General features: G+C 38.2%; 49 protein-coding genes and 1 riboswitch (1 of these 50 running past the window's edge). Of the genes, 11 read left to right on the top strand and 38 right to left on the bottom strand.

Going from position 1 to position 57671, the window contains the following annotated elements; translation table 11 throughout:
* The 9 genes from prfA to C9J37_RS19410 all read right to left on the bottom strand — a co-directional run.
* A protein-coding gene (gene prfA / locus C9J37_RS19450; RefSeq protein ID WP_024362887.1) for a peptide chain release factor 1 crosses the window boundary here: on the bottom strand, nucleotides 1-155 show its 5' end (the start). It extends 922 nt beyond the left edge of the window; the window shows 155 of its 1077 coding nt (coding positions 1-155); its start codon is at nucleotides 153-155; its stop codon lies beyond the left edge, outside the window.
* Nucleotides 156-421: 266 nt separating this feature from the next.
* Entirely contained in the window at nucleotides 422-994 is a 573-nt protein-coding gene (locus C9J37_RS19445; protein WP_024362886.1) for a thymidine kinase, read from the bottom strand.
* Between the two features lie 247 nt (nucleotides 995-1241).
* On the bottom strand, nucleotides 1242-1445 hold the full coding sequence (rpmE, locus tag C9J37_RS19440) for a 50S ribosomal protein L31 (RefSeq protein WP_004269457.1): 204 nt from the start codon (nucleotides 1443-1445) through the stop codon (nucleotides 1242-1244).
* Between the two features lie 523 nt (nucleotides 1446-1968).
* A complete protein-coding gene (gene rho / locus C9J37_RS19435) occupies nucleotides 1969-3252 on the bottom strand; it encodes a transcription termination factor Rho (RefSeq protein WP_107896693.1) in 1284 nt (427 codons plus the stop codon).
* A gap of 147 nt (nucleotides 3253-3399) precedes the next feature.
* Entirely contained in the window at nucleotides 3400-4356 is a 957-nt protein-coding gene (glpX, locus tag C9J37_RS19430; RefSeq protein WP_024362884.1) for a class II fructose-bisphosphatase, read from the bottom strand.
* A 96-nt stretch (nucleotides 4357-4452) separates the two neighbouring features.
* Nucleotides 4453-5739 (bottom strand): UDP-N-acetylglucosamine 1-carboxyvinyltransferase, encoded by a 1287-nt coding sequence (locus C9J37_RS19425; protein WP_024362883.1) that lies wholly within the window; start codon nucleotides 5737-5739, stop codon nucleotides 4453-4455.
* Between the two features lie 60 nt (nucleotides 5740-5799).
* Nucleotides 5800-6450: a fructose-6-phosphate aldolase gene (gene fsa / locus C9J37_RS19420; RefSeq protein ID WP_024362882.1), complete on the bottom strand. Its 651-nt coding sequence runs from the start codon at nucleotides 6448-6450 to the stop codon at nucleotides 5800-5802.
* Between the two features lie 151 nt (nucleotides 6451-6601).
* Complete coding sequence (locus C9J37_RS19415) at nucleotides 6602-7456, bottom strand: class II fructose-bisphosphate aldolase (RefSeq protein ID WP_024362881.1); 855 nt, start codon at nucleotides 7454-7456, stop codon at nucleotides 6602-6604.
* 1235 nt (nucleotides 7457-8691) lie between these two features.
* The gene (locus C9J37_RS19410) at nucleotides 8692-9051 is read right to left on the bottom strand and encodes a response regulator (RefSeq protein ID WP_024362880.1); all 360 of its coding nucleotides are present in this window, start codon (nucleotides 9049-9051) and stop codon (nucleotides 8692-8694) included.
* Nucleotides 9052-9207: 156 nt separating this feature from the next.
* On the opposite strand from C9J37_RS19410, the gene C9J37_RS19405 reads away from it, so the two are divergent.
* Nucleotides 9208-9735, top strand: a complete 528-nt coding sequence (locus C9J37_RS19405; protein ID WP_024362879.1) for a DUF2529 family protein — start codon at nucleotides 9208-9210, stop codon at nucleotides 9733-9735.
* A gap of 74 nt (nucleotides 9736-9809) precedes the next feature.
* Here the strand turns inward: C9J37_RS19405 and C9J37_RS19400 are convergent, their stop codons facing one another.
* The 15 genes from C9J37_RS19400 to C9J37_RS19325 form a co-directional block, all read right to left on the bottom strand.
* Nucleotides 9810-11402, bottom strand: a complete 1593-nt coding sequence (locus C9J37_RS19400) for a CTP synthase (RefSeq protein ID WP_107896692.1) — start codon at nucleotides 11400-11402, stop codon at nucleotides 9810-9812.
* Nucleotides 11403-12118: 716 nt separating this feature from the next.
* Entirely contained in the window at nucleotides 12119-12646 is a 528-nt protein-coding gene (gene rpoE / locus C9J37_RS19390) for a DNA-directed RNA polymerase subunit delta (protein WP_201262195.1), read from the bottom strand.
* Nucleotides 12647-13109: 463 nt separating this feature from the next.
* Entirely contained in the window at nucleotides 13110-16358 is a 3249-nt protein-coding gene (gene icmF / locus C9J37_RS19385) for a fused isobutyryl-CoA mutase/GTPase IcmF (RefSeq protein ID WP_107896690.1), read from the bottom strand.
* A gap of 293 nt (nucleotides 16359-16651) precedes the next feature.
* On the bottom strand, nucleotides 16652-17284 hold the full coding sequence (locus C9J37_RS19380; protein ID WP_024362875.1) for a TetR/AcrR family transcriptional regulator: 633 nt from the start codon (nucleotides 17282-17284) through the stop codon (nucleotides 16652-16654).
* A 3-nt stretch (nucleotides 17285-17287) separates the two neighbouring features.
* Nucleotides 17288-18424, bottom strand: coding sequence for an acyl-CoA dehydrogenase (locus C9J37_RS19375; RefSeq protein ID WP_107896689.1), 1137 nt, complete (start codon nucleotides 18422-18424; stop codon nucleotides 17288-17290).
* A gap of 104 nt (nucleotides 18425-18528) precedes the next feature.
* On the bottom strand, nucleotides 18529-19662 hold the full coding sequence (locus C9J37_RS19370) for an acyl-CoA dehydrogenase (protein ID WP_107896688.1): 1134 nt from the start codon (nucleotides 19660-19662) through the stop codon (nucleotides 18529-18531).
* A 197-nt stretch (nucleotides 19663-19859) separates the two neighbouring features.
* On the bottom strand, nucleotides 19860-20711 hold the full coding sequence (locus C9J37_RS19365; protein ID WP_024362872.1) for a 3-hydroxybutyryl-CoA dehydrogenase: 852 nt from the start codon (nucleotides 20709-20711) through the stop codon (nucleotides 19860-19862).
* A complete protein-coding gene (locus C9J37_RS19360) occupies nucleotides 20711-21916 on the bottom strand; it encodes an acetyl-CoA C-acetyltransferase (RefSeq protein WP_025218577.1) in 1206 nt (401 codons plus the stop codon). Before C9J37_RS19360 ends, C9J37_RS19365 begins: the two co-directional genes overlap by 1 nt.
* Nucleotides 21917-22115: 199 nt before the next feature.
* The gene (locus C9J37_RS19355; RefSeq protein WP_107896687.1) at nucleotides 22116-24350 is read right to left on the bottom strand and encodes a heterodisulfide reductase-related iron-sulfur binding cluster; all 2235 of its coding nucleotides are present in this window, start codon (nucleotides 24348-24350) and stop codon (nucleotides 22116-22118) included.
* Nucleotides 24351-24725: 375 nt separating this feature from the next.
* A complete protein-coding gene (locus C9J37_RS19350; RefSeq protein WP_024362869.1) occupies nucleotides 24726-25289 on the bottom strand; it encodes a cob(I)yrinic acid a,c-diamide adenosyltransferase in 564 nt (187 codons plus the stop codon).
* A 12-nt stretch (nucleotides 25290-25301) separates the two neighbouring features.
* Nucleotides 25302-26762, bottom strand: a complete 1461-nt coding sequence (locus C9J37_RS19345) for a bifunctional ABC transporter ATP-binding protein/adenosylcobinamide amidohydrolase (RefSeq protein ID WP_107896686.1) — start codon at nucleotides 26760-26762, stop codon at nucleotides 25302-25304.
* Nucleotides 26759-27760, bottom strand: coding sequence for a FecCD family ABC transporter permease (locus C9J37_RS19340; RefSeq protein WP_107896685.1), 1002 nt, complete (start codon nucleotides 27758-27760; stop codon nucleotides 26759-26761). Before C9J37_RS19340 ends, C9J37_RS19345 begins: the two co-directional genes overlap by 4 nt.
* Complete coding sequence (locus C9J37_RS19335) at nucleotides 27757-28722, bottom strand: ABC transporter substrate-binding protein (RefSeq protein WP_107896684.1); 966 nt, start codon at nucleotides 28720-28722, stop codon at nucleotides 27757-27759. The genes C9J37_RS19340 and C9J37_RS19335 overlap by 4 nt, the downstream gene beginning before the upstream one ends.
* Before the next feature lie 214 nt (nucleotides 28723-28936).
* Nucleotides 28937-29122: riboswitch (cobalamin riboswitch) on the bottom strand.
* Nucleotides 29123-29243: 121 nt separating this feature from the next.
* Nucleotides 29244-30911: an arginine--tRNA ligase gene (argS, locus tag C9J37_RS19330; protein WP_107896683.1), complete on the bottom strand. Its 1668-nt coding sequence runs from the start codon at nucleotides 30909-30911 to the stop codon at nucleotides 29244-29246.
* On the bottom strand, nucleotides 30911-31339 hold the full coding sequence (locus C9J37_RS19325) for a YwiB family protein (protein ID WP_235617178.1): 429 nt from the start codon (nucleotides 31337-31339) through the stop codon (nucleotides 30911-30913). Before C9J37_RS19325 ends, argS begins: the two co-directional genes overlap by 1 nt.
* A 168-nt stretch (nucleotides 31340-31507) precedes the next feature.
* On the opposite strand from C9J37_RS19325, the gene C9J37_RS19320 reads away from it, so the two are divergent.
* The 4 genes from C9J37_RS19320 to C9J37_RS19305 all read left to right on the top strand — a co-directional run bounded on the left by C9J37_RS19320 (nucleotide 31508) and on the right by C9J37_RS19305 (nucleotide 34992).
* A complete protein-coding gene (locus C9J37_RS19320) occupies nucleotides 31508-32617 on the top strand; it encodes a GGDEF domain-containing protein (RefSeq protein WP_107896681.1) in 1110 nt (369 codons plus the stop codon).
* 170 nt (nucleotides 32618-32787) lie between these two features.
* A complete protein-coding gene (locus C9J37_RS19315) occupies nucleotides 32788-33729 on the top strand; it encodes a threonine ammonia-lyase (RefSeq protein ID WP_107896680.1) in 942 nt (313 codons plus the stop codon).
* Between the two features lie 13 nt (nucleotides 33730-33742).
* Nucleotides 33743-34117 carry a RidA family protein gene (locus tag C9J37_RS19310; RefSeq protein WP_107896679.1) on the top strand — a complete coding sequence of 125 codons (375 nt, stop codon included), beginning with the start codon at nucleotides 33743-33745 and terminating at the stop codon, nucleotides 34115-34117.
* Nucleotides 34118-34452: 335 nt separating this feature from the next.
* Nucleotides 34453-34992 (top strand): hypothetical protein, encoded by a 540-nt coding sequence (locus C9J37_RS19305; protein ID WP_107896678.1) that lies wholly within the window; start codon nucleotides 34453-34455, stop codon nucleotides 34990-34992.
* Between the two features lie 99 nt (nucleotides 34993-35091).
* On the opposite strand, the gene bioF is transcribed toward C9J37_RS19305, so the two are convergent.
* Genes bioF through C9J37_RS19290 form a run of 3 tightly spaced genes read right to left on the bottom strand, consistent with a single transcriptional unit; the run spans nucleotide 35092 to nucleotide 37476 of the window.
* Nucleotides 35092-36261 (bottom strand): 8-amino-7-oxononanoate synthase, encoded by a 1170-nt coding sequence (gene bioF, locus C9J37_RS19300; protein WP_107896677.1) that lies wholly within the window; start codon nucleotides 36259-36261, stop codon nucleotides 35092-35094.
* A gap of 2 nt (nucleotides 36262-36263) precedes the next feature.
* Nucleotides 36264-36995: a 6-carboxyhexanoate--CoA ligase gene (bioW, locus tag C9J37_RS19295; protein ID WP_107896676.1), complete on the bottom strand. Its 732-nt coding sequence runs from the start codon at nucleotides 36993-36995 to the stop codon at nucleotides 36264-36266.
* A complete protein-coding gene (locus C9J37_RS19290) occupies nucleotides 36976-37476 on the bottom strand; it encodes a hypothetical protein (RefSeq protein ID WP_107896675.1) in 501 nt (166 codons plus the stop codon). The genes bioW and C9J37_RS19290 overlap by 20 nt, the downstream gene beginning before the upstream one ends.
* A 279-nt stretch (nucleotides 37477-37755) precedes the next feature.
* Between C9J37_RS19290 and C9J37_RS29070 the strand changes: the two genes are divergently transcribed.
* Nucleotides 37756-37863 carry a helix-turn-helix domain-containing protein gene (locus tag C9J37_RS29070; protein WP_235617177.1) on the top strand — a complete coding sequence of 36 codons (108 nt, stop codon included), beginning with the start codon at nucleotides 37756-37758 and terminating at the stop codon, nucleotides 37861-37863.
* Between the two features lie 82 nt (nucleotides 37864-37945).
* Here the strand turns inward: C9J37_RS29070 and C9J37_RS19280 are convergent, their stop codons facing one another.
* The 5 genes from C9J37_RS19280 to speB all read right to left on the bottom strand — a co-directional run bounded on the left by C9J37_RS19280 (nucleotide 37946) and on the right by speB (nucleotide 42462).
* A complete protein-coding gene (locus C9J37_RS19280; protein ID WP_107896674.1) occupies nucleotides 37946-39052 on the bottom strand; it encodes a choloylglycine hydrolase family protein in 1107 nt (368 codons plus the stop codon).
* A 56-nt stretch (nucleotides 39053-39108) separates the two neighbouring features.
* Nucleotides 39109-39645, bottom strand: coding sequence for a choloylglycine hydrolase family protein (locus tag C9J37_RS29065; RefSeq protein WP_327440787.1), 537 nt, complete (start codon nucleotides 39643-39645; stop codon nucleotides 39109-39111).
* Between the two features lie 9 nt (nucleotides 39646-39654).
* Nucleotides 39655-40092 carry a C45 family peptidase gene (locus C9J37_RS29060; protein ID WP_235617175.1) on the bottom strand — a complete coding sequence of 146 codons (438 nt, stop codon included), beginning with the start codon at nucleotides 40090-40092 and terminating at the stop codon, nucleotides 39655-39657.
* A 95-nt stretch (nucleotides 40093-40187) separates the two neighbouring features.
* Nucleotides 40188-41033, bottom strand: a complete 846-nt coding sequence (locus C9J37_RS19270; protein ID WP_107896673.1) for a MerR family transcriptional regulator — start codon at nucleotides 41031-41033, stop codon at nucleotides 40188-40190.
* Between the two features lie 556 nt (nucleotides 41034-41589).
* Nucleotides 41590-42462, bottom strand: a complete 873-nt coding sequence (speB, locus tag C9J37_RS19265; protein WP_107896672.1) for an agmatinase — start codon at nucleotides 42460-42462, stop codon at nucleotides 41590-41592.
* Nucleotides 42463-42773: 311 nt separating this feature from the next.
* Here speB and C9J37_RS19260 point away from each other — a divergent pair, with 311 nt between their 5' ends.
* On the top strand, nucleotides 42774-44828 hold the full coding sequence (locus tag C9J37_RS19260; protein WP_107896671.1) for a transglycosylase domain-containing protein: 2055 nt from the start codon (nucleotides 42774-42776) through the stop codon (nucleotides 44826-44828).
* Nucleotides 44829-45175: 347 nt separating this feature from the next.
* On the opposite strand, the gene C9J37_RS19255 is transcribed toward C9J37_RS19260, so the two are convergent.
* Nucleotides 45176-45691, bottom strand: coding sequence for a YwhD family protein (locus C9J37_RS19255; RefSeq protein ID WP_024362849.1), 516 nt, complete (start codon nucleotides 45689-45691; stop codon nucleotides 45176-45178).
* 124 nt (nucleotides 45692-45815) lie between these two features.
* Here C9J37_RS19255 and C9J37_RS19250 point away from each other — a divergent pair, with 124 nt between their 5' ends.
* Together C9J37_RS19250 and C9J37_RS19245 are read left to right on the top strand one after the other, a co-directional pair.
* On the top strand, nucleotides 45816-46001 hold the full coding sequence (locus C9J37_RS19250; protein ID WP_024362848.1) for a 2-hydroxymuconate tautomerase: 186 nt from the start codon (nucleotides 45816-45818) through the stop codon (nucleotides 45999-46001).
* Between the two features lie 107 nt (nucleotides 46002-46108).
* The gene (locus C9J37_RS19245) at nucleotides 46109-46777 is read left to right on the top strand and encodes a class A sortase (protein WP_107896670.1); all 669 of its coding nucleotides are present in this window, start codon (nucleotides 46109-46111) and stop codon (nucleotides 46775-46777) included.
* A 49-nt stretch (nucleotides 46778-46826) separates the two neighbouring features.
* On the opposite strand, the gene C9J37_RS19240 is transcribed toward C9J37_RS19245, so the two are convergent.
* The 3 genes from C9J37_RS19240 to C9J37_RS19230 form a co-directional block, all read right to left on the bottom strand.
* Nucleotides 46827-52115 carry a collagen binding domain-containing protein gene (locus C9J37_RS19240; RefSeq protein WP_107896669.1) on the bottom strand — a complete coding sequence of 1763 codons (5289 nt, stop codon included), beginning with the start codon at nucleotides 52113-52115 and terminating at the stop codon, nucleotides 46827-46829.
* A 465-nt stretch (nucleotides 52116-52580) separates the two neighbouring features.
* Nucleotides 52581-53885 (bottom strand): HD domain-containing protein, encoded by a 1305-nt coding sequence (locus C9J37_RS19235; RefSeq protein ID WP_107896668.1) that lies wholly within the window; start codon nucleotides 53883-53885, stop codon nucleotides 52581-52583.
* A gap of 182 nt (nucleotides 53886-54067) precedes the next feature.
* Entirely contained in the window at nucleotides 54068-54295 is a 228-nt protein-coding gene (locus C9J37_RS19230) for a YuzB family protein (protein WP_024362844.1), read from the bottom strand.
* A gap of 232 nt (nucleotides 54296-54527) precedes the next feature.
* Between C9J37_RS19230 and C9J37_RS19225 the strand changes: the two genes are divergently transcribed.
* A complete protein-coding gene (locus C9J37_RS19225) occupies nucleotides 54528-55178 on the top strand; it encodes an RsfA family transcriptional regulator (RefSeq protein WP_103977472.1) in 651 nt (216 codons plus the stop codon).
* Nucleotides 55179-55209: 31 nt separating this feature from the next.
* Here C9J37_RS19225 and C9J37_RS19220 read toward each other — a convergent pair whose 3' ends face one another.
* The gene (locus C9J37_RS19220) at nucleotides 55210-56049 is read right to left on the bottom strand and encodes an octanoyl-[GcvH]:protein N-octanoyltransferase (protein ID WP_107896667.1); all 840 of its coding nucleotides are present in this window, start codon (nucleotides 56047-56049) and stop codon (nucleotides 55210-55212) included.
* Between the two features lie 161 nt (nucleotides 56050-56210).
* On the opposite strand from C9J37_RS19220, the gene hemQ reads away from it, so the two are divergent.
* The gene (gene hemQ, locus C9J37_RS19215; protein ID WP_107896666.1) at nucleotides 56211-56963 is read left to right on the top strand and encodes a hydrogen peroxide-dependent heme synthase; all 753 of its coding nucleotides are present in this window, start codon (nucleotides 56211-56213) and stop codon (nucleotides 56961-56963) included.
* Nucleotides 56964-56999: 36 nt separating this feature from the next.
* On the opposite strand, the gene C9J37_RS19210 is transcribed toward hemQ, so the two are convergent.
* Nucleotides 57000-57182 carry a hypothetical protein gene (locus C9J37_RS19210; protein WP_025218558.1) on the bottom strand — a complete coding sequence of 61 codons (183 nt, stop codon included), beginning with the start codon at nucleotides 57180-57182 and terminating at the stop codon, nucleotides 57000-57002.
* Between the last annotated feature and the right edge of the window lie 489 nt (nucleotides 57183-57671).

The raw sequence follows: 57671 nt of genomic DNA, 5'->3' as shown, positions 1-57671 counted from the left end.
TTATATTCACGATAAGCATCCACTGTCTCTTGAATATCCGATTGTTCCTTTGAATATTCACGTAATTTTTTACTGTCGTTTACAATATCAGGATCACTTAAAAGCTCATTTAGCCTTTCATAACGATCCTCTACTGCTTGTAGTCTATCAAACATGGGCTTCACCTCTATTTAGTTCATTTATCTATATTCAAGTAGAAGTCCGCCTCTCTTTAAAGTGAATGAGACGAACACTATTTTCCTCTATTTGTTAATTATCCCGGCTACGGATTACGTTAGGCGTAATTATATGCATGGAATATTTCCCTTACTTAGTATAAGGAAAATTCCGCGTGTATGCTACAATTATTCGGTGGATTGCTTAAAATCATGATAGCCATACGATGAAATTAACAATAGTCCACTTCCATGTTAACACAACTTTAAAGCGGTGGATGTGCGTGGCACTTTCGACAAACAGGATAGTAAGAATCGTTACCTCCGATTTTTATTTGATCGCCTGTATACACAGGTTTACCATTATCATCGACACGTAAATTCATCGTTGCTTTTTTATGGCAGAACCAGCAAATCGTTTTCATTTCTTCAATTTTATCTGCATATGTAAGCATATACTGACTACCCTCAAATAATTCATTTTGGAAATCATTCTTTAGGCCAAAGCCCATCACGGGAATGTCTAGTTCGTCCACAATATTCGCTAATTGTAGCACATGTGCCTTTTTTAAAAATTGCACTTCATCTACAAGCACGCAGTATGGCTTTACTTCATTATTTTTTACAAGTTCAAAAATATTCGTATCCTCATAAATTGGAATAGCCTCTTGTCTTAAGCCTACTCGACTTGAAACAAATCCAACCTCATCACGTGTATCAAGACCTGATGTGAATATCATGACAGGCTTTTGCTGCTCTTCATAGTTATGAGCAACTTTTAAGATTTCTATTGATTTGCCACTATTCATCGCGCCATGTTTATAGTATAGCTGTGCCATTGTATTTTCTCCCTCCCTGTTGTCATTGGATTTTGAAAGGAATTATTTTAGCAATTAGCTTTAAGCCCAAACGATTATAGCTGTGGGTCGGCTTAAAATTTCAAAATCCGCTCTACTGTTGTTATATATTAAACGCGCGCAACGTTGCGAAAGAAACCTATACTCTAAGACGCAATGATTGCTTGCACTTTTTAAATACTGAAAAAAATACCTGCCAAGCACATGCTTGGCAGGTATTAAACTAACATTAGTTTTTAAGACCGTATTTTTTGTTGAAACGATCCACGCGACCATCAGCAGACGCGAATTTTTGACGGCCAGTATAGAATGGGTGACATTCGTTGCAGAACTCGACAACGATGTTTTCTTTTACTGAACCAGTTTTGAAAGTGTTACCACAAGAGCAAGTTACTGTTGCTTCTTTGTAGTCTGGATGAATTCCTTGTTTCATATTCGTTTTCTCCTCTCGCCCTGAACCATCTGGAACAGAGTAATTCGAACTGTACCTTACATAGCCCGAATATGTCGGCTACATATGTACACGTTGCATACTTTTGAAGTATAACATAGTTATTTTATTGTTATCAAGCAAAAAATATTGAAAACTATTATCATGTCATTACCCACGAACTTCGCAAAATAGCTTGGCACTATTTAACGCTAAAACCCATCTGCAAATGCACCCGCAATTAATCTTACTTTACTAGAATGCAATAAAATCATATGTTCTGTGCTCTTTTAAAGGCTCTACTTCAAGTAGTATTCACTTCGTAGCCAAAAGCAATACGTTCTTCTCAAACACTTATTGATAATGATTATCAATATAGCTTTACTATTATTGAAGCCATAAAAAACACCAGTAACGACAATTCGTTACTGGTGTTTCCGAATGTAGACAAATTGTTTGGGTGACTGACACTTAGCTCCTACTAGCAGTGCTATAAAAAGTCAGAATTGTTTGGGTGACTGGCACCTTAAAGTAGGCCTTTACCTTTAGTGGCTTTTTTCATATCTTCATTTAGCTTTTCGAAAAATTCTTCGTTTGATTTTGTTGTACGTATCTTTCTTAAGAAACGCTCTGCAAAATCTGGCGCATCTGAAAATGTTTTTCGGATTGCCCATAGTTTTTCAAGTTGGTCTGGCTCAAGAAGCAATTCTTCCTTACGTGTACCTGAACGACGAATATCAAGCGCAGGGAAAATACGACGCTCTGCTAATTGACGATCTAAGTGCAACTCTAAGTTACCCGTCCCTTTAAACTCTTCATAAATAACTTCGTCCATACGTGAACCTGTATCTACTAAAGCTGTAGCTAAAATTGTTAAGCTACCACCTTCTTCAATATTACGAGCAGAACCGAAGAATCGTTTTGGTCTATGGAAGGCCGCAGGATCGATACCACCTGACAGCGTACGACCACTTGGAGGAATAACTAAGTTATATGCACGAGCAAGACGTGTAATGGAGTCCATTAAAATAATCACGTCCCGTTTATGCTCTACTAAGCGGCGTGCTCGTTCTAACACGATTTCTGCTACCTTCACATGATTTTCCGGTACTTCATCGAAAGTAGAACTTACGACATCCGCATTCACAGAACGCTCAATATCCGTTACCTCCTCTGGACGTTCATCGATAAGTAAGACGATTAACTCTGCCTCAGGATGGTTTGTTGTAATAGCGTTAGCAATTTCTTTTAATAATGATGTTTTACCAGCCTTTGGTGGCGCAACGATTAATCCACGTTGACCAAATCCTACTGGCGCTACTAAATCCATAATTCGAGTCGATAAATTGCGCTGTGTAGTTTCAAGCTTGATTTGGCGATCAGGATATAACGGCGTCAACGCTGGGAAGTGAACACGTTCTTTTGCTACTTCAGGATCTTCTCCATTTACAGCATCCACCTGCAGTAATCCATAGTAACGTTCATTTTCTTTAGGGGGACGCACTTTACCAGACACTTTATCCCCATTACGAAGATCAAAACGACGTATTTGAGAAGCAGAAATATAAATATCCTCTTTACTCGGTGAGTAATTGATTGGTCGAAGGAAACCAAAGCCCTCTTGCGATACAATCTCAAGTACCCCCTCCATAAAGAAATAACCCTCTTGCTCTGAACGTGTTTTCAAAATAGCGAAAATTAATTCCTTTTTCGTTAGTTTGCTATAATAAGAAATTTTGTATTGGCGTGCGAGGGCGTAAAGCTCTTTTAACGTCATGTTTTCTAATTGAGCGATTGTCAATGTAGACATATGCACAACTCCAGTCTTTTTCAAAATATAATGCATGTATTGGGGTAAACATAGAAGTTTTAAAGTAAAACTATAGGATGGTTTAAATGAAGAAGAAGGTACCTAGTGCAAATAGTTGCACTAGGTATATTTTAGAAGAAAATATTATTAATAGCTAGGTTTTTTATCAAGAGCGTGACGACCTTCTACAAAACGGACAGTACCCGACTTCGCTCGCATAACGACCGAATGCGTTAATGCATAAGCACCTTTGTACTGCACACCTTTTAATAGCTCACAATCTGTAACAGCTGTTGCTGCAAAAATTGCATCGTCACCTTTTACTAAATCATCTAAGTAAAGAACTTTATCTACATCTACGCCCATTTGTTTACAGCGTTCTAACTGTTCTTCATCTTCTGGCACTAATTTAGCCTGGAAGTCTCCGCCAAGGCATTTTAATGCAACAGCCGATATAACACCCTCAGGCGCACCGCCCATACCGAACATAATGTCGATGCCTGTTTCATCGAACGCAGTGTTAATCGCTGCTCCCACATCTCCATCTTGAATAAATTTAATACGAGCTCCCGCTTCACGAATCTCATCTACTATCGCTTGATGGCGTGGGCGATCTAATAGAGTAGCTACTACATCTGAAATATCTTTATTTTTTGCTTTTGCTACTTGTAATAAATTATAAGTAACAGAGGCGTTAATATCAACTTTTCCTGCCGCTTCTGGTCCTACAGCAATTTTCTCCATGTACATATCTGGTGCATTTAATAGATTACCTTTATCAGCAATGGCTAATACTGTCATAGCACCATTTGTACCTTTTGCCACTATATTAGTACCTTCTAAAGGATCGACTGCTATATCTACTTTGGGACCGCCATTACGAAGACCAAGTTCCTCACCAATATAAAGCATTGGTGCTTCGTCCATTTCGCCTTCCCCAATTACTACTGTAGCATGCATTGGAATCGTATCGAACATTGAGCGCATTGCTGTCGTTGCTGCATCATCTGCCTCAATTTTCAAACCGCGACCCATCCATTTCCCGGATGCGATTGCTGCTGCCTCTGTTACTCGTACTACTTCCATCGATAAACTGCGTTCCATTGTTGTTTTGCCTCCCGTTATCGGCATGTTTTATTTTACCGAAACATTCAAATTACCTTTATTGTAACATAATTGGCTCAAAACTTTTACCTTACATTACTCCTTTGCCTCTGCAACGCTAACCATAATTGTTTCACGTCGAATATCTGCGCCTAAGTCACGTAATTTTTCAATAAGTGAGCTATAGCCACGTTCAATATGATAGATATCATGAATTTCAGTTTCACCTTCAGCTAATAAGCCAGCTAGCACTAATGCTGCACCTGCGCGAAGGTCTGTCGCAGTGACACTTGAGCCATGTAATTTACTTGGACCAGTAATTATCGCTGTATTTCCTTCTACACGTGCGTTGGCATTCATACGACGCAGTTCATCAATATGCTTAAAACGAGCCGTATAGATGGTATCTGTGATCTTTGAAGAGCCAAGTGCTTGCGTCATTAACACCGAAAGTGGCTGCTGAATATCCGTAGGGAATCCAGGATAAACTATCGTTTTGACGTCAACCGCTTGCAATGTAGAAAGGTCTGTTTTGGGAACAAAAATACTTTCCTCGTCTATGTCAATCTTGACGCCCATTTCACGAAGTTTTGCTGTAATTGCCTCTAAATGCAATGGAATGACATTATCTATCGTAATGCCGTCCCCAACTGCTGCTGCCATTATCATAAATGTAGCCGCTTCAATACGGTCTGGAATAATAGTATGTTCCGTTCCATGCAGTTCCTCAACACCTTCGATACGAATAACACTTGTACCCGCACCTTTAATATTGGCACCCATATTCGTAAGGAGTGTAGCTACGTCAATTATTTCAGGTTCTTTTGCGGCATTTTCAATAACCGTACGTCCCTTTGCACGTACCGCAGCAAGCATAATATTAATCGTTGCGCCAACACTTGCCACGTCTAAATAAATTTTAGCACCGATTAATTCTTCAGCACGTAAATAAATCGCACCATGCTCGTTAGTAATTTTAGCGCCAAGGGCTTCAAACCCTTTAATGTGTTGATCGATTGGACGCGGCCCTAAGAAACAGCCACCAGGCAAACCAATGACAGCCTTTTTGAAGCGACCAAGCATGGCACCCATTAAATAATAAGAGGCGCGGAGTTTTTTAACATTACCATTTGGCAACGGTAGTGCAACCATATCGGATGGATCAATAATCATTTTGCCATCCTCAAATTGTACTTCTCCACCAATCTCTTCTAACAAGGCTTTTAAAGTCCAAGCATCTGAAATTTCGGGAATCCCTCCAATTGTCACTGGAGAGTTCGCCAAAATTGATGCTGGAATTAAGGCGACTGCACTATTTTTTGCACCACTAACTTTAATTGTACCCTTTAGACGATTTTCGCCTGTAATTTTATAAACATCCATTTCGCGTTCTCCCTCATGATTGGAAAGTAATTTTTGCATTTGACTCACTTTATAATCTTATTATTCACCTTTTCGCTTATTCCAATCCGCTAAAAATCCTTCAATTCCTTTTTCCGTTAATGGATGGTGGAAAAGTTGTTTTAACACTTTGAAAGGAGTTGTTGAAATATGTGCCCCAGCAAGAGCTGCTGCCGTTACATGTTGCGGGTGACGAATAGAAGCAGCAATAATTTGTGTTTCAATATTATGGATTGTGAAAATATCTGAAATTGTTTCGATAAGTTCAACACCATTTTGACCAATATCATCTAAACGGCCGATAAATGGTGATACATATGTAGCACCTGCACGCGCAGCCATTAATGCTTGGTTGGCACTGAAAATTAGTGTTACGTTTGTTTTAATGCCTTTGTTTGCAAAGAAGCGACACGCTTCTAAACCAGCCGGTGTCATTGGTAATTTCACTGTAATATTCGGTGCAATAGCCGCTAATTCTAGACCTTCTTTAATCATACCTTCAGCATCTAATGCAATAACTTCTCCACTTACTGAGCCATCAACTAGCTCGGCAATTTCACGTAGACGATCATGGAAAGATACGTTCTCCTCTTTTGCCACTAATGATGGGTTTGTTGTAACGCCTGATAAAATGCCCCATGCGTGTGCTTCTTTAATTTCATCAAAGTTTGCTGTATCAATAAAAAATTTCATAATATTTCCTCCCTAACCCTATTTATTTATATTATTAATTTTTTTCAAAAAAGTTATGATTTCAAAAACAAGAGAAGGTCGATTGCTAGCATCAACACTTCTCTTATTATGTGTATTCATCTATGCTTTTGTACCATATGTGAAGCAAAATTTATGCTTTTTGTGCACTACCAAATTCACGGATTTTACCGATAACTGTTGTTTTAATTGCTTCACGAGCTGGTGCTAGGAATTTACGTGGATCGTAAACAACTTTATCGTTGTCAAGGATTTCACGAATCACTTTTGTGGCAGCGATTTGATTTTCAGTATTCACGTTAATTTTAGCGGTACCTAATGAAATGGAACGTTGAATATCTTTTGTTGGAATACCTGTACCACCATGTAATACTAAAGGAAGATCTGCTAATTTAGAGATTTCTTCCATTTCTTTGAAACCTAAGTTTGGTTCGCCTTTGTATGGACCATGAACAGAGCCAAGCGCTGGTGCTAAGCAATCAATATCTGTTAATTCAACCATTTTACGGCACTCTTCTGGATCAGCGTACATAATACCACCAATTACGCCATCCTCGTCGCCGCCAACTGTTCCAAGCTCAGCTTCTACAGAAACGCCTTTCGCATGTGCATATTCAACTACTTTTGAAGTAATTGCAATATTTTCTTCGAAAGGATGATGTGATGCATCAATCATAACAGAAGTAAATCCAGCATCAATCGCTTCTTTACATTTTTCAAAGCTTGAACCATGGTCAAGGTGAATAGCTACTGGCACTGTCGTACCATAAGATTCCATTAAACCTTTTACCATGTGTACAACTGAAATAAATCCGCCCATATATTTACCTGCGCCCTCAGATACGCCAAGGATAACCGGTGATTTCTCTTCTTCTGCTGCTTGTAAAATTGCTTGCGTCCATTCAAGGTTGTTGATGTTGAATTGACCAACTGCATAACCTTCTGCCTTTGCTTTAATTAACATCTCTTTCATAGATACTAATGCCATACTAAAAATCCTCCTTTTAGGACTATTCTTTATACATAATTGTGCTATTCAATCATAGCAAAAATATAAGCACCTGAAAAGAAATTTCAGGTGCTTATATTTTCTGCCCCGATAGCGAAGTGCAACGCAGCGACAGGGGCACTTTTTTTCTATAAGCCCCGATAGCGAAGTGCAACACAGCGACAGGGGCCTTTTTAAATAAAAAAGAAATTTCAGGTGCTTATATTTTCTGCCCGATAGCGTAGTGCAACGCAGCGACAGGGCACTTCTTTTTTAGCACCTGAAAAGAAATTTCAGGTGCTTATATTTTCTGCACCGAAAGCGTAGTGCAACGCAGCGGCAGGGCACTTCTTTTTTAGCACCTGAAAAGAAATTTCAGGGGCTTATATTTTCTGCACCGAAAGCGTAGTGCTAACGCAGCGGCAGGTGCCTCTTTAAATAAAAAAGAAATTTCAGGGGCTTATATTTTTGCCCCGATAGCGTAGTGCAACGCAGCGACAGGGGCTTTTTTTCTATAAGCACCTGAAAAGAAATTTCAGGTGCTTATATTTTCTGCCCGATAGCGTAGTGCAACGCAGCGACAGGGCACTTCTTTTTTAGCACCTGAAAAGAAATTTCAGGTGCTTATATTTTTGCCCCGATAGCGTAGTGCAACGCAGCGACAGGGGCACTTTTTTTCTATAAGCACCTGAAAAGAAATTTCAGGGGCTTATATTTTCTGCCCGATAGCGTAGTGCAACGCAGCGACAGGGCACTTCTTTTTTAGCACCTGAAAAGAAATTTCAGGTGCTTATATTTTTGCCCCGAAAGCGGAGTGCAACGCAGCGACAGGGGCCTTTTTTTCTATAAGCACCTGAAAAGAAATTTCAGGGGCTTATATTTTAGCACCGTAAGCGTAGTGCAACGCAGCGACAGGGGCCTTTTTCTATAAGTGGCTGGGACATAAGAGAAAAAGTGTGAGATTGAACCCAATCAATCTCACACTTTTTCTCTATGCCGTTGTTGTCCGCTACGGCGGTGCTTTCCGCAGGAGTCACCGTCTTCGCTACCATCACCTTGTGCTATCTGCAAAGTTTTTTCTATTGCGAAACAAAGTAAATCAAAATTATAAATTCCAAAGTTATGTCTGAGCATCGTATAATTTTGAATGAAAGTCTAGTGCAAAACAGTTAGGTAGCATTATTTATTTACAACAAGTATAAAAAAACAGGCGGTGTTTGCCACTGCCTGCTTAACTATGTTTTTAACGTTTTATTTACTTCGTCACGCACTTCAAAAATATCAAATGGCTTCGTAAAATATCGAATTGCCCCTAATTCCAATGCCTCCTGAACAACATCTAATTCACCGTATGCTGTCATCATAAAGACAGGTAATTCGGGCCATTTCTCTTTTAAACGCTTTAAAATTTCTATGCCATCCATGCCAGGAATCTTCATGTCTAGCAATACACAGTCTATCGATTCTTCCTCTGCATAACGTAGTGCCTCAGCGCCATTCGCTGCTAAATATGTAACGTAACCTTCTTTTTTTAATACTTCATTTAATAGCAAACGAATTCCCTGCTGATCATCAACAATTAGTAATCGTTTCACATTGCATTCCGCCCTTTTTGAATTATTATTCTTGCACAAAAAGATCTATATATGTAATATTCTCCTTTTACAGCTTAATACCTTCTAGTATTATAAATTATCTACTCTTTTGCTTTATGCTTCACACATCCATATAATATTGATTGAGGTGGAATCATGTCAAAAATTCTAACAACACAGTTGAGCGGATTATTACAAAGAATAACACAAAATGAAGAAGAAGCTATTGAAGAAACAGCACGATTACTTGCACAAGCTGCGATAGGCGAAGGCAATGTCTACTTTGCTTGCTTTGGTGAAATGCAAGTTGTCGAATTAAATGCACTTCAAGGTGTTGAGCGTTTTTCTAAGCTACTCCCTTGGACCGAGCATACAGTCGTTAGCGAAGCAGATCGCATCTGTATTTTTACACGCAGTGCACATGATCAGGAAGCATTAGCATTAGCACAAAAATTGAGTGCTCAATTTATACCATTTGCAGCAGTAGCGAGTGAAGTAGCAAATAACGAAAATCCATTAGCCGATTTAGCGTATACATATATCTCCACTCGTATGCGCGGTGGTTTAATGCCTAATGATTTAGGTGAGCGTATCGTTGTACCGCATGCAATAGCTGCACTGTTCATTTATGAAGCTGTAAAAGTAATTTATGATGAAATGCTTGGCTTGGATGAGGAACTATAATCGTTTCTTAATATGCACACAAAAAAGCTATAAACAAAAGGATGTCTCGTCATAACGAGACATCCTTTTTAGTATTATTTAAATGTTGCACCGATGAAATCACGGAATAATGGTTGTGGACGGTTTGGACGTGACACGAACTCTGGGTGGAATTGGCATGCTACAAAGAAATTGTTTTCTGGTAGTTCAATGATTTCCACTAATTTTCCATCTGGGCTTGTTCCTGAGAATACAAGACCTTCTGCTTCCATTGCTTCACGGTACTCATTGTTAAATTCATAACGATGACGGTGACGTTCATAGACAAGCTCTTTGCCATAAGCATCACTTGCTTTTGAACCTTCTTTTAACTTACATGGATATAAACCTAAACGTAATGTTCCACCAATATCTACGCTATCGTTTTGATCTGGTAGGAAATCAATAATAGGATACTGTGTTTCTGCATCAAGCTCTGTAGAATGTGCTCCTTTTAAGCCTAGTACGTTACGAGCAAATTCAATTGTTGCTAATTGCATACCTAAGCAAATTCCTAAGAATGGTACATTGTTCTCACGAGCATATTGCGTAGCTAAAATTTTGCCCTCAACACCGCGATCACCAAAGCCACCAGGAACTAAAATAGCATCTGCACCTTTAAGTAACGATACAACATTATCAGCATCTACATGCTCTGCATTAATCCAATCAATATCAATATCAGAGTTAAACGCATAACCTGCATGTTTTAACGCTTCTACTACTGAAATATAAGCATCTTGTAGCTCAACATATTTACCTACTAATGCCACTCTGCGTTTATTTGGTAAGCTCTTCACTTTTGCCACAAGTTCACGCCATTCTTCCATATCTGCCTCTGGCGCTTCAATGCCGAAATGATCAAGCACGATATCATCGAAATCTTGTGCATGAAGATTTAAAGGTACTTCATATAAATGCTCTGCATCACGAGATTCAATAATTTCATGAGGTTGTACGTCACAGAATAATGCTAGTTTTTCTTTCATATCTTGTGGTACTTCTTGTTCTGTACGCACAACGATAATATTTGGTTGAATCCCTAAAGAACGTAATTCTTTAACAGAATGTTGTGTTGGTTTTGTTTTTAATTCACCAGCAGCTTTAATGTAAGGAATTAGTGTACAGTGTACATACATGACATTGTTATGACCTAAGTTTGTTTTCATTTGACGAATGGCTTCTAGGAATGGTAGCGATTCAATATCGCCTACAGTTCCCCCAACCTCTGTAATAACAACATCTGCGTTTGTTTCACGTCCAGCGCGTTGGATACGATCTTTAATTTCATTTGTAATATGAGGAATTACTTGGACTGTTCCACCGTTGTAATCACCACGACGTTCTTTTTGTAAAACAGATTGATAAACGCGACCAGATGTCACAGTTGAATGTTTTCCTAGGTTAATGTCGATAAAGCGTTCATAGTGACCTAAGTCTAAGTCAGCCTCAGCACCATCATCTGTTACAAACACCTCACCATGTTGATAAGGACTCATTGTACCTGGGTCGATATTGATATATGGGTCAAATTTTTGAATTGTAACTTCTAACCCACGGTTTTTTAATAAACGTCCTAGAGATGCTGCAACAATCCCTTTTCCAAGTGATGACACTACCCCACCTGTTACAAAAATATACTTTGTCATGAAAAATTCCTCCTTATGTTGTTCTAGATCTTGTTAGTAAAAAAAGTATATTGCGTCCATCCAATGTGTCACTTATGTTTACCGATTCGCCTAATTGCAGGAAGGTAATGTAAACGTTCAACACCGTTGTATGGACCTGAATAAGAAACATCTATGCTTTCCTATCCCTAAAATAAGAAAAGCCGAGAATGCCTACATAAGATGCAGTCAATTCGAAGCTGTAATCGTTTCTATCTCTTTTTTACTTTCCTTTTCTACATTGTCCTTCATCGTAAAGTGATTTTGCATTACTCTCTTGTGAGCAATTCCATTATCCCTTCACTAGAAGCACTAACATATTCTCAGTCACCGATTTACTATACAGAAAGAAGTTTGCAACATACAGCTTGCTATCCTTATCTATACGTATGGGAGTGCTTGACTGAATATTGATCAATTACCCACTCGGCGTATGCGTCCAGATTTATTCAAACCTGCTAAAAAAGCGGCTTTTAAAACTGTAGCATCTGCCAAGCCTTTAACTTAATTCAGCTTCCCAAAGCAAGTTAAAAACAAAAAAACGCCCCTCCTGCATAGGTTTGCAGGGGGAGCGTATTATATACACGGTCTTTCTCCTTTTTTTAAGGAGCCCAAGTAAAAGATTAAACGTAACCGTGATAGAAGTCAAGAATTTTTACTACACGTAAAAAAGTAAGAAAATTCAAAGCAAGTTCGTCTTACACTTCTTCCTCTTCTTCTTCTTCAAATTCTTCATCATCTTCAATGAAATCTTCATCAATTTCTTCATCAATATCTTCTATATCTTCTTCATCAAAGTCGATATCTTCTTTTTCTTCATCGATTTCTTCTTCAACAAATTCTTCATAGTCTTCATCGAAGTCAATTTCCTCTTCGTCTAAATCTTCCTCTAGATCATCTTCATCATCAAGAGCAGCTTTAGATTTTTTCTTATGTGTTTTCACAGAAGGAGCTGTTTCTTCTTCGATTTGTTCAACTTTAAACCATTCACGTAAGCCCCAACCAGTTTCTTGATTGAATAAGAAACGTCCATCTACGTTCATATCAGTGTAGAATTGTAGTAGGCGTGATTTTATTTCTTCATCACTGTAGCCAACAAGCTCTTTAATAATTGTAAGCAGGTCATTAAATGACACTGAAGCACGTTTTTCTGTTAAAATTGCATAAGCTAAGTTAATTAACGATTCTTCCGCTAATTGTTCCTTTGTCATTTCACGAAAATTCAATTCGTGCACTTCCTTCCTCTCATCACAATGGACGTTTTAAAATTAAATAGTGCTTTATTTTCGGAGCGCAGCTAAAAAAGACCGCACAAAAGTAACTTTCCATACCATAAGCATAATACCCATTATATACAATGTTTTAGTCTCTTTGCTACCTTCAATTACTGTTTTTTATATTACACATTTTTTTTATCCCTAGAAAAAACAAATATATCGATAATAAAAGTAAAGGAATAGCGCCAATTTGCTTATTATACAGGAAAATGACTCCTAATACTAAAGCTAAAACAATAATGTAGTGAATTATTGATTTCATCCTCCACTGCGCCCCCCTCTTTTTTACATTTCTATTATAACGAAAATAAAAAGAAGTGCCTAATCGTATGACTAGACACTAAAAAATTAGCAGTTTTTCGGATAAACTAGCATTGCCGTTCCTCAATAAGCAAATTCATAGTCTTTTGTTTTACATATTGCGACGGAATTGTCCTCCGACTTCATATAAGGCCTTTGTAATTTGTCCTAGACTCGCTACTTTTACAGTTTCCATTAGCTCTTCGAAAATATTGCCATTGTTTACAGCTACCTCTTGTAAGCGGGCTATCGCTGCTTCTGTTGCCCCCTCATGCTGTTGCCAGAATAACTGTAAATTGCGAATTTGTGTTTCTTTTTCTTCTGATGACGCACGAGCAATTTCCATATTGTCGATCGCATCATCTGTAGGCGGATTCGGGTTTAAGTATGTGTTAACACCGATGATTGGTAATTCACCTGAATGCTTTAACATTTCATAATGCATGGATTCTTCTTGAATTTTACCGCGTTGATATTGGGTTTCCATCGCACCCAGTACACCGCCACGATCATTAATACGATCAAACTCTTCTAACACAGCTTCCTCTACTAAATCCGTCAATTCCTCAACGATAAATGCACCTTGTAATGGATTTTCATTTTTCGCTAAGCCATGTTCTTTAGTAATAATCATTTGTATCGCCATTGCCCGTCTTACTGATTCCTCTGTTGGCGTAGTAATGGCTTCATCATATGCATTTGTATGCAAAGAGTTACAATTATCTTGCAATGCCATAAGTGCCTGTAATGTTGTACGAATATCATTAAAATCAATTTCTTGAGCATGCAAACTTCGCCCAGAAGTTTGGATATGATATTTAAGCTTTTGTGCACGGTCATTTGCACCGTATTTATCGCGCATGACAACTGCCCAAATACGACGTGCTACACGGCCAATTACTGTATACTCCGGATCTAAACCGTTTGAGAAGAAGAATGATAGATTTGGTGCGAAATCATCAATATTCATACCTCGGCTTAAATAATATTCTACATACGTAAAGCCATTTGCAAGCGTAAATGCTAGCTGTGAAATTGGGTTCGCTCCCGCTTCTGCAATATGATAGCCGGAAATAGAGACAGAATAGTAGTTACGCACTTTTTTGTCGATAAAATATTGTTGAATATCGCCCATCATGCGGAGCGCAAATTCCGTAGAGAAAATACATGTATTTTGCCCTTGGTCTTCTTTTAAAATATCAGCCTGTACTGTACCACGCACAACCTGCAATGTTTTCTCACGCGTCTCTGTAAATTCTTCAACTGTTAAAGGTCTTGCTAGTTCTTTTTCTCGTAATTGAACTTGCTGATCAATAGCTGTATTCATAAACATCGCCAAAATAATTGGCGCTGGTCCATTAATTGTCATAGATACAGAGGTTGAAGGAGCACAAAGGTCAAAGCCTGCATAGAGCTTTTTCATATCCTCAAGCGTACAAATAGAGACGCCTGATTCACCAACTTTACCGTAAATATCTGGACGGTAATCAGGATCCTCGCCATAGAGCGTTACCGAGTCAAACGCGGTTGATAAACGTTTAGCATCATCATCTTTCGATAAATAGTGGAAGCGTTTATTTGTACGTTCTGGTGTACCCTCACCGGCAAATTGTCGTTTCGGATCTTCTCCTTCACGCTTGAACTGGAATACACCTGCTGTATAAGGGAATTCTCCTGGTACATTTTCACGATATACCCAACGCAAAATTTCACCGTAGTCTACAAACTTCGGCAGAACAACTTTCGGTATTTTTGTACCTGAAAGACTCGTTGTCGTTAAAATTGTACGAATTTCCTTATCGCGCACTTTGGTTACAAACTCATCCCCAGCGTAGGCTTCTTTCAATGCTTGCCAATTATCTAAAATACGCTTCGATTCTGCTGTTAATTCATCACGTACACCTTCCGCTAAAGAAGTAAGTGATGCGACAAGGACATCATCTGGCGCCTTTTCCTTTACTGCTGCGATAGCACCTTCTAATTGGAATAAGCGACGAGCAAATGCAACCTGCTGCTCTGTTTTTTTATGATAGCCACGCACTGTATCAGTTATTTCACGAAGATAATAGCGACGATCATTCGGAATAATAACATCCTGTTTTTGCGTTTTGGCAAATTGTTCATAACCGGTTTCCCAAGCGCTACCTGTTTTTTCGTTAATAATATGAACCAACGCAGCAAATAACGCATTCGTTCCTTTATCATTAAATTGACTGGCAATCGTGCCGTAAACAGGCATTTTATCGATTGGTTCATCCCAAAGCTCTCGAGAACGTTGGTATTGCTTCTGTACTTGACGTAGTGCATCTTCTGAGCCTTTTCGTTCAAATTTATTGATGGCAATGACATCAGCAAAATCAATCATATCGATTTTCTCAAGCTGTGTCGGTGCTCCAAATTCGCTCGTCATTACATACATGGATAAATCAGTGAATTTTGTAATTTCTGCATCGCCTTGACCAATACCACTTGTTTCAACGATGATTAAATCATAGCCTGCCACACGTACAACATCCAATACATCGCCAATAGAAGCCGAAAGCTCCGTACGAGAACCACGTGTTGCTAAACTTCGCATATAGACACGATTATTGAAAATAGCATTCATACGAATACGATCTCCAAGTAAAGCACCACCTGTTTTTTGCTTTGTTGGATCCACCGATAAAATTGCTACACGCTTTTCTGGGAATTCTTTCAAAAAACGACGGATAAGCTCATCCGTTAAAGAGGATTTACCAGCACCACCTGTACCTGTAATCCCTAAAATCGGTGTTCCTTTTGAGCGTTTACGTGCTTCCTCTAGCATTCTTTTCGTTTCTTCATCATTATTCGATTCAGCTGCCGTTATTAAATTTGCTAAAATTTCTGGTGTTTCAGTTGTTAAAGCATCTAGCTTTTCTAAATAGTCACCAGTTGCAGTTGGAAAATCTGTACCTTTAATTTGCTCATTAATCATCCCTTGCAGCCCTAATACACGACCATCTTCTGGTGAGTAAATACCTGCAACGCCGTAAGCATGTAATTCTTTAATTTCACGTGGCAAGATAACACCGCCACCGCCGCCGTATATTTTAATATGCGGTGCACCTTTCTCACGCAGTAAATCATACATATATTTAAAGTATTCCATATGGCCGCCTTGATAAGAAGATACAGCAATGCCTTGTGCATCCTCTTGAATCGCAGCATTGACGACTTCTTCTACAGAGCGATTATGTCCCAAATGAATGACTTCCACACCGCTCGATTGTAAAATCCGTCGCATAATATTGACCGAAGCATCATGACCATCAAAAAGACTTGATGCTGTAACAAAACGTACGTGATTTTTTGGACGATACACTTCTACCTTTGTCATATGAAACCCCTACTTTCTCCCCTTAGTAAATCTTTTCATCAATGTTTGCATTGATTTCATCATTTAAAAAGTACAAACACAGAACCATTTTGCTTCGTACCGATGCTTTGCTAGCAAGCAGTGAATCACTGTTAAATGCCAGCTTCCGCCTCGTTCAAATGAAAAATTGACACATTGTATGGGCTTCTTGAGCCTAGTGAAATACCATCAGCTCTGTGCCAGACGCCATGATGAAAAAATCGGTAATTGCAATGTCGCATTATGCAATTACCGACAAACCCCTTTGGAACTTATTAAAACCCCTTAATGCCTGAAATGAACAATGTTGTTTGCATTTCAATATACTCGTCAAGCGTATGTTGACGGTGAAGCGCCCATTTGCGGAACGCCCAGCTTTGACCTTGAACAACTAAATTATTTGCTGCTAAATGAATTTGCTGATCAGTCATTGTTAGTTCCCCTGACTGCACGCACCGTTTTAACAATCGTTCAAAAGTGGCAACCATCTCAAACTCTTTACTAAAAACATAACGCTGTGCTTCTTTGGATAATGATTTCGTTTCCTGATACATGATTGTTAATTCATCTACCATGCTATCGATTTGTAAAAAATACTCACGAATCATTTCTTTTAACTCTTCTATCGTTCCTGCCTTTATCTCATAGCTTGATAGACGTTCCATCGCATGGTGGTAGATGCTATCACAAACGAGGTATAGTACATCTTCTTTTGTACGAATATATTCATATAATGTACCGATACTAAAACCTGCTGCTTTAGCAATTTCCCTTGTAGTAGCACGATGGAATCCTTTTTCTTTAAATAATTTAATAGCACCTTGAATCATTTGTTCTCGGCGGATGGCAATGAGATTTTCGTCTTTCACGGTTGACTGGACTTGGGGTCTTTTGTTCTTTTCTGTCATAAATTATTTCGTCAACATACGCGAGATAACAAGACGTTGAATCTCTTGTGTACCTTCGTAAATTTGAGTAATTTTCGCATCACGCATAAAGCGTTCTACTGGATAATCTTTCGTGTAACCATAACCACCAAAGACTTGAACTGCCTCAGTTGTAACGCTCATTGCTGTATCACCAGCCATTAACTTTGCCATTGCTGATGCCTTACCGTAAGGAAGATTGTTTGTCTCTAACCAAGCAGCTTGGTATGTAAGCAGACGAGATGCTTCAATTTGTGTTGCCATATCCGCTAATTTAAAGGACACACCTTGGTTTGCAGTAATTGGCTTACCGAATTGTACACGCTCTTTGGCATATTCAACCGCAGCATCTAAAGCACCTTGCGCAATTCCTACTGCTTGAGCTGCAATGCCGTTACGTCCACCATCAAGTGTTGTCATTGCAATTTTAAAGCCGTCTCCTTCAGCCCCAAGTAAGTTTTCTTTTGGTACACGGCAGTTATCGAAAATAATTTCTGTTGTCGGTGATGAACGAATCCCTAGTTTTTTCTCCTTTTTACCGACTGAAAAACCTGCAAAACCTGCTTCAACGATAAAAGCGGACGTGCCGTTTTTCGCTTCTGGGTCTGTTACTGCAAATACGATATATGTATCTGCTACGCCACCGTTTGTAATAAAAATCTTTGAACCATTTAGAATATAATCATCGCCATCACGTTTTGCATACGTTCTCATACCACCAGCATCCGAACCAGAACCTGGCTCTGTTAAACCATAAGCACCGATATGTTTACCTTCTGCCATTGGTCGCAGGTACTTTTGTTTTTGTTCTTCGTTACCAAATTTATATAGCGGCCAACCTGCTAAAGAAGTATGTGCAGATAATGTTACCCCTGTCGAAGCACAGACACGAGATAATTCTTCAACAGCAATGACATAGGCAAGGTAGTCAAAGCCTGCACCACCATATTCTTCTGGCCATGGAATACCTGTTAAGCCTAATTCAGCCATCTTATCAAAAATGGCACGATCAAATTCTTCATTTTCATCGCGTTCTGCGGCTGTTGGTGCTACCTCATTTAAAGCAAAGTCGCGAATCATTTCACGTAATTGTTCATGTTCTTCTGTTAATTGAAAGTTCATTGTCCATTTCCCCTTTAATTTTAATGAAGTTCGCCTGTTCCTTTATTAAATTGCCTATAAATACGTGTGCATAAACTAAGTTCTTTTACGATGTTGGCACTCTATTAAATTAAATATTTACTAATTACTAGTTTTTGAATTTCACTTGTACCTTCGTAAATTTCTGTCACTTTAGCATCACGGAAATAACGTTCTACTGGGTAATCCTCGGTGTAACCGTAGCCACCAAAAATTTGTACGGCTTCAATCGCTGTTTGTACAGCTGTTCGAGAAGCAAAGAGTTTTGCCATTGATGCCTCTGCTCCACATGGTAAACCTTTGGCACGTAAATCAGCTGCACGATAGACAAGCAATTTTGCCGCTTCTACAGCCGTTGCCATATCGGCTAGCTTAAAGCCAACTCCTTGCTGTACGGCGATTGGTTTGCCAAATTGCACACGCTCTTTGGCATATGCAGTTGCTGCTTCAAGAGCTGCTTCAGCGATTCCTAAAGCTTGTGCCGCGATTCCTATGCGCCCCACATCCAAATTTGCCATTGCGATTTTGAAGCCCTCTCCTTCTTCCCCTAGAAGATTAGCGACTGGTATTCGACAGTTATCAAATGTTAATTGGACCGTACGTGAACCATGTAGCCCCATTTTATGCTCATCCTTGCCTATAATTAGGCCCGGCGTACCCTTTTCAACAATAAACGCTGAAATGCCACGTGTTTTAGCAGCTTGATTAGTGGAGGCAAAAACGATATAAACATCTGCTTCGCCTCCGTTTGTAATAAATACTTTTGAGCCGTTAATGACATATTCATCACCATCACGTACTGCTTTTGACTGTAAAGAGCCTGCATCCGAACCCGCACTTGGCTCTGTTAAACAAAATGCCCCTAAATATTCACCTGCTGCTAGCTTCGGAACATAGCGTTGTTTTTGCTCATCATTACCAAAATAAATAATTGGGTTTGTACCTACAGACGTATGTACTGATAATATAACACCCATTACTGCGCTCACTTTTGATAATTCATTGATTGCGATAATATACGAAGTAAAATCCATCGCAGAGCCACCTAGTTCTTCTGGGGTTGTGATGCCCATTAAACCTAATTCACCCATTTGCGTAAGCAGTTCGCGCGGAAACTCACCAGCCTCCATTCGTTCTACCCACGGTGCGATTTTCTCCTGTGAGAAATTGCGCACCATATCACGCATCATTAATTGCTCATCCGTAAATTGTAAATGCATCTATAATGTCACCCCTCTATGCTGTCACGTAGCATTACACATTAACTTACTTTTAGCAAAAGCCCTCTAAATGTAACTCCTAGCTAAAGTAAGTTAAGACCTCGATGGCTAGCACAAATTTTATTGAGCTTGCACTCCAAAATCTGAACACCATTACGCCTAGGTGTAATTATTCTGAATATCCCATCCCCATAGGACTATTCGTAAACGTAAAAGCCTCTTCCTGATTTTTTACCAAGCCAACCTGCTGCTACATATTTGCGTAATAAAGGACAAGGTCTGTACTTACTATCACCTAGGCCCTCATGTAAAATTTCCATAATAGATAAACATGTATCTAAGCCGATAAAGTCTGCTAATGTTAATGGCCCCATCGGATGATTCATGCCCAGTTTCATCACATCGTCGATCGCTTCCTTCGATGCAACTCCCTCATATAATGCATAAATTGCTTCATTAATCATCGGCAGTAAAATGCGGTTTGCAATAAAACCCGGGAAGTCATTTACTTCCACTGGTGTTTTTGCTAACTTTACAGTCATTTCTTCCACAGCTTTGTAAACCTCGTCAGCCGTCGCTAAACCTCTAATAATTTCGACAAGCTTCATCACAGGTACTGGGTTCATAAAGTGCATCCCGATTACTTGCTCTGGCCGATTTGTGACTGCTGCAATTTCTGTAATCGGCAGAGATGATGTATTTGTTGCCAGTATGGCGTGAGCAGGTGCAATTGTATCTAATTGCTTGAAAATGGATTGCTTCACTTCCATATTTTCAACTGCTGCCTCGATAATAATATCAACATCACTAGCATCCTTTAAATCTAGTGACATCTGAATGCGACTTAGAATAGCCATTTTTTCATCTGCTGTTTTACGACCCTTTTCAACATCACGTGTTAAGTTTTTTGTGATAACGCTTAATCCACGCTCAAAAAAGGATTGCTGTATGTCATTCAATAACACGTCATAGCCAGCTTGTGCACAAACTTGCGCAATCCCTGAACCCATTTGCCCTGCACCAATTACCATTACTTTTTGAATTCCCATTATTCATGTCCCCTTTGTTTTGGTACTTCAATCATTATGGCATCGCCTTGCCCGCCACCTGAACAAATTGCCGCAATACCGATTCCACCACCACGGCGTTTTAATTCATGTGCCAGTGTTAAAATAATGCGTGCACCGGATGCACCAATCGGATGACCTAGCGCTACTGCACCACCGTTGACATTTACTTTTTCTGCATCAAGATCTGCCAACTGGTTGCTAATAAGCGCTACTGCTGCAAAGGCTTCGTTGATTTCAATTAAATCGATATCAGCTAATGATTTCCCCGTCTTTTTTAGTAGGCTGTTAATCACAAGACCTGGTGTTTGCGGGAAATTTTCTGGTTCAATTGCCAGTTCTGCATGACCGATAATGACAGCAAGTGGCTCTCTACCTTCCCGTATTGCGCGGTCTTCATTCATGATGACAAGAGCACATGCGCCATCATTGACACCTGGTGCATTGCCTGCTGTTATGGAACCATCCTTTTCAAAGGCTGGCTTGAGCTTAGAGAGCACTTCCTGCGTAGTGCCAGGTCTTGGTGCTTCGTCGGTATTGACTACAAGCGGATCCCCCTTACGTTGTGCGATTTGTACAGGCACAATCTCCTCGGCAAAATAACCTTGTTCAATGGCTGCAATGGCACGTTCATGACTGCGGACAGCCCATGCATCTTGTTCTTGACGACTTAAGGAAAATTCACCTGCTGCCTTATTACCGTAGCTCCCCATAGGTGGTCTTGCCTGATTAAAGGCACAAGTTAAACCGTCATAAAGCATGCCGTCTACCATTGTTGAATCGCCCATTCGTAAACCTGTGCGACCATTTTGAAGATAATACGGTGCATTTGACATCGATTCCATACCACCAGCAATCATTACTTCTTCGTCCCCTAAACGAATTAACTGATCGGCTAATGTTACTGCGCGCATCCCCGACGCACAAACCTTATTAATCGTTTCAGTTTTGACTGCTACTGGTAATTCTGCCTTCAGTGAAGCCTGTCTTGATGGTATTTGCCCTTGCCCACCTTGTAAAACTGACCCTAAAATTACTTCACCTACTGCATCTGGCGCGATATTTGCCTTTTCCAATGCCCCTTTAATGGCGATAGCACCTAAGTCACTGGCGCTAAGCGTGGAAAGTGAACCACCAAATTTACCAAATGCCGTTCTTGCTCCTGCTAATATTACAGCTCTATTCAAGTAAAACACCCCTTTTGTTTTACGTTACTCGAAGAAGTATCAAAGCGATCATTGTTGACTGAACGCTCGCTCGACTCTTCTCGATAAAAAATGGGAGTTTTTTAATAACTCCCATTTCCAATTAATCTTATTCTACAAAACAATTAATTATTGTGCAATTTATATTTTTCAGATAAAGAAAATATTTCTACAATAATTATCATTTCTCTGCGTTTAGCTCTTCATTCTTGTCTTGCTCTTGTGAGTCAACAGATGCTACCACTTCTTCTAGCATTTCTTCTGTTAGTTCATCAACATTGTCTGCAACAGTTTTCACTTTTTCCCCAAAGACAGAGCGTTCTAGTAATTCTGCTACATCGAATGTGCTGATAGTATCTTCAACCTCTTTTGCCTTTGTACCGTCCTCTAACATCGTTAAACAGTATGGGCATCCTGAAGAAATAACTGAAGCATTCGTTGCTAACGCCTGCTCTGTTCGTGCTACATTGATGCGATTGCCAACATGCTCTTCCATCCACATTAAGCCACCACCTGCGCCACAGCACATGGCTGTTTCACGATTGCGTTCCATTTCTACCAGCTTCACACCTGGAATGCCTCGTAAAATTTCACGTGGCGCATCGTAGACATCATTGTAACGACCTAAATAACAAGAGTCGTGGAAGACAATTGTTTCCTCTACTTCATAGTTCAGTACTAAACGATTTTCTTCAATCAATTGATTTAGTAATTCCGTATGGTGATAGACTTCGCCTTTCCAACCAAAATCTTGATATTCATTTTTAAAGATATTATATGCGTGCGGATCAATTGTGACGATTTTCTTTACATCATTTTTCTCAAATTCATCAATATTGGCTGTTGCCAACTCTTGGAATAAAAATTCATTTCCTAAACGACGTGGTGTATCCCCAGAGTTTTTCTCTTTATTTCCTAGAATTGCAAACTTCACGCCTGCTTCGTTCATTAGACGGCAGAAAGCTAAAGCAATTTTTTGAGAGCGATTATCAAAAGCACCCATAGAGCCTACCCACAACAAGTACTCCATTTCCTCGCCTGATTTTTTCAGTTCCTTCACGGTTGGAATATTGATTGTTGGGTCTAAATCACGCCAGTTTTCTTTTTCTTTTCGATTTAGTCCCCACGGATTGCCTTGGCGTTCAATGTTTGTCATTGCTCGCTGTGCATCAGAGTTTACTTTTCCTTCCGTCATCGTTAAGTAGCGACGTAAGTCAATGATTTTATCGACATGCTCGTTCATAACAGGACATTGATCTTCACAGTTACGGCAAGTCGTACATGCCCAAATCTCTTCCTCTGTAATTACATCACCGATTAAAGATGGACTATAAATATCCTCAATTACTGCCCCTTCAGCACCTGCTGCCATTGCAAGCTGATTGCCCTTTGTATTTGCAAAAAATTGATAAGGCACCCACGGTTTTTGCTTTGTTACAACCGCACCCGTAAATGTTAAATGATCCCGAAGCTTGACGATTAAATCCATTGGTGAAAGCATTTTGCCAGTTCCTGTTGCTGGGCACATATTTGTACAACGGCCACATTCTACACAAGAATATAAATCTAGCATTTGTTTTTGCGTAAAGTCTTGAATACGTCCTACCCCGATAGATGGGATATCGTCTTCACTTTCAGCATTTTCTCCAGCTTCCTCAAGCGCCTCGAAGTCGATTGGCGTTAACGTACCTGTGCGATCTAAGCGGTTCATATACACATTGATTGGGCTGACAATCAAGTGGAAATGCTTCGATTGCGGTACATAAATTAAAAACGTTAATAATATTAATAAATGAGCCCACCATGCTATATAGAAAACAGTTGCTGCTGCAGACGTTGGTAAAAAACTAAAAATTGCTGCAATGCTAGAAGCAACTGGCTCTGTGTACGTTAAACCTTCGCCATGCCAGATAAGACCCATACCGTTTGCCAGCAATGTTGAAAGCATTAAGCCCCCAATAAAAATCAATACAAGACCATTTTTCCAGCCTCGTTTTAGACGTACTAGTTTTTCCACATAGCGACGATAAAATGCCCAGACAACCGCCACTAAAATCATTAATACTACTAGCTCTTGGAAGAATGTGAATACACCATAGAACATGCCAAGTGGTAAATGAGAGCCTGGTACTAACCCCTTCCAAATTAAATCGATAGCCCCTAACTGAACCATTAAGAAACCATAAAAGAACATCACGTGAATTAAACCACTTTTAGGATCCTTTAACAGCTTATTTTGACCAAACACATTCACCATTAAATAACGAATGCGTTCTTGGACACTTTCATCAAACTCAACCTTTTTCCCCAATTGCACAAATTTATAGCGTGTTTTTAACAGATAGATAAATAACCCTACTGCATAAAGCACAACCACGACTGTTAGAACAATGTTTGCAATTACTAATGGACTCATGGTTGGTCCCCCCTTTAGTTTGTCGTAAATTTTCTCTCTTTGTGTTAATATTTCTAGCTCAAACCTAAATGTATGACATTTCACCACTATATCCACATTCTAATAAATGAGTGAGCATTCAGTCAACATAAAACGAAAAAATTTCTGATAATTTTATATTCTTACATTTTATAAGAAAAAAAGCTACCCTGATTTTTACTTTCGGAGTAGCTTTTTGGCATTTAAATTTATCGTTTTATCTTACAATTACTTGTATTCATCGTCATAAATTCCGCTTAAAATATTTATTTTAAAAATGGTTCTTTTTTCGAATCGTTAGGCTCAAATCTTTTGTTTATTTGCTGTTATGCGTTGCTGCCTTCTTCTCTACTTAAGTTATTTTTTAAAGACATTGCCACTGCGAATATATTCAATATCAGGTAAGTTTAAACGCGCATTCACAACACGTGCTGCGGCAAATAAATAATCTGATAAACGATTTAAATATTTTTGTACAATAGTCGGTACATCTTCAATTTCTTTCATTAGTGTTACCATTTGGCGCTCTGCTCGGCGTGCAACTGTACGTGCGATGTGTAATGTTGCAGCGGCCGGCGCTCCACCAGGTAAGATAAATTTCTCTAATGGTGGCGCTTCGTCAGACAATGCATCAATACGCGCCTCTAGTACTTCAATCGGTGCTTCCGTTAACTTATAATGACGTTCCTTCATAACATTTGCTAAATCACCGCCTGCATCAAAAAGCTCATGTTGAATCGTTTCTAAATCCACTAAAATATCTTTAAATAACGCGCGATCTAATTCACTAACAGCCTTGCCAATAAATGAATTTAATTCATCAATTGCCCCATATGTTTCCACACGTAGACTATCTTTGTCAACACGCCCACCAATTAAGCTTGTTTTCCCTGTATCGCCTGTTTTTGTGTAAAGTTTCATCCTGTTCCACTCCTATGCTTTATTTTTATAATTTTGAATTGCTTGCACCGTCGTCTCATAAACACCTTTACCAATAATCTTACCAACAGCCGTAATCGGTCCACCATAGCGCATTTCCTCACCCTTTTGCGTTGCCGCAATAAGCAAACTATCCGTCGCAGTACCAGTCGCAATCGTATCAGTTAAATAATCCCGAATGTTTTCTGATTGTAAAGCCTTTGTTTTAGCTTCATTTGCAGTCATCAATGCTTGAAAAAATGCCTCTTCCGATAAACAGCCATTGATGACAACCCACGTATTGATAGTACCAATATATGGCGTATCCTGCCGTTCGTGTGTACGAGAGACATCTACAGCATTGCCAACACCTGCTGTTACCACAACAAACACACTCCCAAACTCAGTGCTATATTCATTAAGTGCAAACAGTTGTGTAGGAACAGCCGTTAACATAACAACTGTGCTTGTCGGTGAAAAATGCTCCCTTTGTAAAAAGTCCGCAACTTCTTGTTTAACATCACTAATCACATAATCTCCTGGCACTGAACGATTTAATAGACAGTCATACCATCCTATACCAGGATTATGAACAGCCGAAGAAACGGTTTTTAAAGGAATCGTTGATTTCAGTTGAATATAATCTGGCGTTACACGAAAATCTTCTTTTACGATGTCAGCTCGTTGCTGATATTCATTGGTTGATGGCATAATTGTAATTTGCGGTTTCGGTATTTCAGGGTGGGCATAGGTTGTTACCCGTGCCTGATATACATCCTCAATTTGTGAAGCTATTAACACCTTATGTGGTACACCTAAAGCACGCACAGAACCGCTCTCCATTAACAATAATTCATCACAATAAAGAGAGGCTAAATTCATGTCATGTAGCACCATAATAACTGTTAAACCGCACTCGATTGCTTCCTTACGCACCATATCCAATAGTTGACGTTGATGGGCAATATCTAAGTGATTGGTCGGCTCATCTAGCAATAATACTTCTGCTGTTTGCGCCAAAGCTTGCGCTACAAAAACCCGTTGTTGCTCGCCGCCCGATAGAAATTCCATCGATGTATGCTCATAGCGTGCTACACCTGTTTGGTCCATGGCATATTGAACAGCTCGTTCATCCTGCTCTGACCAATTGGAAAAAAAGCCAGTTTGATGCGGATAACGACCGAGCGATACCGCTTCCCGCACGGTATTTGAAAATGCATTGGCATGTAATTGTGGTAAGACGGCCATCTTTTTCGCCAGCGCGCGCGGACTATAGTGTTTAATATTTTTGCCATCCAAAAAAACCGTTCCTGCTGTTGCAGGCAATAGGCCACTAATGACTTTCAATAATGTCGATTTGCCACTACCATTCGGTCCTAAAATGCCAAGGATTTTCCCCTTTTCAACGGTAAAACTAACATCTTTGACGATAGGTACGTCCTCATAGCCACCCGATAGGTGTTCAACGATAATCATACACGTACCCCCTTGCTTCTACGTTGCTTATAGAAAATATAAGAAAAGACCGGAGCACCAATAAATGCAGTAATAACGCCTATCGGTAATTCCCGTGGGATAATGATCGTCCGCGCCACTAAATCACAAATAATTAGCAATGTTGCGCCATTGATAAATGATAACGGCAATAGATGACGGTGATCCGAACCCCAAATCATGCGTGTCATATGTGGCACAACTAAACCGACAAAACCAATTGTGCCAGAAACTGCAACGGCCGCACCAGTCAGCATGGAGCCCCCTACTAAAATTAAATATTTACTGCGCTTTACATTGACACCTAAATGCTTCGCACGTTCTTCTCCGTATAATAGAACATTGAGCTCCCGTCTTTGCGTCCACAGAATAGCAGAACCTATGACAACAAATGGCGTAATCATTTGCACATAGGGCCAGCCCCGCATCGAAACTGAACCAAGCAACCAGCCTATCACTTGGCGGAGTTCTTCTCCTGATAATGCAATCATTAAGGATATAAGAGATCCTAAAAAAGAACTAAAAATAACACCTGTTAAAATAAGTGTTTCCATTTTCAGTGCACGGTCGACTATTCTAGCAAAGCTCATGACAGCTACCATTGTTAATACCGCACCCACCATACTAAGCGTTGGTAATGCATACAGCCCGACAACCGGTATCGAGATACCAAAAAATAATGTCACCACAGCACCTACTGACGCTCCCGAAGATACACCTAGTGTATAAGGATCTGCCAATGGATTCTTTAATAATCCTTGGAAGGCTGCCCCTGCAATCGCCAACGATGCGCCAACAAGTCCTGCCAGCAATACGCGTGGCAACCTAATTTTCCATAAAATATTAGCGGCTGTTTCATCTGCCGCCCTATTCCAAAATACTTCAAATGGAATATGAACCGAGCCTATTGATACGCCACACCAGATGCTAACAAGAAGTAACGTAATGGCTGTAATATAGGCTAAAAATGCTCTACTCACTCGAAAGCCTCTGGATAGACGGCTTTCGCTAACTCTTCAAGCCCATCTGCTAAACGCGGACCTTGACGACTTGTTAAATTTTCATCTACTTGTACAATTGCTTTATTTTTTACAGCTGTAATGGTATCAAAGCCTGCACGTTGTGGAATTTTCGTTAAAATATTTGGCACATAATCGTATGTGACAACGATGACATCTGGATTTTTTGTAATAATTTGCTCTGCATCAATTTTGAACCAACCAGTTGTATAGGCTGCAATATTTTCAGCATGAATCATATCTAGCATTTCCTGCATAAATGTATCCTTACCAGGTGTGTGGATTTCAGGCTCATCTGACGTTTCGACAAAGACTTTCTTTGGTTCCACATCTTGCAATTTCGCTTGGATTTCTTCCACTTTGGCTTTCATATTAGCAATAATTTTTTGTGCCTCCGGTAACTTACCAGTTGCGCGTCCTAATTGCTCAATCGTCGTATAAGTTTCATTAAAATCGCTTGCATTCGCCACTACAAATACCTTTACACCTGCTGCCTCAAGCTGCTCCATCGCTCCATCTAAAGAAGCCATTCCTGATTCATGAGCAAACACAATATCTGGCTGTAAGGCGATAATTTGTTCAATATTGAACTCCATACTGCCGACTTTTTCTTTTTTAGCTGCCTCCGGTGGATAATCATCATAATCATTGACGCCGACAATTTCGTCATCTAGGCCAAGCCCAAATAATATTTCTGTATTACTCGGAATAAGAGAAACAATTTTTTCAGGCGGTGCTTCTAGCACGATATCTTTGCCAGTAGCATCTTTTATTGTCACTGGAAATGTTGCTTCTTCTTGTTTGGTTACTTGTTGCTCCTGCTGCTCTGATGCAGATTGCTCGTTTTTCGGTTGTGTTCCACATGCTGCAAGTAAACCCATTGCCAAAAATGCTGATAATCCTATCTTCCAATACTTTTTCATTGTGAATCCTCCTTAGATTGTATGTGCATTTTTTAGCTCTGTTAACTTGATTGATCGATAGTATGTTGATTGTCATTATTAAATATGGGGATTGCTCACCTTTATTTTCAATGGTTATCGATAGTCGCCTTACAAAACATAAAAAAAGCCCTCGTCCATTTAACGAGAGGCGGGCTTGCACAAAAAAACCACCATCCTATCCTCGTAGGCTGAAATGTAATGTTCTATAAAGGCAGGTCTCCTGGCTCGTGCTCCAAATGCTTTTTCATGCCTTCCCAAAATAACTTTCAGTGGCATCCATTGAAAAAACTCACACTTACAGTGGCGGGACCGCATCGGAATTACACCGATTTCCCTTTTCACTTTACTTAAGTAAAGAACCTTTATAATATTCAGTTGATTTTATTATACATGAAAATAGAAATAGGAGTGCCAGTCACTCAAACAATTCTCAAACAATTTCGTTCGTAAAAACAAAAAAACCCCGACATGCAATTGTGTCGGGGTGATAAGCATTTACATTACATTTTTTCTGGTGCAGATACGCCAATTAGACGTAGTGCGTTGGCAATCGTTGTACGAACAGCTGTAATCAGTGCTAAACGCGCTTCTGTTAGCTCTTTATTTGAGGCATCTAACACTTTTTCAGCGTTATAGAAGCTATGGAATGCAGCTGCTGTTTCTTGAATATAGTTAGCGATACGGTGTGGTGTACGGTGTTTTGCAGCATCCGCCACTACTTTCGGGAAATCACCAATTTTTTTCAATAAATCAATCTCTTTTTCAGCAGTTAACAGGCTTAAATTTGCTGTTGAAGTAGCAAAGCCTTGTTCCGTCGCTGAACGTAAAATAGAAGAAATACGCGCATGTGCATATTGTGCATAGTACACTGGGTTTTCATTTGATTGTGAAACCGCTAAGTCAAGGTCAAAGTCCATATGTGAATCACCAGCAGTTTTCACAAAGAAGTAACGCACAGCATCTAGACCAACCTCTTCCACAAGCTCACGCATCGTTACAGCATTCCCTGTACGTTTGGACATTTTGAATTTCTCGCCGTTTTTGTATAACTGCACCATTTGGATAATTTCCACTTCTAGTGTGTCACGGTCATAGCCAAGTGCTTGAATAGCCGCTTTCATACGTGGAATATAGCCGTGGTGGTCTGCTCCCCAAATGTTAATTAGTTTATCGAATCCACGAACAATTTTATCCTCATGGTAAGCGATATCTGGTGTCAGATATGTGAAAGAGCCATCGTTTTTAATTAGGACACGGTCTTTATCGTCACCGAATGTTGTTGAACGGAACCAAGTCGCACCGTCCTCTTCAAATACATGACCATTCGCTTTTAATTTATCTAATGCTACTTCGATTTTGCCGTTGTCATATAATGATGTTTCAGAATACCACACATCAAAATTCACGCGGAAGTTCGCTAAGTCTGTTTTTAATTTATCTAATTCTAAAGCAAGACCATGTTGACGGAAAAATGCAAAACGTTCTTCATCCGGTTTTGATAAAATCGAATCGCCATGCTCGCTCGCTAATTTACCTGCAATGTCGATAATATCTTGACCATGATAGCCATCTTCAGGCATATCAGCAGCAAGGCCTAATGCTTGCTTATAGCGCGCTTCCAGTGAATAAGCCAAGTTATTAATTTGATTACCAGCATCGTTAATATAGTACTCACGAGATACTGCATAACCAGCCATATCTAAAACATTACACAATGAATCCCCTACAGATGCTCCACGTGCATGACCTAAGTGTAGGTCGCCAGTTGGATTTGCTGAAACGAATTCAACTTGCACTTTTTCACCAGCTCCTGCGTTAGAGCGACCATAATCAGCACCTTGTTCAAGGATAGCTATTACAACACCTGTTAAGAAATCTTTACGAACCGTTATATTCATAAAACCAGGACCTGCGATGTCGATTTTTTCGATATCAGTTCCTGCTGTTTCAAGGTTTTCTAAAATTGCCTCTGCAATTGCACGCGGTGGCTTTTTCGCTAATTTCGTTAATTGCATGGCAATATTTGTTGCATAATCACCGTTTGCTTTATCTTTAGGTGTTTCAAGGTGTATCGTTAACTCTGTGCCAGCTTCGACTAAGCCTGCTTTGTCAACAGCCTGCGCAATTGCCGTTTTAATGGCTTGTTGTACTTGTTCTACTGCGTTCATCATTGTACCTCCGTAAATGTAATGTCTAATGTATAATTGCCAACGCTTTGTCCACCCATTAATAAATCGTATTGCACATGAAAATCTCCGCGCATTTCATGTCTAGTAAATAGCATGTTTTTCGTTTGTGTTACGAGTGGCATCGAACCAAATTCACTTTCATAATGGCCAATTTGTTGTTCAAAAATATTGAGTGGTAAGCGCATTTTGACTGCTCCAGCGCGCATAATAAGTGCCCGTTCTGTGTCTAACTTCATCGTCGTGCGGATCGTTTTGTCATCCTGCATCTCTTCATATTTTAAATATAGGGAATCAGCTTTATTGATTAGCTGCCCATCCAACCACATTTCCAAGGTTTCGGACTCCCCATCAATCGGACGAATCGTCGAAATGAGCTTAATGTTCACCTGCGATTTTACTTCGTTCACCTTCATGGACGCTCCCTTTTATTCTTTTTACTATAACCTTTTTATTATAGGATAAATGTCCGCTTTTTTTCAAGATACAAGTGCGTATTGTTTTCAAGCGTTGGCAAAAGAAAGTGAAAAGATTTACTATTATCTATATATGTTCGAGAAAGGAACTACTATTAATAGATGTTACTTCATATTTATGTCAGCTTTTGTATTACCTTTACTTTAATTATTTTAACGTATTGGCCATTTACTCATCCGACTCGAAGAAAATCATTTATCAAAGATTTTAAACCAATTTTAGTCGGCATTATTTTTGGTATGACAGGCCTTGTATTAAGTGCTATATCGTTACGTTTTTTACAAGGGACGCTTATAAACATTCATATTGTACCGCTACTATACAGTGGGCTGATTGGTGGTCCGTGGTCAATTATTATAAGCGGTGCAATCATGGGGTTAGGAAGTCTCTATATCATTCCTACACAATCTTTATTGTCCATATCAAGTTTATCAAACATTAATTTAATCGTTCTTTCGATTATCCTTGCCCTTGTCGCTTGTAAAAAGCCTATTACACTTCACACTTTAACAACTTATTTTTTTAGTGTCATGGCAGAAATTATTGTAATGCTCGTACTAGCAATCTGCTTGCCACCTATACTGAAAATAGAGACCATTTTAGGATTCATTGCCTACGCTCTTTTTACATTTTTTACAATTTTCACAGTGATTAAACGTTTACAAGCGACCAGTGAAAAAGTACAGCTCATTTATCGACTTAAGGAAAAAGACTATTTAACACAGCTACCAAATAATTTGGCGATACGATCATTTGCACAAGAAATGGTACTAGAAACGGACAATTTTTCTGTACTTCATTTTGATGTCGACAATATGAAAGATATAAATATTAAGTATGGCCATTTAGCTGGTGATGGAATTATTAAGCAACTCGCTACTATTATTCATCATTATATTGAAACGAAAAACGGAATGGCCGCACGTGTTGCTGGTGAGGAGTTTTATATTATTTTAAAAGATGCTCCACCTGCTATCGCCCTCTATCATGCTGAAAAACTAAGACATGTAATTGCACATCACTCTTTTAAAATTAATGACAGGCAAACTACGCCATTGACGGTTTCTATTGGTATTAGTTCAAGTCCCGATAACGCTGTAGACTTTGATGAACTTGCCATTATCGCCACACAGGTTACTACAGAAGTGAAAGCTTTAGGTGGCAATCAAGTAGTACATGCCAACAATAGTGAATTTCATAAAGGATGCTAATGTTAGGTTCTCTATACAAGAAACTGCGAAACTTTTGCGATATTTGCAAACGTCTTGCAGTTTCTTTTTATGTGCTATGCTAGCAAACATTGACAGATATTAACTCTAGTACTACATTTATATTATTATTTCTGAATTTTCAAACTGTTCAAAGAAATGAGGTATACTTTATGCTAACGCTTGAAAAAATCCAAGCTGCCAAACTGAAAGTCGCACCTTTTATTTATGAAACACCTGTTATTCGCTTGCAAGGACTCGATAATTTATTACATTGCAACGTTTCGATAAAAGCCGAAAATATGCAAAAAACGAACTCTTTTAAATTGCGTGGGGCTCTTAACAAACTGCTGTCGATGTCAGTTGAACAATTACAACATGGCGTTGTAGCAGCTTCCTCCGGTAATCATGGCAAAGGTGTGGCTTTCGCGGCTCAACTATTAAATATTCCAGCAACCATCGTTTTACCCGATTCAGCGCCATCTGTTAAAGTCGAAGGCATACGAGCCCTTGGTGCACGCATTGTCCAATGTACGCTTGCCGAAAGACATCAAGTGACTGAAGCCCTAAGCTTAGAACATGGTTATGCCATTGTGCATCCTTATGATGATTACGATATTATGGCGGGGCAAGGGACAGTAGCATTAGAAATTTTAGAACAGTTCTCTCAGGTCAGTGCAATTGTTGTTCCTATTGGCGGTGGTGGTCTGCTAAGTGGTGTTGCGACTGCGGTAAAATCTTTAGCACCACATATTAAAATCATTGGTGTTGAACCAGCCGTCGTCCCGCGCTATTCCAAAAGTATTCAAGTTGGTAAAAGATTACTATTAGCTGAACAACAATCGTTAGCGGATGCTCTATTAACTTTACAACCTGGGGAGCGAAACTTCCCGATTGTTGAAAAATTAGTTGATGACATTGTAAGTGTAGACGAGGCTTCAATCCTTTACGGGATGAAAACATTGCTACTAGAAGGCAAAATATTAGCTGAACCCTCCTCTGCCATCGGTATAGGAGCAGCTCTTCGAGGCAATTTACCGATTACAAAAAACGACCATGTTTGCTTCCTTATTTCAGGTGGCAATATTGGGCTAAATCCATTACAACGTTTATAAGGAGGAACTTATTATGAAGAAAGTTTTGATAGAACAAGAGCCAATCGGGCATTATACACCAGGCATGATTAGTAACGGGAATTTATATATTTCGGGGCAAACTTCAGTCGATCCAGCTACAGGCAAACCTGCAACTGGTGGCATTCACGCTGAAACATTCATGGCTCTTCAAAAGATGGAAGTCATGCTTCAAGCAAGCGGGCTTACGAAGGAGGCTGTTGTTATGTGTCGCATTTATATAACATCTGCTGATTTATGGGCGGACGTAAATAACGCTTATGCACATTTTTTCGGTAGTCATAAGCCTGCCCGCGCCATTATCCCAATTAAAGAATTAAGCCATGGCTGCTTAATTGAATTAGAGGCAATTGCAGAACTTGAAGGCTAGTGCTATGTAATTAATAAGAAAAAGCATCACAACATGCTCTTTTTCGAATTTTCAAATTATTCATCGCAAAATAATTGAAATAATAGTTTTAATTATGATATTTTTTAAGTAACTCGAGTATAAGTAAATTTGTTATAACAAATTATCATTTAAAAGAATGTTTAGTAAGTATAAACAGGAGGTAATTTGTTTTGAAAAAAATAGCTTATATTTTAACTTTCTACTTATGTTTTTCAATAGTACTTACTCCTATGAGTAGTAGTATCACACTAGCAAACACTGCAACAAGTGATTTTGATTTAATAAACAACGCTACTCACATATAGGTGAACTATATGATAAAAATTGATACATTCATTGCCATCGAAACAAAAAGTCTTTATTCCCATACAATTGAACAGCTTCAACAGGAATTTACTAGCATTCAAAGTAACAATGCACTACAGATTATTGCAAAAAATCTAACGAAAAGTAAAGGTCATTTTTTACATGGTGCTATTATTGTAGAAATAGACGGTGTTCAAATTACGTCGTTGTTTGATTGGGACGATTGTGATTTAATATGGCCAGGGTTTTTAACGATGGTCATTGATTACTTGCATGATGGATTTGGTGAAACTGCTACATCATTGAATGATATTCAATGGACTTTAGAAAAAATTTTGACGAAACCAAGCACTTTGGTTGTTTTTTCCTCAAAACATGGTCGGGGGGAAATCACCAAAGGAGTTTGCAATGAATATGACTTTCTTCAAGCAGTCTTGCTTAGCGCACACCACTACCTGACGTTAAGACAACAAGATACCCGAACACACACTTTAAATGGCATGGCTGAAAAATATAATTATCTGTGCCAGGCACTGAAACAATTTTAAAATTTGATTATTAGCCAAGAACGCACACAACGTAAGACGCAACAGACCGCACGTTAGCAAGGGTTGCGACTTACGTTGAAGTGCCAGGCACTCAAACAATTAAACAATACCCATTTCTTGTCCTATTTTCTTAATTTTACTGATGACTATATCGAGCTGCTCTATTGTATGTGTAGCCATTACCGTTATACGCAACCGACTTGACCCTTTTGGCACTGTTGGTGGTCGAATCGCTGGAATAAAGACACCTTCATCCAGTAGTTTCGCAGAAAACTGCATGGCTTCATGAGAACCACCAATGATAAGAGAAATAATAGGTGTTTCCCCTTCTTTCATTACAAAACCAGATTCCTCTAATTTCAAACGTAAGTACCGCGCATTTTTCAGCAATTGCTTTCTCCGCTCGGGCTCATTCTGTATAATGGAAATTCCTTCTCGCGCTGCTTCAATCGCACTTGGCGATAAAGCTGTTTGGAAAATAAAGGATCTAGCGTTATTTAACAAATAGTTCTTAGCAATGGATGACGTCGATACAAATCCACCCTCTGCACCAATCGCTTTACTCAACGTGCCTACTGTAAAATCAATCTCATCTTTCAAACCAAAATAATCAGCGGTACCACAACCATCATTGCCAAGAACGCCTGTTGCATGCGCATCATCAATCATTATGTACGCTTTGTATTCCTTGGCTAACTCTACTATTTTTGGAAGTGGCGCAATATCACCATCCATACTAAAAACGCCATCCGTTACGATTAACTTCATTCCAGCCCCATGTGATTGCCTTAATTTCCGCTCTAAATCCACCATATCCGCATGTTCATAAACAATCGTTTTGGCTTTACTTAATCGACAACCATCTATAATACTCGCGTGATTCCAAGCATCAGAAAAGATAGTATCTCCTGCCTTCATCACACTCGAAATCACACCAACGTTCGCTAAATACCCACTGCTGAATACAATGGCCGCTTCAGTCTTTTTAAAATCTGCAATTTCAGATTCTAGCTGTTCATGAATGTCGAAGTTTCCAGTTGTAAGTCGAGAACCGCCAGCCCCTGTACCGTATTTACTAATGCCTTCAGTTGCTTTCTTTTTCAACCGACTATCTGTTGCAAGGCCTAAGTAGTTATTCGATGAAAATAGCAAAAATTTCTTACCATTCATCACTACCTCACTTTCATTTCCAGTTGAAAACAAACGTAACTTCCTTGTCAATCCTTGCTCTTCTATTACTTGTAGTTCCCTTCGAAAGCGATCATTCATTTTTAATGCCCCCTAATGAGAATAGGTTCTCTTTCTAAATAGTGTATATAGGATTCTAGCTCAACTTCATCTGACACAAAAAAAATACGTCCGCCACTTTCACAGCCTTCCCTTTTTAAAGGCGTAATTCTGACATAACCAATCTCATGATTGCTTACATAGCCAGTAACGTATTCTGGATCATCTGACCAACATAATTCTGCGATGGTATACGGAGAATTTGCCACTTTCGTTGCCAGAGCTAGCGCTTCACGAACACGCTCATTTAAACCTACATCAGCGTCTTGCCAATCGATTCGTGATACACGAACGCCTTTAAGTCCTCGATTGTCAAGCCGCAAGCCAGTTTGACTATGAAGGAGGATGGCTCCACGAAGATTTTGATTACTAGCAAGTAGATGAAAAGCAACATTTTGTGCCTGCTCGGAAACACCTACTGAGGTTAATATGCTCCTAGCTTCACTATGTGCCCTTTCAATTGAAATCTCATCAATTGTCGTAATTTCTAATGGTGGCATATACAGTATCTGATCACCCGTAAGTTTTTCAACGGTTATTTGAATAAAGTCAGCATCTCCGCGCGAATGATTCCTTGCTTTGTTCAATAACTGTTTTACAATTGGCTCTATTTGAAATTTACCCCCTATCCGTTCACCACCAGATATATGCTTTTCTCCTACTTCGAGATTTTTTTCAGCTGCACGCATTCGAATGCTATAAAACGTTTCTGACATGATGATCACCTGCTACTTTCTTATTAATTGCATGTAATATTTTCGTTATCGGATAAACACTGACAGCCGTAATGACCATCCCTGGAATCGCCAAAACTAATAGTGGCAAAAACGGAGTCCCTAACGTTAAAGCCAATCCAAGTCTAGCAACCATTGTTCCAATCGGTCCTGCCACAACTAGTACCGGAATTGAAGTTCCTAATAAAACAATGATTAGACCAACAGTCAATCGAAAAATTAATGAGATCTCCACATTTAAGATCGAGTGTATACCTAGTAAAAATAAGATTAGACTTGCAATGATTCCCGCAAGAAAATATCGCTTAAATCCAAATACCGCTGCAATTGCAACTGCAATCGGTGCTGATAATTGAAATTCAGATCCAGGAATACCTGTTGGAATCTTAAACATGCCTGTAACGATAATAAGACAAGCTAATACTGAAATCTGGGCAAGATCATATGTAGAAAACTTGCGCATCCTCCTATTCCCCCATTCTAACTTTTTTAAATTGTGTTAACCTTAATAATAATTAAGTTAACACATTTGTAGATAGGAAGGTAGATTAAAATTGATTTTCTATATTTTTTTCAAAAAAGGATAGAACTTTAACAGTGCTTCGTCAAAAAGGAAAACGCCAGAAACTTCATGAAACAAGAGGACGTTTCAAACGTCCAAGAAGGTGAAATAATGCGCGCAAAATCTAAATTAAAAGAGATTCTCGATGGGCCTGAATTATCCATTTGAAAGTGTGCTGAAATGGCTGATTTAAAGGTTAAAAAAGTGCAACGTATGTATAATGACACGACAATGCAATATCAACGAGATACGTTAGGCGCTTTATGTAAGGCACTAAATGTGAAATAAGCGATTTATTATTGGATAGAGGAATGACAAAAAAACACTCTCGGCTCATCATGCAGCTGAAAGTGTTTCTTTGGCCATATTATTATTTGATTAACTTCCAGAAGTTTGGTCCATAGTTTGAGTTCTCAATGAAAACTTCTAATTCATTAAAAGGCAAGGTTTCTCCTACTTTTAATTTATAGATTTTATTATTTATAGGGGAACCAAAAGATATATCTAATTGTTTGTCGTTAAGATTAAATAGAATAGAATGAACAGTTCCGAAATTTTCTTCGAAATTGTGCACTGTTACACCATTAGGGTATTCATTAAACATTAATTGTTGTAATTTATGCTTTGTAAAAAAATCATTACTCTCTAAGTTGTTTTTCAAAAAATTATAACGTATTTCAGATTGTTCTAATTTTCTGTCTTCTAACTTCATTATTTTTGGCATTACAGCGTGATTAGTTGCAATCAGAAATCCTGATTTTTTATTGCCCCTTTCTACGACCTTTTCTCCATCATACGTTTCTACTAAAGCTACATTACCTTTGGCATCTGACAGTAGCAAATTCATATTTGTTCCAATAGGCATATTCTCTAAATAAGTAATTCCTTCCTCAACATCTTTACAATTTTCAAGTAAAGCTCTTACTATTACCATAAACTGAAGTCCTTTTAGGATAGGCTTTTTCATTCCTGGATGTTTTCCAACTGGAATACCGCATGAGGCAAAAGCTACACAGAATCCCTCTTCATTTAAGCCTTCACTTCGACCAAAGTAAGAAACAGAGAATCCAGTATGACTGTATTTCCCTTTTACCTTAGTTGTACAAAGTCTCATATCAGATATAGCTGGTGACAAATCGTAATTTCTAAGGACATAGGTTTTACCATCACTTGTTTTAGATGGTAAAACAGCGCCTAAACTACATCCTCCTGGTTGTAGTAAAGTTTCATCAAAAAAGTTAAGACAACTAGGCTTTATATTTAATGAATCTGCAAATCCTTGTAGCTCTTCGTTTAAACCAGGAGCATATTGATCAATTAGTTGTTTCGTATCCTTATATTTTGTTTCATCTATTGATTCAGATGATAAAATGACATTCATTGCATTAGGATTCTTTTTTATTTCCTCTCCTTGCAGTCTACCAATTTCATAACTGGTGCCTTTAAGATAAGAAATAGAAGCTTGAATTGAATTCATATTTGTCACTCTCCAATTCTAATTTTTGATTAATGTATTTATTTTACAAAAGAAAGTTATTTTAAAATAGCATCTGTCAATCGTTTATCTGATTTATATTTTGCTTTGTTTGGTTGACCTTCGGCTCTAAGTATATCTAATGTATTTAAGTTTGCTACAACAGAGAAGAGCGTACCAAAATTATATTCTTTTAAATTTAAACAAACATGTCCCTTGGTTTCTGACATAATTGATTGTGCAGTGGAAAGATTCATTTTATTGACGTTTTCTTTAAGACGTATATCTAATGTTTCAAAACGTTCTTTTGATTTGCTCCAATTCCAACTTTCAGATAGTGATGTACTTTCATGGTGATTTGTACAATGAATATAATTATTTGTAGGAAGGCGGACTTGATAGTCATTAGGGGTAACTTCAACAACAGCCATATTCCCTAATGGATCTGCTAACAAGTAGTTATTAGATACGGAACTTGGAAATCTTTTTAACACTTCTATGCCTTCTTCCACAGTACAACAATTTTCTAAAATATATTTAACAGCAAAATAAAAATTCAATCCTGGCATAATTCCCTCATGAGGAACTGATGTAATTCCTACAAATTAACCATGTTGATTTATACCATCAACTTTTCCAATAAAACAATCTGAGTGACCTACATACTTATTTTTCCCTTCAAAACAAACAAGTGAGGACTCTGTAAAATTTTTTAGATTAAAGAGCATATCATAATTTCGACCAATAATAGTTTCTCTCCCGTTAAAAGCTGAGAAAATACTACATTGACCGGCCAATTCAAATACCCCTATACTTAAAAGAAAAGAACTTACTTCTTCATAAGAAGTATGACAGCCTTCTGCAAATCCTTTTATCTCTTTCACAATATTAGGATCAAATTCTGTAAGAATATGTTTGCATGACTCTCCAAATTTTAATTTTTCTTCAGATACTTTCGGAAACTGAAATCCATTTTTATAAAGAATTTCTGCATAATGCTTTCCTGCGTCATAAGCATCTCCCTTTAATCTCGGATGATACATTTTAATTCCCTCCAATATATTAGTATATAAAAAGAATAAACCCTCCAGTTGGTGGAGAGTTTACCCTGTTTTTTATATAAAACTATAAGCTAACTTTATTTCTTAATTACTGGTATACAAATTTTAGTAACAAACTCTGAAGGATGTCTGTTTAAATCTGGTTTTATATCTCTACTATTAAAATTGACAGGTACAAGACCTTCTTCATAAATTTCAATCTCTTTCTCTATCTGAGTTAGATTTTGTTCGAAGATCCAACTATTCAATTTTTTATAGCCTTCATCCAACTCCGAATAGGGGCCTTTAACAGTAATACATGCGTATATCCCACTGGATAAAGTCCTAAAGCCCTCTATTTTGTTCATATGTTGTACTGGAAGAAGCAGCTCTATATCAGCCTCTTTTTGACTAAATTCTCTTTCATGAAAGATAGCCATTAATTTCCCTGTAATCACGAGATTAAAAGCGTAAACTCGATTAAATAAATTTTTAACCAACTCATCAATAAATTGGACCTTTATTTTCTCACGAATCGTGTAAACTAGGGTCTCCTCTCGGTTTTCAATAAAGCAATCGGTTAAAAAAGGCCCTGGGATTATAGGAACTTCTTTATCTATTTGCATGTTTAATCGTTTCAATTCTTCTATTTGTTCGGAGATTTGTTCTTGTCGTTCCTCAAGTTCATCAATTTTATCTGCTAATATACTTTTTAGTTGTACTTGTTCAGTGCTATTAATAAATTCCTTAATTGTAGTTAAAGAAAATTGACAGCTCTTTAGAAGCATAATTTTTTTCATGATTTGAATTTTGTCATAGTCATAATACCGATAGTTTGTTATAGGATCTATGTACGAAGGTTTTAGTAATCCAATGTCGCTATAATAGCGTATTGTTTTAACAGGAATATTACATATTTTAGAAAATCCACCTATGGAATACATTGCATTCTCCCTTTACAATTACAAAATTTTTATTTATTTAGTTTGTGATAAATCGAAGTCTTCGTCAGAGAAGGAATAAGCATAGAAGAAATCTATTCCCTCTCCTTTATAACTCCTTTTACACCTTTAACTTCATCTTGCTACCATCATTACCGCATGCATCGGGATGAAACTTCTTGGATGCCATACGATAATTTCATGGAGAATCTTTTTTCACCATTGTTGTAGTTACTGTTTAAAGTAACCGAGAAATATTACCATAATTTTCAAAATTTTCATCGAAACGTCCCAAACTTTATTCTTAGCTATGTCCTGTATATTCTTCACTAGCCTTTATAGTTGCAATGACTTTCTTTAAGTATTCATCATTGCGTAGCGTACTAAATACATCGGAAATTCGACTGTAAGTACGGAAATCATTTTATATAGTTAGAGCTGGCGGCGCAAACCGTATCCGTAATTAGTGAGCGTTTAAAGGCAATTGGAGCTAAAAATGGGGCTAGCTCATCGCTAACCCCACTCTAACCGCTTCATATCAACCTATACAAAGCCTCTATTATTTTACCCAACCTAAAATCATTTCTCTTAATAATTTACTTGCCGTATTGGCTGTCATTTCTGATGTGTCATAGATTGGTGCTACTTCAACTAAGTCAAAGCCTACTACATTCACGCCACTTGCAGCAATTGCATGAATAGAAGCTAATAACTCTTTAGACGTAATGCCCCCACAATCTACAGTACCAGTACCAGGTGCATGCGCTGGATCTAGTACATCGATATCGATTGTCACATATACATTGCGGCCAGCTAATGTTGGTAACACTTCTTTTAACGGTTGTAACACTTCAAATTTTGAAATATGCATACCGTTTTCTTTCGCCCAGTCAAATTCTTCCTTCATACCTGAACGAATGCCAAATGAATAGACATTTTTCGGCCCAATATGCTCAGCAATTTTACGAATCGGTGTTGAATGGGAAAGTGGCTCCCCTTCATATTCCACACGTAAATCTGTATGTGCATCAAAATGAATAATGGCTAAGTCATCATATTTTGCAGAAACTGCCTTCATTACAGGCCAAGACACTAAATGCTCGCCGCCCATGCCGACAGGAATTTTGCCATCTTCTAATAACTTCACAATGAATTTCTCAATTTCATCTAAAGAACGTTGGGCATTGCCAAATGGTAATGGAATATCCCCAGCATCAAAATACTTTACCTCTTCTAATTCGCGATCTAAATATGGGCTATACTCTTCTAGACCAATCGACACTTCACGAATACGTTGTGGACCAAAACGTGACCCAGGACGATAACTTACTGTCCAGTCCATCGGCATGCCATAAATAACTGCCTGTGCATCCTCATATGTAGGATGACTTTTTATAAAAACATTTCCTGAATAAGCTTCATCAAATCTCATATCTAGCCTCCATTAATCTCTGAACTTCCTATGAAATTCAGTTGTTATAGTTATTACACACGAAGGACTTACAGGTTTGTAATGAAACCTCACTCAGCAAATCCTCGTATACATTATTGGAACGTCTAGCAAAATTCATTTAAAATCTACAAAGTGCAATGCTGTTGTCGAAAGCTAGCGTTTCATATCAGTACAAAAAAAGTATAGATGTTTTTGAATAAAGTGCAATAGTTTTTGCTTACAATTCCGATTAAAGAATAATATTCAGACACATACTAAACGCAAGTTGTTAGAAATCGAGGTGAAGTCGGATGAAAAGAAAAAGCTATCAACGTAAGCAAAAGCGTATAAAGCGTACACGCAAAACGCTTACACTTTTTGTCGCCTTTGCATCTGCAATAGTAGTAGCATTTATTGCCCTACGCGTCTATGTTCAAGTGGCTGGTGCACCGCCATTAACTGTACCGAAAGCCTCTATTTTCTTAGATGAAAACGAGAACCAAATTGGAGACCATTTTACAAATGAACGTCGCTATTGGGTAAGTCTTGATGAGATGTCACCCTATTTAGTAAAAGCTGCCGTCGCTGTAGAGGATAAAGATTTCTACAAACATAGCGGTTTTGACTTTTCTCGTATTGCCGGTGCGTTATTAGTTGATATTAAGGCTGGTAGTAAGGTGCAAGGTGCAAGTACAATCACCCAACAATATGCTCGGAATTTATATTTATCCCATGAAAAATCATGGACTCGAAAAGCAAACGAAGCATTGTATGCTTATAGATTAGAAGTTTTTTATAACAAAGACGAAATATTAGAAGGTTATTTGAACACTGTTTACTACGGACATGGTATGTATGGCGTAGAAGCTGCAAGTCGCTATTATTACGGAAAATCAGCAAAAGACTTGACGTTAGCGGAGGCATCCATGCTTGCAGGTGTACCGAAAGGACCAAGTATTTACTCACCCATTGCCAATCTTGAAAAGGCAACAAATCGCCAGCACGTCATTTTAAAACTGATGGCAGATCAAGGGGCAATAACACAAGAAGAGAAAACGCGTGCACAAGAAGAGCAACTTGTCTTAAAGAACGATATGTGGGTTGCCTCTAAATCCGTGGCACCTTATTTCTTAGATGTAGCTTGGCAAGAAGCTAGTGAAATTTTAAAAGCAAAAAATCTTGATATTAGCGAAGGCGGTTGGACCATTCAAACAACGCTTAACCTAGGTCATCAAAAAGCAGCAGAAGAAGCCGTAGCTAAAAATATGCCAGCTAATGATTTGCAAACAGGGTTTGTCAGTATGCAATCGAAAACAGGAGCTGTTACAGCGCTTGTTGGAGGGAAAGACTATGCAGCAAGCTCATTTAACCGTGTGACACAAGCTAAACGTCAACCAGGGTCAACGATTAAGCCCGTTTTATATGCAGCAGCGTTAGAAAATGGCTATACGCCTTTAACGTATTTAGATGTCGGACAAACTACGTTCACTATTGATAACGGACGCAGCACTTACTCTCCTAAAAACGTCAACGGTGAATTCGCAGACCATGACATGTCAATGGCTCAGGCAATTGCAATTTCCGATAATATCTATGCAGTTAAAACGTTAGAGGATATTGGATTTAAAGCATTTCATAATATAGCAGACCGTTTTGGCGTAAATATAGGCTCAAAAGACAATCTATCACTTGCTCTTGGAACGATGGAAACGACACTGTACGATATGACAAATGCTTATAATATTTTAGCGTCACAAGGACAAAAAACCATGCCGACAACGATTATCTCCATTAAAAATGCCAATGGAGAAGTTATTTACGATAATAAAAACGTTGAAAAACAAAATGAAACGGTGCTGTCAAAAGAAAATACCTATATACTAACAGAAATGATGACTGGTATTTTCGATCCTGTATTTAGTGACTACTCACCTGCTACAGGGATTAGTATTCGTTCACGTATGACGCATACGTATGCCGCAAAATCTGGTTCTACCAATAGTGATCAATGGCTTATCGGCTTTACACCAAATTTAACAGCGGGTGTTTGGAACGGCTACGACCAAGGTAAAAACCTTACTTCAAAAGAAGATTCGGCTGCAACAAAGCAAATTTGGATCGACTTTATGGAAAGCGTGAATAAAGGGACTAAAAACGAAGACTTCGCAAAACCAAAAGGCGTTAAAGGAGTAGTAATTGATATTGAAACAGGAAAGCTTGCAACAGATGCCTGCCCTAAACAACGTCTAGTATATTTAGAAACGAAAGATGTACCTAGTGAAAAATGTACAAACTTTGATATTCTGGATAGCAATACATGGGGAGAATTTTGGAATATGCTTCCATTCTTCAATAATAAACAATAATGCGCAACCTTTAACGGGGCATCATCGTTTTATTGAATGAAAGCTCTCGACAAAGGCTATAGATATAAAGCGAAAAAGAAAAGCTTTCTCTTCCCCGGAGACGTGTCCGTGGGAACAGAAAGCTTTTCTTATTTTTGGTCCTGGAAAGGATGAGAATCATGGGGCATTTGGCTTGGGTTTGGGTTGTTCAAATGCCGCATAGCACTCATCACATTCTTGGGACCAAAGTGTCCTAGCTTACTAAAATGTAAGCTCTGAATCAAGTGTACTTTTTTTCATATCTACTTTCAACCTTATATCGAAAGCGATTGCAAAATGTCACAGATTGTTCAATCATTGTAGGTCTATTATACAAATAAGTCTTGACGTAATTGCTCCTCACTACGCATCCACAGCTCTGGATTCAGCTCCTCTAGGAAAGAAGCTAATACTTTTTTAGACGCTTCATCCATATGGTCTACAATAATTTGTCGTTTCATCGACTTATCCATTTTATTAACGTGATCCGCCAAAATTTTGTATCCACGGCGTTTTTCACGATTTACTACCATTTCACAAGCTGTTACACCAGCATAGTAAGGTCCATCCGCTTTATGGTCAATCGTTACCCAAACCAACCAGTAAGGCTTCCCACCTTCTGAATCAGCACGATCTGTCGTAAATTTAATGCCCCGTTCTACATCGCTACGTGCATGCATCGCCCCAATTTCAACTGAAGCTTTCCCTTCTTCTATATCAATAATGACTGGTGACACGTTTTCAAGTGAAAGCGAACCAATACCAAATCCTTTATGGCCGTCTGTCGGGTCATTTTTTATAATGGTAAAGCCCATTTTTTGTTTTGGTTTCTCTTCATTTGCCATACTTTAATTCCCTCCATTCTGCTATTATAAAGTAAAGCTATTCTTGCGCTTTTGTGCATAAGTAAGAAGTTTATAATTTCTTATAAACTAACTATACAACATAATTCTAAAAGGAGGCACTATTATGCCATATGTAACAGTAAAAATGATTGAAGGCCGTACGGAGGAACAAAAACGCGCACTAGTAAAAGAAGTAACAGAAGCCGTTTCACGCACAGTAAACGCACCCGTTGAAAACGTAACAGTTTTCATTGAAGAAATGTCTAAAAACCATTATGGTGTGGCAGGCGTCCGCTTCAGCGATAAATAACTATCATTCGGGTAGAGCAACAGACCGCTCTACCCATTTTTTTAGTCAAAATAATCTATCCACGTTGCTATCCGCGATTCTTTCATATAGGGAGGTGACCTTACAATATGAACAAGCTTAAAATAGCAGTACTTATTTGTTTATTGATAATCGGTCTACTACTTATTTTTATTAATCCGATTCAAAATGCAGTTATTGCCCACTTAAGTCAACAATTGAATACGACCGATTACAGTGCCGAAGATATCGAAAAGAACAATCAAGCGACAGCAGATTTTGCATTTGAAGATGTTCAATCCCTATCCATAGCTGAAGTGTTAAAAGCACAGACACAGCTGGATAACTTACCTGTCATCGGCAGTATTGCCATACCAACTGTAGAGCTATCTCTTCCTATAATTAAAGGCGTCGGGAATGCCTCCCTTGCTGTTGGCGCAGGTACGATGAAGGCAAACCAAACGTTGGGGCAAGGAAACTACGCCTTAGCAGGTCATTATTTTGAAAATAAAGATATATTATTTAGTCCATTGTATAATGCAAATATTGGTGATGCGATTTACTTAACGGATTTAACAACTATTTATGAATACAAATTAACAACTAAAAAAGTGATTGCAGCAACAGATGTCTATGTCATTGACGATATCCCAAATCAAACCATTTTAACCCTTATTACATGTGCAGATAATGGCACAAAACGCCTGGCTGTCCATGCAGATTTTGTGGAGCAATATCCTTTAAACGATGCACCTGCCAAGCTATCAGAAGCTTTTTAGTATAGGAAACCCCCCAAGACTGAATGGTCATGGGGGGTTATTTTATACATTATTTCATTTCTGCCTTACGACGACGTAAGAAGAACAATGCGCCTAAAACAAGCGCTACACCCGTTAGAGTAAGAGCTGTTTGATTGGCTCCATCTGTTTGAGGCAACTTACCTTGTGCCTGTAATTGCGTTTCTAAACGTTTTGCATCTGCTTTGATTTTATCTACATCAAGTGATTTTGCAATTTCTTCCTGCTCTTCTTTTGATAATTGGTTATAGTTATCAATGAAATCTTTATACGCATCTAGCGTATCTTTATTTGCAGTAGAAGTATTAATTGACGGCAAGTTTTTCCCTTGATCAATAACATCTTGTACAGTTGGTTTAGACGTATCTGTTTTTCCAGGAGCCGTTGGATCTTTTGAATCTGTTGAAGGATTCCCTGGATTACTTGGCTCTTCTGTATTTGTTGATGGATTTTCAGGATTCACCGGTTGTTCTGGATCTGGTGTTGGCTTGTTCGGATCCACCGGTTTACCTGGTTCTGGTGTTGGCTTGTTTGGATCCACCGGTTTACCTGGTTCTGGTGTTGGCTTGTTTGGATCCACTGGTTTACCTGGTTCTGGTGTTGGCTTGTTCGGATCCACCGGTTTACCTGGTTCTGGTGTTGGCTTGTTTGGATCCACTGGTTTACCTGGTTCTGGTGGTGTTGAACCACCGCCACCGCCTCCACCGTTATCACCTGGTAATGACGGTTTTACAAGTGCCGAACATGTATCTTTTACAACGAAAGAGCCAATTAAACGACTTCCTTCATATACATTGTACGTTCCTTGTTGAATTGCTTTATCTGGTAAAACAATAGTTCCAGCAACAGACGTTGTTAGCTTGTCGTTACCATTCGCATCTTTAATCGTATTTCCTTTCACATCTTTCACAGTGACTATCGCATTTGCAAGAGGCGTACCAAATGCAGTTTGTACAGTCAATGTAAACGAAGGACATGTAGGTGCTGCTACAATTTCCGCTTGACAATGAACGGAATATTGAACTGTAATTTGACCAATAAATAGGTCGCCTTGATACACGCTATAGTCCCCTGAAGGAATATCTTGAGATGGCATCGTCACTTGACCTACTGCGTCTGTTGTTTTGTTTGAAGCAATTGTTGCGCCGTTTTTATCTTTGATCATAATATTACTTACATTCGGGCGAACATTACCATTTTCATCTTTCACCGTTAATGTAAAGATTGGACAAGAAGGTGCTGGTTGCACTGTTGCTTCACAGTCTATATTCGATTGGAAACTTCCATTTTCTTTGCCATTGACTTCAACTTTATAAATACCTGGTTGCAGATTTGTTAATTCCAGCACACCATTCGTTGTCGTTTTTGTCGCAACAATTTTATCATCTGTATCTTTCACTGTTACAGAAGTACCGTCCGCAACTAACTTGCCATCTACATCCTTAACAGTTAGTTTAAACGTTTCACATTTTGGTGCTTGCTTTACAATAAATTCGTGACCACAGTTTTCTGCGTACGTTAAATTCACTGTTCCTAAGAATAAGTTACCCTCATAAACCATATAATCGCCTGGTTTTATGCCATCAGTTGGATTAATTTTATTAGATGCAAAAACAAACTTACCAGCCGCATTAGGAGAGACTTTTGCTTCTGTAGTCCCTGATTTTAACGTTAATTCTTTAATGTTTGTACGAATATTACCTTCTGTGTCTTCAATTGCAATCGTGAAGTTATCACATTTTGGTGCTGGTTGAATACTTTCTCCACACTCATCATTGTACTGGATTGTTATCGTCTTCAACGTTACACCATTATATTTAACATCGTATTGACCTGCCTTTACTTGGTCTGGTGTAAATGAAATTTTACCATCTGTACCTAGTGAATATTCTACTGACATATCTGTTGCCTTATTAACTAATGTTATTTTCCCTCCATTAGTTACGTTTCCGTCAATATCATATACTGTTAACTCGTACTTGGAACATTTCAAACCACTTTCAGGTTCATTTTCTATTTCAATTACTTGGTATCCTTTGTACTTACCTGTTGTCTCAATTTTAGCAGGATTTAGCTCAAACTCTTTTTCTAATGCTTTATAACCGTCTTGCTTTTCTTCCACAATTCTATATTTATTACCTGACGTACTTTGCGCTAATTTTAGACCATAGTTTAAATAGCCAAATTCATCTGTTGATTTTGATGCTAACAATGTTTGACCTGTATACGGACCATATAAATCGAACTTAACATTTTTCATCGGTAAGCCTGTTGCTGCATCAGTTTTGATAATAATAAATGGTACTTTACTTACGTTACCTCCACCAATATAAGTGAATTTCAATTTCTTTCCAACATCAGAGCCTTTATCACCGTCTAAACTTGTATAAGCAACATTTACATAGTTTTCCACATCGGAACCTGATGATCCCATAAATACAGTAGAATACTCAACATCATATGCTTTTTTACCATCAGGTAATTTTAATTTAAATGTCCCTGCTACAATATCAACATCTAAAGCGCCAGCTGGTAATGTAATTTCCTTACGTGTTATCTTTGGCTCACCTTCTGCTGTAGTACCTGTAAAACTTACTTCATACACTTTAAATGTATCTTTTAAAATAAGTTGCTCTGGGTTATTTTCACTATCTTTACCAACGATATCAGTAATTTCAATATTGTTTAATTGAGACTGAGCATAGTTAAATTTGAAGTCCCAGTTAATTTTTGGAGACGCTCCTACTTGATTACCCGTTTTATCTAAAATCTTTTTAGTATTTTCAACTGTTACAACCTTGTCCCACTTTGCATTAGGTGTAGTGCTGGTACCTTCATATAACGCTGCTTCATTACTAATTTTAATATCTGAACCGTGTGGGAACACATCATCAGCATCTACTGAGGTATACTCCACTTTATATGGTACGGAAATTGGACCTAATTCAAGCAGAATTTCATGTTTGTCCTCCGAGATAGGAATATCTTCGCTAGAACCAGGCACAAACTTCCCTGACTTATCTAATGTACCTTTCGTTACTTTAATACTTGTCACTTTTTGAGATGCTGGTAAGGTATCTTTAAATACTGCATTTGTAAATGTATTATAGTTAAAGTTTAACTCTACATACCAGTGGAATGTCTTCGTTGCATAATCATAGTAACCATCTTTTTTACCGTTTGTTTTTTGTTCATTTTTAATAGTTTGCTTATCCGTGTCTGTTGCAATTCCTTTAAACACACCTGTATCTTTCAATGTTACTGTATTATTGAAATCACGACTATTTGAACCAGTATCTTTAATATCATAGTCAGTTGTATACTTAATTACAATTACACCGCTAACATCTTCATTTAACTTAATGTTAAATCCAGTTTCTCTATTCTTACCATCTACAATAGCGGTATCTTTTGTTAATTCATAGTTAGTAAATGGTATTCCATCCACAGTGATTATAAAATCGTTTGTTAAACTTAATAGCGAACCGTTATACGTATCTTCAAATATCGTATCTTTTTTTAAAGTGTACCTCGCTTGATTCGCCTCGATTTCCCAAGACATTGTCTTAGCTGTATAATCAACACCTGTAGCAGTTTTATCTAATATTAAGCTTTCACTACTATATTTTGAGTAAGCTACCTTGGGATTATCCCGCATATCTTTACGGATTACAGTATTTTCCACTTGAATGTCACTCGTAGGATATATATTAAGAGCTGGTCTTGTTTTGTATTTAATAACGTATGCATCGTTTACAGCACCACTAAATTTTAGAGTAAAACCATTAGTTTTACTTGTAGTATCTACTGTGTATCCACTTGTAACTTTAGAACCATCTTCTTTATAGACTTCTACAGATCCTTCTAATACTTGTGTATCCGTCCATACATCAGTTAATTCCGCATTAGCTGCTGGAATACTACGTTTATTGAAATTGTATTTAATTGTCCAATATGTGGCCAAATCGGTAGCAGAAGGACCACTACTTTCTTTGTCTAGAGGTTTACCAAAACCAACCTTTACATTTACTTCTTTCGTTGGCGTTTCATTATAGCTAGCTATGTTACCAAAATTTGCACTTTCAACGTTACCAGGGTCACCAATTTGAGTTGTATAGTTAATACGATAACCTGTATGTGCTTTATTCGGTAATTTAATTGTTAATTTATTTCCGTCGAACAAAGGCTTCGGTTCAAGATTCAATAAACCGGCTTCTGTTATTTCCCCATTAGGAGATATATTTAGTACAGTTACAGTTGGACTACCGACAAAACTATGCTCTCCTGACAATGTATCAGTAAATATTGTATTATCATTATCTGTATTAACAATTAAATTTGTATTTACATCTACTTTCCATGTAATAAATTCACTGTTAATTCCTTCACGGTCTGCTTTACCTGTTTTTGTAATCGTTTGACCGCTATTTGCTTTTGGCTGGAAGTTCAGTTTAATTGTTTTAAAACCTGGAACTTCAATATCCTCCGACCACTCATTATTTGTTGATTGTAATGTACCTTTAATTACGTAAAATACATCTTTCACAAGAGTACCAGCACCACTATCATCTAAAATTTTATCAGTAAATGTAAGTGTAGCCGTTGAACCTGAAACAACTACATTACCAATAAGTTCACCTTCATAGAATAATGGTGTGTCGCCTGTTAAATTTTTAAATTGATTTGGTAATGTATAAGTTAACGTAGAACCTTCACTATACTTGTGTCCTGGTGCTAACTCTAAATCCACTCTAAATTCAACTTCGTCACCTACGCGACCTTCCGCTGTTGTTCCAGAAACTACTTTACTATCAATCTTTAAAGTTATTGTTTCTTTAAAATTAGGGTCATCTCTGTCAACAGGTAAACCTGGTGTTATAGGTGCTTTCAATAGCTGAAGTGTTGAATTATCTGTTTTTTCATCTACCGCATTGTCTTTACCTTCTACATCTTCACCTTCAGCTCCGTCAACTTTGTCAGATTCCTCCGGTGGTGTCACTGTTGAATTATCCGTGCCTCCCGTATTAGCATCCGTCCCATCAACTTCCCCTGTTTCCCCAGGTGTTGGCACTGTTGCATCCGGATTACCTGTTTCCCCAGGTGTCGGCACTGTTGCATCTGGATTGCCTGTGTCACTAGGTGTCGGCACTGTTGCATCTGGATTGCCTGTTTCCGGCGAATTAGAAGTAGGTTCATCACTATTAGCTTCAACTGCTGGAGGTACAGAAGAACCTGTATCTTCTGCAAGTACGGAAATTGGTGATAGTACCGTTTGGAACACTAGCAACAATGTAATGATTGCTAAATTTAATTTTTTCATGTTTCTCTCCCTTTTTAAGTTCAGAGAGATCCCTTAAAGTGTTTGCGGACGACATTGTAAGTTCTCACACTATGCGAAAACTTTGCTACAAACGTTCGGTTTGCCCCTCTTCCCCTCTAATAACGTGTCGTCTCATTGATACATAAGAACCCTTCATACACTCGGTACACATACCGTTTTTGTATCGATAACTGGTGTGTGACGCCTTTGCTGAATAGAATGGCCTCACCCCCTTTTGGTTTTCATTCATTATAAAAAATGATTCTAAACAAATTCTAAACATTGCCATTTTTTTCACTAACAATTCCTATATTAATGACATCTTCACTAATCGAATATGTAATTGTGCATAAGAAAAAGCACTAAACCATCACTATTTTCTAGCGAGTTTAGTGCTTTTGTATTGCTTATACAAAACAAGTAATTTATATATAACTAAATTAGATAGATTTACACTTGATATGTTCATTGTATTTGTAATAACTTTAAAATTTGTTGTTTCACTGATGCTTGTGTACTAGAGTCCTCTAATATATCAAGTGGAAAATATACTTTATGATCTCGTTTCATGCGTCCAGAAATGGAATCAACGATAATCGATTCGCGTGACAATTCACGTAATTCTCCGTTTTTCATTTCTAAAAAGATAGGGACACGTACTTCTTCCTCACCTGGTCGATAAAAATCGTAAGGAAGATCTGCCGTTGTGTCATGGACAAGGTAGTAGTCTGGATTGATGTCTGCTTGTTTAAATAACGCTTGTAACTTTTGATATTTCTCAAGTTCTACTCCCGGATCTAAATCAATGTATTGGAATAGCTTACGATTCACAAAACGGCGACTTAAATCACTTAATATCGCATCATCCTCTTGCATCCATAATTGAAAATATGTAAACAAAATACTTTCATCTAGGGCAAGGTAATCTTCCAACGTAATCGTATTTTTGAAAAATGCCAAAAAATGTGTGGGCTCATGCTTAAACTTATAGCCTGCATTGCTTAATTGCTTCGCTCGCTTTAAAATATTATTCAAAATTACTTCTGCACTTCGCGATACAGGATGGAAATAGATTTGTAAGTACATTTGATAGCGACTCATAATATAATCTTCTACAGCATGCATACCTGTTGCTTTAATTACTACTTGATTTTTACGTGGGCGCATGACACGTAATATACGTTCCATATCAAAATGACCATAGCTTACACCTGTAAAATAGGCGTCACGTTGTAAGTAATCCATACGATCCGCATCGATTTGGCTTGATATTAAACTTATGACTTGCTTGTTCGGATACGTTTTTTCAATTACTTGTGATACTTTTTCAGGAAAATTGGGTGCAACTTTTTTTAGCACTGCATGTACTTCCGTATCCCCAAGCAAAATTTGTCTTGTGTAAAATTCATGATCTAACTCAAACACATTTTCAAATGCATGTGAAAATGGACCATGTCCTAAATCATGTAATAGGGCTGCACAAAGCACTAGCAGTCGCTCGTCTTCATCCCAATCAGGGCGACCTACAAAAACATCATCGATAATACGACGCACAATTTCATAAACACCAAGTGAATGACTAAAGCGACTATGCTCTGCTCCGTGGAATACTAAAAACGTAGTGCCTAGTTGGCGAATTCTACGCAAACGTTGAAATTCTCTTGTTCCTACTAAATCCCAAATAACTTGATCTCGTACATGTACATAACGATGTACAGGATCTTTAAATACTTTTTCTTCTTGTAATTTTGCCTTTGCATAATGTGTCATTTGTACAGCACCTCCATTTCATCTTTCTTCTATTATATGCAAACATTATAGAACTAGCATAGAGATTACACTGTAATTATAGAGCCTATCAACCTAATTAAACGTAATTTCCACTTCATACAGGTTATTATCGTCCTAAAACAAACAAAAACTACCTTCAGCCGTGTGAAGATAGTCTTTTATTACTTATTTTTTAATTTAGCTAAAACTTTTTCCATTAGTTCTTCTTCCGTTAATGCAGCAACAGGGCGACTATTTACAAATGTAAATGTTTTTTTACGACCTGGGCCACAATAAGAGTGACAGCCAATTTCGATGGTTGCATCAGGATCGATTTCCTTTAATTTTGGAATTAACGTTTTTAAGTTAACGGCCTGACATTCATCGCAAACTTTAAATTCGTTTGCCATTTTGTCAACAACCCTTTCTATATAGTATTTTTCAATAAAATTTTCTAATGTCCGCATAACCTTCACATATTTAAGTATGTAGCATACGCACAAACCTACAAACGGTATTGTATCGTATTATTCCCCTTGTATTCAAGCATAATTCCTTTCACATAGATGAATAAAAGGTTAAAAGATTGGTCATGCTAGACATAAATAAAGAAATTCCAAATAAAGGTGGGAGGATATTATAATGAGTAAAGTAAGACAAGATGCTTGGTTAGAAGAAAATGATGAATTGCTAGCAGAGGCAGTAATTCGTCACGTAACGGAAGGTAGTACACAATTAAATGCTTTTGAAGAAGCTGGTGATGCGTTAAATCGTACGGCTGCTGCATGTGGTTTCCGTTGGAATGCAGTTGTTCGTAAAGCTTATGAGGAGCAACTAGCTGAGGCGAAAAAAGAAAGAAAAGAGAGAATGCGAGTGTTGGGTGCACCAGCAAGACGTCGTTCCACAAGTATGTTTACAATAAATAATAGTGATACAGATAGCAAGTCAATTCCTTTATCTGCTCTATCTCTTGATATTGTCATAGCATATTTACTACGTTTACAACATTCTGGTGAAATAGGGAATGAGTCTTCAAAATGGAGACAACTTGTGCACGTAACATCCGAGAAAAATAAAAAGCTAGAGAAAACCATTGCGCAGCTTGAAGAAGAAAATCGTGCAATTCGTAAAGATTATGAGCAGTTTGTACAAATTATGAACCGCGCTAGACGCCTTGTAACCCTAGATGAAGAGGAAGAACGTATTGCGCCTGTTTTTAAAATGGAGAAAAACGGAAATTTAGTTGTTAGTGGTCCAACCTATCAAAAAGAAAATGGCGATGTGCTTAGTTAGCACCATCGCCTTTTTTTGCTAGAAATTGTGATTACAATGACTTCAACGCAAGCATTTTGGCATTTCGCTCTAATACTCGTTGTAAATAAAATGCATATAATGGTAATTCTTCATCGTGAAATGGCTCTAAACGAACTTCTTCAGCCATTGTATGCAGCATTTGCTGTAAACGAATAACTACGTCTTTGACTGTTAAAGAGGCATCCACTAATTCACTTAGCGAAGCCATTACATCTGGTAGTATATGAGGATACGTAAATTTCGTTACCTCTCCTTGTAAACTTTCAGCGTAAAAATCACGAATTAGTGCTGCACGCTCCGCACCGCTTCCTTCAATACATAAATAAATTTGCACTGCTACACCTTGTCGTAATCGTCTTTGGGAAATACCTGCAAATTTCTTGCCTTCAATACTTAAATCATAGGAACCTGGGCAATAGGAGCCGACAATTTCATAGGCTTGGATTTTATCAGCGGCTTCAGGAAATAGTGCTTTAATCAGCGCAACCATGACATCATAGCCATCATTAATGCCTATGGCTTTTGTTTGTTCAGATAAAACAACTGATATATTCAGTATCCCTTCATCCAACACAACGGCAAGACCACCTGAATTGCGCACAATGGGATGATAGCCCTGCTTCTCAAGCAACTTCATGCCTTGCTGTACATGAGGTAACCGATGATCTTGAATACCAAGTACAACTGACGCATTATGTACCCATGTACGGATAGTCGGTGGGGAAACTAGCTGTCCTACCAATTGACATAATGTATCATCTGTTGCAAATGATTCAAGGGGGCTGCTATTTTTCAAGCTGATAGATTGATCATAAAAACGCCAAATTGGCTGTTGTAAATTACTGTTCATGTTTTTAAAGCTCCTCTATTTCCATCATCTTTTCTCTTTAGCATACATTATCCATAGATGGTGTCAAATTCGTGAAAATCAATCATGAACTTAGGGATTTCGTACAAACTATGATAAACTAAATTAAGAATGATTTTCACTTATAAAGGAGTGCTTTGCATATGAATGAAGCAGCAATTACATTAGACGGTTGGTACGCTTTACATGATTTCCGCTCAATTGACTGGGCTTCTTGGAAACTTGTATCCGCAGAAGAACGTCAAGCAGCAGTTGAAGAATTTATTGCTTATTTAGAAAAGTTAAATGAAGCAGATGTTGCTAAAACAGGTGCTCATGCTTTCTACGCGATTGTTGGTCAAAAGGCCGACTTTATGATTATGACATTACGCGAAACAATGGATGAATTACAAGAGCTGGAAGCGGAATTTAATAAATTAGCTATTGCTGATTTTACTATTCCTACATATTCTTATGTATCTGTTGTTGAGCTTTCAAACTACTTAGCTGGCGAATCAAACGAAGACCCATACCAAAATCCACATGTCCGTGCACGTCTATACCCTGAACTACCTCGTTCTAAGTATGTTTGCTTCTATCCAATGGACAAACGTCGCCAAGGGAATGATAACTGGTATATGCTATCAATGGACGAGCGTAAGTCTTTAATGCGTTCTCACGGTATGATTGGTCGCGGCTATGCTGGTAAAGTAAAACAAATTATCACTGGTTCTGTAGGTTTTGATGACCACGAATGGGGCGTTACACTATTTGCAGATGACGTATTACAGTTCAAAAAACTCGTTTATGAAATGCGTTTTGACGAAGTTTCTGCTCGTTACGGTGAGTTCGGTGAATTTTTCGTCGGCAACCTACTTAATAACGAAAAATTGGTTAATTTCCTATCAGTTAAATAAAAAAATGCGAGTCCATATCAAATGGGCTCGCATTTTTTATACTTCATTTTCCTCACTGTATTCAGATTCTACTATTAAAATAATGGTATGAATAAAAAATCCAATAAGAATCATGAAAAATACTAAATACCAATCATATGGCTGATCATAATACTCAGCAATTCCAACAGCCATAAATGCACTTGCGATAATGGCTACAAACATACCGAAAATACGCATTGTACTACTCCTTTTTATAAAAACAATAATCAGTTTCACTTTAGTATGTCACAATGCATTTTCAATATACTTGCAAATCATAAGTTTTTTCACATTTTTTCGCAAAAAAACTATTACTCCCCTTGTACTTGGTTATTATTCAAGCGAGGGCCGAGCATATACATCTTCTTGTTAAATTGTAATAAGAGGCTGGGACATAACTCAAAAAATTTAAGGAACAGAGGAAAGCTGTTCGTAAATTTTTGCTATTATGAGAACTTGGCTATTTGCAAAAAAATGGAAGTATTCACTAGTTGTTGGTAGCGAAGGCGGTGACTCCAGCTCAGAACAGCACATAATGTAAGACGCGGGCAACAACGGCATAATCGAGTAGGAGGGAGTGATTAACTCCCGACCTCTCACACCACCGTACGTACGGTTCCGTATACGGCGGTTCAATTAAGATGAGTAACGCAAAGTTTCGTAACGAACTTGCAGACTTTTCAGCCC

Source organism: Lysinibacillus mangiferihumi, assembly GCF_003049665.1.
In the GTDB taxonomy this organism is placed as follows: Bacteria; Bacillota; Bacilli; order Bacillales_A; family Planococcaceae; genus Lysinibacillus; species Lysinibacillus mangiferihumi.
Note: the sequence above shows the minus strand (reverse complement) of the source record. Positions and strands in the feature narration are given on the sequence as shown.

What these genes read in the sequence shown, in the direction of transcription:
- C9J37_RS19235 (WP_107896668.1), bottom strand. Translation starts at nt 53,885, where the DNA reads ATGACACATTATGCAAAGGCAAAATTACAAGAAGAAAAAGTATTTAAA.
- C9J37_RS19255 (WP_024362849.1), bottom strand. Translation starts at nt 45,691, where the DNA reads ATGGCAAATGAAGAGAAACCAAAACAAAAAATGGGCTTTACCATTATA.
- C9J37_RS19290 (WP_107896675.1), bottom strand. Translation starts at nt 37,476, where the DNA reads ATGCGCAAGTTTTCTACATATGATCTTGCCCAGATTTCAGTATTAGCT.
- C9J37_RS19345 (WP_107896686.1), bottom strand. Translation starts at nt 26,762, where the DNA reads ATGATTATCGTTGAACACCTATCGGGTGGCTATGAGGACGTACCTATC.
- rho (WP_107896693.1), bottom strand. Translation starts at nt 3,252, where the DNA reads ATGTCTACATTGACAATCGCTCAATTAGAAAACATGACGTTAAAAGAG.
- C9J37_RS19415 (WP_024362881.1), bottom strand. Translation starts at nt 7,456, where the DNA reads ATGGCATTAGTATCTATGAAAGAGATGTTAATTAAAGCAAAGGCAGAA.
- hemQ (WP_107896666.1), top strand. Translation starts at nt 56,211, where the DNA reads ATGAATGAAGCAGCAATTACATTAGACGGTTGGTACGCTTTACATGAT.
- C9J37_RS19310 (WP_107896679.1), top strand. Translation starts at nt 33,743, where the DNA reads ATGAAGAAAGTTTTGATAGAACAAGAGCCAATCGGGCATTATACACCA.
- C9J37_RS19250 (WP_024362848.1), top strand. Translation starts at nt 45,816, where the DNA reads ATGCCATATGTAACAGTAAAAATGATTGAAGGCCGTACGGAGGAACAA.
- speB (WP_107896672.1), bottom strand. Translation starts at nt 42,462, where the DNA reads ATGAGATTTGATGAAGCTTATTCAGGAAATGTTTTTATAAAAAGTCAT.
- bioF (WP_107896677.1), bottom strand. Translation starts at nt 36,261, where the DNA reads ATGAATGATCGCTTTCGAAGGGAACTACAAGTAATAGAAGAGCAAGGA.
- C9J37_RS19315 (WP_107896680.1), top strand. Translation starts at nt 32,788, where the DNA reads ATGCTAACGCTTGAAAAAATCCAAGCTGCCAAACTGAAAGTCGCACCT.
- C9J37_RS19350 (WP_024362869.1), bottom strand. Translation starts at nt 25,289, where the DNA reads ATGAAACTTTACACAAAAACAGGCGATACAGGGAAAACAAGCTTAATT.
- C9J37_RS19280 (WP_107896674.1), bottom strand. Translation starts at nt 39,052, where the DNA reads ATGAATTCAATTCAAGCTTCTATTTCTTATCTTAAAGGCACCAGTTAT.
- argS (WP_107896683.1), bottom strand. Translation starts at nt 30,911, where the DNA reads ATGAACGCAGTAGAACAAGTACAACAAGCCATTAAAACGGCAATTGCG.
- fsa (WP_024362882.1), bottom strand. Translation starts at nt 6,450, where the DNA reads ATGAAATTTTTTATTGATACAGCAAACTTTGATGAAATTAAAGAAGCA.
- C9J37_RS19230 (WP_024362844.1), bottom strand. Translation starts at nt 54,295, where the DNA reads ATGGCAAACGAATTTAAAGTTTGCGATGAATGTCAGGCCGTTAACTTA.
- C9J37_RS19355 (WP_107896687.1), bottom strand. Translation starts at nt 24,350, where the DNA reads ATGAGTCCATTAGTAATTGCAAACATTGTTCTAACAGTCGTGGTTGTG.
- C9J37_RS19400 (WP_107896692.1), bottom strand. Translation starts at nt 11,402, where the DNA reads ATGACAAAGTATATTTTTGTAACAGGTGGGGTAGTGTCATCACTTGGA.
- C9J37_RS19220 (WP_107896667.1), bottom strand. Translation starts at nt 56,049, where the DNA reads ATGAACAGTAATTTACAACAGCCAATTTGGCGTTTTTATGATCAATCT.
- bioW (WP_107896676.1), bottom strand. Translation starts at nt 36,995, where the DNA reads ATGTCAGAAACGTTTTATAGCATTCGAATGCGTGCAGCTGAAAAAAAT.
- C9J37_RS19240 (WP_107896669.1), bottom strand. Translation starts at nt 52,115, where the DNA reads ATGAAAAAATTAAATTTAGCAATCATTACATTGTTGCTAGTGTTCCAA.
- C9J37_RS19260 (WP_107896671.1), top strand. Translation starts at nt 42,774, where the DNA reads ATGAAAAGAAAAAGCTATCAACGTAAGCAAAAGCGTATAAAGCGTACA.
- C9J37_RS19335 (WP_107896684.1), bottom strand. Translation starts at nt 28,722, where the DNA reads ATGAAAAAGTATTGGAAGATAGGATTATCAGCATTTTTGGCAATGGGT.
- glpX (WP_024362884.1), bottom strand. Translation starts at nt 4,356, where the DNA reads ATGGAACGCAGTTTATCGATGGAAGTAGTACGAGTAACAGAGGCAGCA.
- C9J37_RS19210 (WP_025218558.1), bottom strand. Translation starts at nt 57,182, where the DNA reads ATGCGTATTTTCGGTATGTTTGTAGCCATTATCGCAAGTGCATTTATG.
- rpmE (WP_004269457.1), bottom strand. Translation starts at nt 1,445, where the DNA reads ATGAAACAAGGAATTCATCCAGACTACAAAGAAGCAACAGTAACTTGC.
- C9J37_RS19370 (WP_107896688.1), bottom strand. Translation starts at nt 19,662, where the DNA reads ATGCATTTACAATTTACGGATGAGCAATTAATGATGCGTGATATGGTG.
- C9J37_RS19405 (WP_024362879.1), top strand. Translation starts at nt 9,208, where the DNA reads ATGTCAAAAATTCTAACAACACAGTTGAGCGGATTATTACAAAGAATA.
- C9J37_RS19245 (WP_107896670.1), top strand. Translation starts at nt 46,109, where the DNA reads ATGAACAAGCTTAAAATAGCAGTACTTATTTGTTTATTGATAATCGGT.
- C9J37_RS19320 (WP_107896681.1), top strand. Translation starts at nt 31,508, where the DNA reads ATGTTACTTCATATTTATGTCAGCTTTTGTATTACCTTTACTTTAATT.
- C9J37_RS19380 (WP_024362875.1), bottom strand. Translation starts at nt 17,284, where the DNA reads ATGACAGAAAAGAACAAAAGACCCCAAGTCCAGTCAACCGTGAAAGAC.
- C9J37_RS19425 (WP_024362883.1), bottom strand. Translation starts at nt 5,739, where the DNA reads ATGGATGTTTATAAAATTACAGGCGAAAATCGTCTAAAGGGTACAATT.
- C9J37_RS19365 (WP_024362872.1), bottom strand. Translation starts at nt 20,711, where the DNA reads ATGGGAATTCAAAAAGTAATGGTAATTGGTGCAGGGCAAATGGGTTCA.
- C9J37_RS19445 (WP_024362886.1), bottom strand. Translation starts at nt 994, where the DNA reads ATGGCACAGCTATACTATAAACATGGCGCGATGAATAGTGGCAAATCA.
- C9J37_RS19225 (WP_103977472.1), top strand. Translation starts at nt 54,528, where the DNA reads ATGAGTAAAGTAAGACAAGATGCTTGGTTAGAAGAAAATGATGAATTG.
- C9J37_RS19305 (WP_107896678.1), top strand. Translation starts at nt 34,453, where the DNA reads ATGATAAAAATTGATACATTCATTGCCATCGAAACAAAAAGTCTTTAT.
- C9J37_RS19375 (WP_107896689.1), bottom strand. Translation starts at nt 18,424, where the DNA reads ATGAACTTTCAATTAACAGAAGAACATGAACAATTACGTGAAATGATT.
- icmF (WP_107896690.1), bottom strand. Translation starts at nt 16,358, where the DNA reads ATGACAAAGGTAGAAGTGTATCGTCCAAAAAATCACGTACGTTTTGTT.
- C9J37_RS29060 (WP_235617175.1), bottom strand. Translation starts at nt 40,092, where the DNA reads ATGTATCATCCGAGATTAAAGGGAGATGCTTATGACGCAGGAAAGCAT.
- C9J37_RS19270 (WP_107896673.1), bottom strand. Translation starts at nt 41,033, where the DNA reads ATGTATTCCATAGGTGGATTTTCTAAAATATGTAATATTCCTGTTAAA.
- C9J37_RS29070 (WP_235617177.1), top strand. Translation starts at nt 37,756, where the DNA reads ATGGCTGATTTAAAGGTTAAAAAAGTGCAACGTATGTATAATGACACG.